This window comes from Pseudomonas sp. PA15(2017) (genome assembly GCF_001945395.1).
Lineage (GTDB): Bacteria > Pseudomonadota > Gammaproteobacteria > Pseudomonadales > Pseudomonadaceae > Aquipseudomonas.
Genome location: NZ_MSXV01000050.1, coordinates 276332 through 334002, shown reverse-complemented (window position 1 = coordinate 334002; position 57671 = coordinate 276332). Strand labels below are relative to the sequence as shown.

The window sequence follows — 57671 nt, the reverse complement described above, 5'->3', positions numbered from 1 at the left end:
CAGCAGGGAGGCCCAGCGCACGGGCAGCGGCTGCTGGTGCCCGGCACATTGGCGCAGTACCGCCAGCACATGTGCGCCCGTATCGATTTCCGGGTGATGGGCTGCGGGCTGGGGAACGCCGAACAACTGGTCGATTTCCGGCAGCATGACGGCCAGGGCGCCGCACTCGCGCAGTACCTCGATGAACACGTCCGGGCGCGGCTCCATCAGTGCCCGGGATATTTCCTTCCAGCTGCGCTCCGGGGTGAGGGCATCCAGCTCGCCGGACTCGGCCAGTTGGCGCATCAGTTCGAGCGTCTCGGGCGCCACGCTGAAGCCCAGCGTCGCGTAGCGGGCCGCGAAGCGGGCGACGCGCAGTATGCGCAGCGGGTCTTCGGCGAAGGCTGGCGAGACGTGGCGCAGTTGCTTGGCCTGGAGATCGCGCTGGCCGCCATAGGGGTCGATCAGCTTGCCCTGCTGGTCTTCGGCAATGGCATTGATGGTCAGGTCGCGGCGGATCAGGTCTTCTTCCAGCGTCACCTCGGGGCTGGCGTGAAAGGTGAAGCCGCCATAGCCGCGCCCGCTCTTGCGTTCGGTGCGGGCCAGGGCGTATTCCTCGCCCGATTGCGGGTGCAGGAATACCGGAAAATCAGCGCCGACCGGGCGATAGCCCTGTTTCAGCAGGGTGTCGGCCGTGGCGCCGACCACCACCCAGTCGATCTCGGTCACCGGGCGGCCGAGCAGGCGGTCGCGCACGGCGCCACCGACTTTGTAGATCTGCATAGAAGTCTCCGTCATGGGCAAAGGATACCCGCAGTGCCGGAGGCTGTCGTCGCGCGGTTACAACGGAGGGATATGCAGATCCAGACGTGGGTGGTCGCCATCCTGTGCTGCATCGTTTCTCGGTGGCACGTGCTGGGTGTTGACGATCCGCTCGCCCTGCAGCGTCTGCAGGTGAATGTCGAAACCCCACAGGCGGTGCAGGTGCTTGAGCACTTCTTCGGTGGAACTGCCCAGCGGCTTGCGGTCATGCTGGAAGTGGCGCAGGGTCAGCGAGCGGTCGCCGCGGCGGTCGACGCTCCAGATCTGCACGTTGGGCTCGCGATTGCCGAGGTTGTACTGGGCAGCAAGGGTTTCACGGATGGTTCGATAGCCCGGCTCATCGTGGATGGCCGGTACGCTGAGTTCGTCTTTCTGGTCGTCGTCGAGAATGCTGAACAGCTTCAGGTCGCGTATCACCTGGGGGGACAGGTACTGCAAGATGAAGCTTTCGTCCTTGAAACTGGTCATGGCGAATTTCAGGGTGCTCAGCCAATCGCTGCCGGCGATGTCCGGGAACCAGTGGCGATCTTCCTCGGTGGGCGCCTCGCAGATGCGGCGAATGTCACGGTACATGGCGAAGCCCAGGGCGTAGGGGTTGATGCCGCTGTAGTAGGGGCTGTCGAACGACGGCTGGAACACCACGCTGGTGTGCGACTGCAGGAATTCCATCATGAAACCGTCGGTGACCAGGCCTTCGTCGTATAGATCGTTCATCAGCGTGTAGTGCCAGAAGGTCGCCCAGCCTTCGTTCATCACCTGGGTCTGGCGTTGCGGGTAAAAATACTGGGCGATCTTGCGCACGATGCGGATCACTTCACGCTGCCAGGGTTCGAGGAGCGGGGCGTGTTTCTCCAGGAAATACAGGATGTTTTCCTGGGGCTCGGCGGGAAAGCGTTTGTTGTCGCTCTCGTCGGTTTTGCTGGCACTCTTGGGAATGGTGCGCCACAGGTCATTGATCTGCCGCTGCAGGTGCTCTTCGCGGTCCTTCTGGCGACGGCGCTCTTCCTCGGCGGAAATGGGGTAGGGCCGCTTGTAGCGGTCCACACCGTAGTTCATCAGCGCATGGCAGGAGTCGATCAGGTCCTCGACCGCGTCGATACCGTGGCGCTCTTCGCACTGGGTGATGTACTGCTTGGCGAACACCAGGTAGTCGATGATCGAACTGGCGTCGGTCCAGGTGCGGAACAGGTAGTTGCCCTTGAAGAAACTGTTGTGCCCGTAGCAGGCGTGGGCGATCACCAGGGCCTGCATGGTGATGGTGTTTTCCTCCATCAGGTAGGCGATGCACGGGTCGGAGTTGATCACGATCTCGTAGGCCAGGCCCATTTGCCCGCGGCTGTAGGATTTCTCGGTACTGAGGAACTGCTTGCCGTAGGACCAGTGGTGATAACCCAACGGCATGCCGACGGACGCATAGGCATCCATCATCTGCTCGGCGGTGATCACCTCGATCTGGTTGGGGTAGGTGTCGAGGGCATAGCGCTCGGCCAGCCGGCTGATTTCCCGGTCGTAGTCGCGAATCAGTTCGAAGGTCCATTCCGAGCCCTTGGACAGTGGCTGACGTTTCCTATTGCTGCTCATGTGGCGAGCCTCCGCTGGAACAGTTCGCGGAATACCGGGTAGATGTCACCCGCCGATACCAGTTGCTGCTGGGCGAAGGTTTCGCCGAAGGCCTCGGCCACTCGCTCGTACTCGAACCACAGTGCCTGGTGCTCGCGCGGGGTGATCTCCACGTAGGTGAAGTACTGCACGAAGGGCATGATCTGCTTGATCAGGATATCCCGGCAAATCGGCGAGTCGTCGTTCCAGTTGTCGCCGTCCGAAGCCTGTGCGCCGTAGATGTTCCATTCGTTGGCCGGATAACGTTCGGCCATGATCTCCTGCATCATCTTCAGCGCGCTGGAGACGATGGTGCCGCCGGTTTCCCGGGAGTAGAAGAACTCCTCCTCGTCGACTTCCTTGGCACTGGTGTGATGGCGGATGAACACCACGTCGATCTTGTCGTAGTTCCGCTTGAGAAACAGGTACAGAAGGATGAAGAAGCGCTTGGCGACGTCCTTGGTGGCCTGGGTCATCGAGCCGGAGACGTCCATCAGGCAGAACATCACCGCCTTGGAGCTGGGGTTGGGGTGCTTGACCAGCAGGTTGTACTTGAGGTCGAAGGTATCGAGAAACGGGATGCGGTGAATGCGTGCGCTGAGGCGCTGCATTTCGGCCTCTAGCAGTTGGATGTCGCTGAAGTTGTCCGGCTCCTCGCGGCGCAGACGCTCCAGTTCGGCCTTCACTTCGCGCAGCTTGGCGCGGCTGCTGCCGGACAGTGCGATGCGCCGGGCATGGGCCGAACGCAGCGTACGCACGATGTTGATGCGCGACGGATTGCCCTCGCTGCTGATACCCGCGCGTACGGTCTTGAAGGTTTCCGCGCCGGTCAGGTGGCGTTTGACCAGATTGGGCAGCTCCAGGTCCTCGAACATGAAGTCCAGGAACTCTTCCTGGGTGATCTGGAACACGAACTCGTCCATGCCCTCGCCGGAGTTGCTGGCCTTGCCGGCACCCTGGCCGCCGCCACCGCCCTGCGGGCGTGGAATGCGCTCGCCGGCGACGAACTCCTTGTTGCCGGGGTGGACGACGGTCTGCTTGCCACCGCGGCCGTGATGCAGCACCGGCTCGTCTATGTCGCGGCCGGGAATGCTGATCTGCTCGCCGTGCTCAATGTCGGTGATGGAGCGGCGGCTGACGGCGTCCTCCACCGCCTTCTTGATGTGGTCACGATAGCGACGAATGAACCGCTGGCGGTTCACCGTGCTCTTGTTCTTGCCATTCAGGCGACGGTCGATCACGTAGCTCATACAAGCCCTCCGGGCACTGCCGATGCGGGCCACGGCGAGTCGACCGTGGTCCGCATCAGAGGCCGCTTACTGCGATTTGCGTACGCGCAGATACCACTCGGACAGCAGGCGTACCTGCTTCTCGGTATAGCCGCGCTCGACCATGCGTTTGACGAAGTCGTTGTGCTTCTGTTGATCCTCCTTGCTGGCCTTCGCGTTGAAGCTGATGACCGGTAGCAGGTCCTCGGTGTTGGAGAACATCTTCTTCTCGATCACCACGCGCAGTTTCTCGTAGCTGAGCCAGGTCGGATTCTTGCCGTTGTTGTTGGCCCGGGCGCGCAGCACGAAGTTGACGATCTCGTTGCGAAAATCCTTCGGATTGCTGATGCCGGCCGGCTTCTCGATCTTCTCCAGTTCCTCGTTGAGGGCCACGCGATTGAGGATTTCCCCCGTCTCGGGATCGCGGTATTCCTGGTCCTGAATCCAGAAATCGGCGTACAGCACGTAGCGGTCGAAGATGTTCTGGCCGTACTCGCTATAGGACTCCAGGTAGGCGGTCTGGATTTCCTTGCCGATGAACTCGATATAGCGCGGCGCCAGGTATTCCTTGATGAAGCGCAGGTAGCGCTCGCGTACCTCGCCCGGGAACTGTTCCTGTTCGATCTGCTGCTCGAGCACATAGAGCAGGTGCACCGGGTTGGCGGCCACTTCGTGCGGGTCGAAGTTGAAGACCTTGGAGAGAATCTTGAAGGCGAAGCGGGTCGATAGGCCGTTCATGCCTTCGTCGACACCGGCCGAGTCGCGGTACTCCTGGATCGACTTGGCCTTGGGGTCGGTATCCTTGAGGTTTTCGCCGTCGTAGACGCGCATCTTCGAGTAGATGTTGGAGTTCTCCGGCTCCTTGAGGCGTGACAGGGTGGAGAACTGGGCGAGCATCTTCAGGGTGTCCGGCGCGCAATGGGCGTTGGCCAGGGAGCTGCTGACCAGCAGCTTGTCGTAGATCTTGATCTCGTCGCTGATGCGCAGGCAGTACGGCACCTTGACGATGTAGATACGGTCGATGAACGCCTCGTTGTTCTTGTTGTTGCGGAAGGTGTGCCATTCCGATTCGTTGGAGTGGGCCAGCAGGATGCCGTTGTAGGGGATGGCGCCGAGGCCTTCGGTGCTGTTGTAGTTGCCTTCCTGGGTGGCGGTGAGCAGCGGGTGCAGCACCTTGATGGGCGCCTTGAACATCTCGACGAATTCCATCAAGCCCTGGTTGGCCCGGCACAGCGCGCCCGAGTAGCTGTAGGCGTCGGCATCGTTCTGCGGGAATTCCTCGAGCTTGCGGATATCCACCTTGCCGACCAGCGCGGAGATGTCCTGGTTGTTCTCGTCGCCCGGCTCGGTCTTGGCGATGGCGATCTGGTTGAGGATCGACGGGTAGAGCTTGACCACGCGGAACTGGCTGATGTCACCGCCAAACTCGGCCAGGCGCTTGCTGGCCCAGGGCGACATGATGCTGCCCAGGTAACGGCGGGAAATGCCGTAGTCCTCCTCGAGGATCGCGGCGTCCTCGGCGGCGTTGAACAGGCCCAGTGGTGATTCGAACACCGGTGAACCCTTGATGGCGTAGAAGGGCACCTTTTCCATCAACTGCTTGAGTTTCTCGGCCAGCGAGGACTTGCCGCCGCCGACCGGGCCGAGTAGGTAAAGGATCTGCTTCTTCTCTTCCAGGCCCTGGGCCGCGTGGCGGAAGTAGGACACGATCTGCTCGATGCATTCTTCCATGCCGTGGAAGTCGGCAAAGGCCGGGTAGCGGCGGATCACCTTGTTGGAAAAGATGCGCGACATTCGCGGGTTGTGGGAGGTATCGAGCAGCTCCGGTTCGCCGATGGCCATCAGCAAGCGCTCGGACGCGCTGGCGTAGGCGCTGCGATCCTGCTTGCACAATTCGAGGTACTCCTGCAGCGAGTACTCCTCCTGGCGCGTCGCCTCGAATCGTTGTTGGAAGTGACTGAAAATGCTCATGACTTCACCTCGCTCGATGCTGGGAGCCGGCCGGGATCGGTCGAGCGGGTGCATGCAGACTCGGCGCTCGCGCTGCCGAGATGAATCCCCCAAACACCCCCTTGGTCAGTCAGAACCTCATGGTCGGCTGTCCGTCGCATGGCAGGTTGAGGACAGCCGCCTTGCGTGTCTCGCGCAAGGCGTATCGGCTGCCTTCTCCCGCCTGACCCTGTGTTGCGTGGCTCTGGCTGGCTGCTGAAGGTGAGTACCGATGGCCCGTTCGGCCGGTTGGCCGGCTACCTGAATTGGGATGGCCTAAGACAAGGATAGTTGGTAATCGGCAAGGTCAAGGCGCAATTGCCGTGCGAAGCGCCATGGCGGCGCTGTGCAGGCAGCCAAGCCCAGCATTGGCGGGGGCTGAACGAGGAAAATATTTATGCCGGTCCATCTTCCGGGCACTGTGGCCGCGCGGAAGATGGCCCGAGGCCATGTCACTCGGCCTGGCTGGCTTCGGTGTCCTGGGGATAGGTGCTGCGCCACAGCTCGAAGCCGCCGTCGAGGCTGTAGACCTCCGAGAACCCCTGGCCGACCAGATAGGCCGCGGCGCTCTGGCTGGAATTGCCGTGATAGCAGGTGACGACCAGCGGGGCGTCGAGATCGGCCTTGGCGATGAAGTCGGCCAGCGAATGGTTGTCCAGATGCACAGAGTCGCTGATGTGGCCGGCCGCGAAGCTTTGCGGGTCACGGATGTCGACCACCACGGCGCCCTTCTCGCGCAGTGCCTGGGCTTGCTCGGGGGCGATGCGTTTGAACTCGCTCATGCTGTTTCCTCGCTACAGTCGCAGCGATGGTACTCGCCGCTATCGATATTCATCAGGGTCATGCTGCCGCCCCACACGCAGCCCGAGTCCAGGGCGAACACACCAGGTTCGTCGCAGTGGCCTTCAAGGGCCGCCCAGTGGCCGAAGATGATCTTCTGGTCGCGGGTCTTGCGGTGCTTGTGGCTGAACCAGGGCAGATAGCCGGCTGGCGCGGTGTCCAGGCCTTCCTTGCTCTTCAGGTCCAGGGTGCCGTCGGCCTTGCAGAAGCGCATGCGGGTGAAATAGTTGGTGATCACCCGCAGCCGGGCGATGCCGTGCAGTTCCTTGTCCCAGCGCGCCGGCTCGTTGCCGTACATGCCGTCGAGGAACATCGGGTACAGGGCATCGTCGCGCAGTGCGTTCTCGACTTCGGCAGCGCGGCGCAGCGCCTTGCCGATGTGCCACTGCGGCGGTATGCCGGCGTGCACCAGGGCGGTGTCGCGTTGTTCGTCGTAATGCAGCAGCTTCTGCTGGCGCAGCCAGTCCAGCAGCTCGTCGCGATCCGGCGCCTCGAGGATCTCGCGCAGGGTGTCGCCTCGCTTGAGGCGCTCGATATTGCGCGAGGCGGCGAGCAGGTGCAGGTCATGGTTGCCCAGCACGCAGACCAGCGCGTCGCGCATGCCATACAGAAAACGCAGGGTCTCCAGGGAGGCAGGGCCGCGGTTGACCAGGTCACCGACCAGCCACAGTCGGTCGCGGGCCGGATCGAAGGCCACGCGTTCGAGCAGGCACTGCAGCGGCTTCAGGCAACCCTGCAGGTCGCCGACGGCATAGGTCGCCATTAGGGTCTACCCCCGTTTCGTCGTGAGCCGCGTTGCTGCGAAAAATTGCACCAGATAAGGCGCGAGGCGCCGGTAATAGTCGCTCCCTTGCCAAGCCTCGCAACGCAGCATGGTGCAATTTTTCGCGCAACCCGAAGGGCCGGGCCACTTTTTGCGCGATGCTGCGTTATTCGTCGTTCATTTGGAATAACCAAACTTCTCTCCTCATGCCTTGCCTCGCGCAAAAAGTGGCTCCGGCGCGGCCACGAACGAAACGGGGATAGACCCTTAGTGCAGGGCGCCCGGAACGGCGAGACGGAAGGGCGCGATCGGTGCATCGAAACGCTGGCCGTCGTCAGCCAGCATCTGATAGCTGCCCTGCATGGTGCCGACCTGGGTGGCCAGCAGCGTGCCGCTGCTGTAGCGATGGCTCTCGCCCGGAGCGATCAGCGGCTGTTCGCCGATCACGCCTGCGCCGCGCACTTCCTGAACCTGACCGTTGCCGTCGGTGATCACCCAATGGCGCGCGAGCAGTTGCGCCGGCAGCTCGCCGGCGTTGTGGATGGTCACGTCGTAGGCGAAAGCGAAGCGGTTCTGCTCGGGCTGCGACTGCGCTGGCAGGTAGCGGGGGACGATGTTGACGTCGATCTGGTAGCGAGGGTCGGACATGGGCACTCGATCAATCAGGTGGGCGAAGGCGCGGGTTGTAGGGCCAGCTGGTCGGCCAGGCGCACGAAGGCGGCCAGATCCAACTGCTCGGGGCGCAGGCTGCCATCGACGCCGGCCGCCTCGATCTCACTGGCCGGCAGCAACGCCTTGAGAGTGTTGCGCAGGGTCTTGCGGCGCTGGTTGAAGGCCTCGCGAACCACGCGTTCGAGCAGGCGATGATCCTTGGCCGGATGCGGCAGGACCTTGTGCGGTACCAGGCGCACGATGGCCGAGTCGACCTTGGGCGGCGGATTGAAAGCCCCTGGGCCGACGTTGAACAGGTGCTCCACCTGGCAGTGGTATTGCACCATGATCGACAGCCGCCCCCAGTCGCCGCCGCCGGGGCCTGCTGCCAGGCGCTCGACCACTTCCTTCTGCAGCATGAAGTGCATGTCGCGGATCAGTTGAGCGTTGTTCAGCAGGTGGAAAATCAGCGGTGTGGAGATGTTGTACGGCAGGTTGCCGACCACCCGCAGGCTGTTGGGCGCTGCCTGCAGGCTCGAGAAGTCGAATTTCAGGGCATCGCCCTGGTTCAGGCGAAAGCGCGGCTGGTCAGCGAACTTGGCCTGCAGGATCGGAATCAGGTCCAGATCCAGCTCGATCACGTCCAGTTGTGCGCCACTGTTGAGCAGACCTTCGGTCAGCGCGCCCTGGCCCGGGCCGATCTCCAGCAGGTGTTCGCCTTCGCGGGCATGGATGGCGCGCAGGATACGGTGAATCACCCCGGCGTCATGAAGGAAGTTCTGGCCGAAGCGCTTGCGCGCGCGGTGTTGGTAAGGCTCGGACATCTGAAAAGCAGCTCCAGGCTTCAAGCTGCAAGCATCAAGCAAGCGCGTAAAGCGGTCAGGCGAAAACGCGCAGTTTAGCAGGGAACGCCTGTCGAGCGGCGGCGCCCGCCACTCCAGGCAGGTCGCTCATGGGAGCAGACGGCTGCGCGCCATTTCGTACGCGGTTTCCAGGGCGACCTGCAGGCTGCCGCAGTCGATGCGGCCGGTGCCGGCAAGATCCAGGGCGGTGCCGTGGTCGACCGACGTGCGGATGATCGGCAGGCCCAGGGTCACGTTGACGGCTGCGCCGAAGCCCTTGTACTTGAGCACCGGCAGGCCCTGGTCGTGATACATGGCGAGCACCGCGTCGCAATGTTCCAGGTGTATGGGTGTGAACAGCGTATCGGCCGGCAGCGGGCCGAGCAGATCCATACCTTCGGCACGCAACTGCTCGAGCGCGGGCTCGATGATCTCGATCTCTTCGCGCCCCAGGTGGCCGCCTTCGCCGGCATGGGGATTGAGGCCGCAGACCAGGATGCGTGGCCTGGCGATGGCGAACTTGTCGCGCAGATCGGCATGCAGGATACGGGTCACGCGCTGCAGGCGTTCAGCGGTGATGGCGTTGGCCACATCCTTGAGCGGCAGGTGGGTGGTGACCAGCGCGACCCGCAGCCCGCGCGTCGCCAGCATCATCACCACTTGGGGCGTTCCGGTCAGGTCGGCGAGAAATTCGGTATGGCCAGAGAAGGCCATGCCAGCCTCGTTGATGATGCCCTTGTGTACGGGAGCGGTGATCAAGCCATCGAAGCTATCGTCCAGGCAGCCCTCGGCCGCTCGGGTCAGGGTCTGCAGGACGTAGGCAGCGTTGCCCTTGCTCAATTGGCCGGTAATCACCGGCTCGCCCAGCGGCGTATCCCAAACGTAAAGGCTGCCGGCCGGGGCGGGCTGGGTTGGCCAATCGTCAGGAGCGGCATCGAGCAGATCGATCTCCAGCCCCAGCTCTGCGGCGCGCGCCTGCATCAGTGCGCGGCTGGCGACGCAAATCAGTGCATGGGCTTGCCGCTGGCGGGCGAGCAATAGACACAGGTCCGGGCCGATGCCGGCCGGTTCTCCAGGGGTGAGGGCGAAGCGCAAGCTGTCTGGCATGATTCGGTCTCTAGGCGGGCGGCTATGAGTCTAGTCCAGGCATGAATGAAAAAGCCCGGCGCTGGGCCGGGCTCTCGTGGCGTTCAGGCTGGGTTACAACTTGATTTCCACATAGGCTTCGTCGCGGATCTGACGTAGCCAGGTTTGCAGCTCTTCTTCGTACTTGCGATTGCGCAGCAGGTTGAGCGCCTGTTGCTCGCGCATCTGCTCGCTGCTGTCGGTGGCGCGGCGGCCCATGACCTGCAGTACGTGCCAGCCGAACTGGCTCTTGAACGGCTTGGAAACCTCACCGCTGGCGGTGTTGTTCATCACCTCGCGGAACTCCGGTACCAGAGCATTCGGGTCGATCCAGCTCAGGCTGCCGCCGTTGAGGGCCGAGCCCGGGTCTTCGGAGAAGTTCTTCGCCAGCTCGGCGAAGTCTTCCCCGGATTCGATGCGCTGATACAGGCGCTCGGCGAGTACCTTGGCCTCGGCGTCGGTGCGGATTTCGCTCGGCTTGATGAGGATGTGGCGTACGTTCACTTCATCACGCACGGCCGCGGCTTCACCACCACGCTTCTCCAGCACCTTGAGCAGGATGAAGCCGCCTGGGGTGCGGATCGGCTCGGTAACGTCGCCAACGGTCATGGCGCTGATCATGGCGTCGAACGGCGGTGGCAGCTGCGCCGCCTTGCGCCAGCCCATGTCACCACCGTCCAGGGCGGTTTCGCTGGCCGAGTTGGCAATCGCCAGTTGACCGAAATCGGCGCCCTGACGTGCTTGCTGATAGAGGTCCTGAGCACGGCGCTCGGCGGCTTGCAGGGCGTCGGAGGACGCGTCTTCCTGGACCGGAATGACGATGTTGGCCAGGTGGAACTCTTCGGACAGCTGCATCTTGCCCAGGTCGGAAGCGAGGAAGTTCTTCACTTCCTGCTCGGTGACCTGGATACGCTCGGCCACACGGCGCTGGCGCACGCGGCTGATGACCATCTCGCGCGACACCTGATCGCGGGCGTCGTTGAACGACAGGCCGTCTCTGGCCAGGGCGTCGCGGAACTGCTCGATGCTCATGCCGTTGCGCTGGGCAATGGTGGCCATGGCCTGGTTGAGTTCTTCGTCGCCGATGCGAATGCCGGAACGTTCGCCCATTTGCAACTGGATGTTCTCGAGGATCAGGCGGTCCAGCACCTGCTGGGTCAACACATTGGCCGGCGGCACCTCGGCGCCGCGCTTGCCGATGGTCTGTTGCACCTCGCGTACCCGGGCGTCGAGTTGGGTCTGCATGATCACGTCGTTATCGACGATCGCCACCACGCGGTTGAGAGGCTGTACGTCGGCGTGCGCCGCCGTACCCAGAAACAGTGCGCCCCACAGCAGCGGGCGCACGCACTCAGCGAGCTTGCTCTTCACGTTCACGATAACCTTGAATGCCTTGGTCGAGGAATGTCTCAACGTTGCTGCCCGTCACGCCACCCAGGCCTTTGAGGACGATCTGCAGGAAGATACCGTTGTCGGCCTTGTCGTTACGCGAGGGGTTGAGGCTGACCTCGTCGTAATCGATCCAGTAGCGGTTGATCACGCGCAGCTTCCAGCAGCAGCTGTCGTATTCGAAGCCGCCAAAGGCTTCCAGGGTGCGGTTGCGCCCGTAATCGTACTGCCAGCGAGAAATGACGCTCCACTGCGGGCCGAGAGGCCAGATGACCGAGAAGTCATGCTGGCTGATCTTGTAGTAGTCCTTGATGAAGTTCGGGTTTGCTGAACCATCAGGCAGCGTCTCCGTACCATAGTCGGCCCCAAAGCCCCAGCGTCCGGTGCTCTGGTCGTAGTTGAGCGTATCGTTGCGATAGCGGTACCCGACATTGACGACCTTGCGCGGGTTATCCGCCGGCTGGTAGTGGAACATGGCGCTGCCGGAACGGGTGCGGTGGCTGTCCGGGTCCCAGTTGAAGTCCGAGGTGAAGCGCCAGTCCTGGTTGTAGCGGTACATGTATTCCAGGGCGTAAGGCGATACCGACGACTGCGCCTCATCGCGGGTGCGATAGTCGATGCCGGGCATCTGCACCTTGCGGTCTTCGAAATAGAAGGCCTGGCCGATGCTGAAGCGCTGGCGCTCAAAGCCGTTGGCCTCGATCCAGCGGCTGGTCACGCCGAGGGAAATCTTGTTCTCGTCGCCGATACGGTCCTTGCCGCTAAAGCGATTCTCACGCCACAGCGAGGCGTAGTTGAAGGTGTTCTCGCCCGTGTCGAATACCGGGATATCGGTCTGGTCTTCTTCCGGCACGTAGAGGTAGAACAGGCGCGGCTCGAGGGTCTGCCGTGCTTCGCGGCCGAACAGCGAGGTCTGACGGTCGAAATACAGGCCGCTGTCGACGCTGAACATGCCGACGCCGCGGCTCTGCGTGCTGCTGTACTGCTCGTCGGCAAGCAAGGTGTCCTTGCCGCGCTGGTCGATATCCAGGTCGTAATTGGTTTGCAGGTACTTGACCTGCGGCTTCACGTAGCCCCAGCTCCAGTCCAGCGGCAGGCTGACGCCCGGCTCGACATGCAGACGGGTGCCATTGGAGCGGGCCAGGCCCTGAATGTTGTAGTCGTTCCAGCGACCTTCGGGGTTGCCATTCTTGTCGACATAGAAACCATCGCGCAGATCACGATCAAAACGCACCAGCTCGGTCCCGTAGGTGAAGTTCAGGCCGCCCGGCTCGAACGGCAGCTGGCCATCCAGGGTGATCTGCGGCAAGCGATCATAGGGCGTGACGTCGGTGATGGTCGCCAGCTCGTACGCATGGGCGTTCAGCCGAGCGGTGTAGCTGTCACCGCGCCAGGTCAGCGTGCCGCGCTGATTGACGTAAGTAGAGGTCTCGATGCCCAGATCGGTCTTCAGATCCTGGAAGTAGTAGGGGTCGCTGATATCGGTGTAGTCGACCTCGGCCAGCAGGCGGTCGTTGAGACCCTGCTTATGCTGCCAGCTGTACATCCAGCGCTGGTCCTTGTAACCCGACTGCAGCTTGCGCTCGTCTTCCTGGTCATCCAGGTAGGCAGCGCCGACCTGGCCTTCGCTGTTGCGGGTCAGGTAGCGGTACTCGCCTTCGAGCAGCAGGCCACGCTTGGCCATGTAGGTCGGGTACAGCGTGGCGTCGAAGTTTGGCGCCAAGTTGAAGTAGTACGGGGTCTGCAGGGTCAGGCCGTTGCTGCCCGAGCGGCTGAAGCTCGGCGGCAGGAAGCCGGACTGGCGACGGTCGTCGATCGGGAAATAGATGTACGGCGTATAGAACACCGGGAAATCCTTGACCCGTAGCGTGACGTTGGTCGCGGTGCCGAAGCCGGTGGCCGGGTTCAAGGTGATGTTGTTACCGGTCAGGTGCCAGGCGTTGCTGCCCGGTTCGCAACTGGTATAGGTGCCATCCTTGAGGCGGATGATCGCGGTTTCCTCACGCTTGGCGTAAGCCGCGCTGCCGCGCACGTGGGCGGCGTGCATCACGTACTCGGCGTTGTCGATGCGTGCTTCGCCGTTGTCGAGCTGCAGCTCGCCACGGTCACCGACCACCAGGGCACCCTTGTCGCGCAGGCGGACGTTACCGACCAGCTCGCCGCGGTTCTCGGCCTGGTGCAGATTGGCTTCGTCGGCTTCGACCTGCATGCCGGCCTGGCGTACGACCACGTCACCGGCGAGGGTCGCGACCTGCTGCTCCTGCTGATAGCGCGACGCCTTGGCCGAGACGAACATCGGCGCTTCGCTCATCGGCGTGGTGTCGTTCATGCCCGGGCGAGTAGGCTCGATGTAGGCACCAGAGCAGGCCGGGCCGATCTCGGCCAACTGTGCGCTGGTCAGCTTTTCACGCGGTACCCAGTCCAGGTGACTGTAGTCGGCACTGCGCGATGCCAGGGCACGGCCGCCGGCTTCGGTCACTTGCGTCGGCGCGGCATTGGTATCAGGCTTGGCAGCCGCCGCAGTCGTGGGGGTACCTGCGCTGACCGAGTTGGCGCTGTGGGCCGGCCGGCTCGGCAGAGCGGCGTTGCTGGTTTTCGGTGCACAAGCCCAACCGCCGGTCGGCGATGCCTGGCAGTCGAACTGTTCGGCAGCGGTAGCGAATGGGCTGGCGAAGGGCTGCAGGGCCAACAGGCCACCCGTTACCAGAAGCGGGAATTTCTTGCGAAAAGCGGGGTATTTTACTGCCATCTTGTTTTCCGGGCTTCCTGTGCGCTTTTGGCCCAGGGGCCGCACGCCTCTCGATGGGCTGAAAAAGATGCTGGATAATAAAGCATGACCCGCGCAACGGCTAGCGCCGTCGGAGACCCTTGCAATGCCTGAACACGATGTACGTTTACAACGCCTGAAGCAATGGCTTGAGCCGCAGCTGCAGGCCCTGTTCGCCACCAACGGCTGGGGCGAGGTGCCTAATGCCGTGTTGCAGCCGGCCAGCAGCGATGCCAGTTTTCGCCGATATTTCCGCTGGGAGGCGGCTGGGCGCAGCCTGATCGTGATGGACGCACCGCCGCCGCAGGAGAATTGCCGGCCGTTCGTCGAGATTGCCAAGCTACTGGCCCGCGCAGACCTGAACGTGCCGCAGATCCATGGCGCCGATCTCGAGCAAGGCTTTCTGCTACTCAGCGATCTGGGCCGCCAGACCTACCTGGAGGTGATCGACAGCGACAATGCCGATCAACTGTTCGAGCCCGCCATCGACGCCTTGTTGGCCTATCAGCAATTGCCGATGGATGCCGGCCTACCGCACTATGACGACGCCTTGCTGCGCCGCGAGCTGCAATTGTTTCCGGATTGGTACGTCGCTCGCGAGCTCGGCCATACCCTGGATGCCAATCAGCAGGCCGCCTGGCAGCGCATCTGTACGTTGCTGATCGACAGCGCCCTGGCGCAGCCCAAGGTGCTGGTGCACCGCGATTACATGCCGCGCAACCTGATGATCAGCGAGCCCAATCCCGGCGTGCTGGATTTCCAGGATGCCGTCTACGGCCCGGTCACCTATGACATCACCAGTCTGTTCAAGGATGCGTTTCTTAGCTGGCCACCGGCACGGGTGGAAGGGTGGCTCGACAGCTATTGGCACAAGGCCCGTGCAGCCGGCATTCCCGTGCAGGATGAACTGGCGCAGTTTCTGCGTGCCAGTGACCTGATGGGCGTGCAGCGCCACCTCAAGGTGATCGGCATCTTCGCGCGCATTTGCCATCGCGACGGCAAGCCACGATACCTGGCCGACGTACCGCGTTTTTTCGCCTACATAGATGACGTGCTTGAGCGGCGCCCGGAGCTGGCCGAGCTCGGTGAGCTGATCGCGCAGCTCAAGGGCGCCGCGGAGGCCGCTCGATGAAGGCGATGATTCTGGCCGCCGGCAGGGGCGAGCGCCTGCGACCGCTGACCCTGCACACGCCCAAACCCCTGGTGCGCGCCGCCGGGGTGCCGCTGATCGAGTATCACGTGCGTGCCCTGGCGCGTGCAGGATTCAGCGAGCTGGTGGTCAATCACGCCTGGCTCGGCCAGCAGATCGAGGACTACCTGGGCGACGGCGAGCGCTATGGCGTGCGCATTCGCTACTCGGCCGAAGGCGAGCCGCTGGAAACCGGTGGCGGTATTTTCAAGGCATTGTCGCTGCTCGGTGACGAGCCGTTCGTGGTGGTCAACGGCGATATATTCACCGATTTCGATTTTTCGACCCTGCGCAGGCCGTTCAGCGAAAAAGCGCACCTGGTGCTGGTGGACAACCCGGCCCATCACCTGGCAGGCGACTTCCGCCTCGCGGAGGAGCTGGTGGCGGATGCCGAAGCCGGTGACGCCAGCCTGACCTACAGCGGTATTGCCGTGCTCAGCCCTGAACTGTTCTCAGGTTGTCAGCCAGGCGCATTCAAGCTCGCGCCGCTGCTCAGGGACGCGATGACCAGCCAGCAGGTGACGGGTGAGCACTTCACCGGGCGCTGGGTGGATGTCGGTACCCACGAGCGCCTGGCCGAGGTGGAATCGCTGCTGCAGGGCGAGCGCTGATATGTACTGGCCGCTGACTGTGGTGGGCGCGTTGGCCGGCTTCGCCCTGGCGAGCATTCCCGGTCTGTTGCTCGGCGGCCTGCTCGGTCAGGTGCTGGATCGGCGTCTCGGCTTGCGTGGCTGGAAGACCCTGGGCGAGCGGCTGGTCGGCAAACCCTCGGTACGTGATGACGCCCTGTTGTTCGTCATGCTCGGGCGCCTGGCCAAGAGCGATGGCGTGGTGCAGCAGGCGCACATTCGTCAGGCCCGCGCCGAAATGCAGCGCCTGGCCCTGGGCGAGGTTGGAAGGGCGACGGCCATCGAGGCGTTCTCGCGGGGCAAGACCGGCCAGGACAACCTGCGTGGCCCGCTGCAGCGGCGCCGTGACCAGGCGCAGGAGCTGCTGCGCGCGTGTTGGCGCATGGCCTGGGCCGACGGCAAGGTGGGCCAGGCCGAGCGCGAGCTGATCCTGTTGTGGGGCAAGTGGCTGGGTATTGCCGTCGAGGCCCAGGAGGCGCTTAGCGAGGCCTACTCACCACGCCGCGGCCCGCCGACTGCCGCCGCCGATAGTTATCAGCAGGCCTTGCGCCTGCTTGGCGTGACCGCCGACAGCGACGTTCAGCAGATCAAGAAGGCCTATCGGCGCCTGCTCAGCCGCCATCACCCCGACAAGATGGCCGGTAGTGGCGCGGCGCCCGAGAAAGTGCGTGAGGCCACCGAGGCAACCCGCGAGCTGCACAATGCCTATGCGCTGATTCGCCAGCGTCGCGGCTTCCGCTGAGCAGGCCGCTACTTACTTGGCGCCGCCGGCGTGCTTGTCCAGCCAGCCGCGCAGGCGTCGGAACAGCTGTTCCTGGGCGACATCGGGATTACCCGGCAAGGCATCCAGGCTGATCTGCACCAGTGCGGGCTGTTTCTGGCGCTGACTCAGCTGCTTGCGTGCCAGTGCCGCCTGCCGCGCGCTGGCGCTGTCGCGGTAATAGAAGTCGCCGACCTTGGCGGTGAGCTGCGCCAGCAGGTCGTTGAACGGCGCGTCGAAGCCTTCCGGCTGGCGGGTGTCCACCAGCACCAGGTGGGTCACGTTGGCGGGCTTGCGCTCGGCGATGTAGCGCGCCGCCCAGTAGGCACCACTGCCATGGCCAAGCAGCACCACGACCTTGGCCTGCTGCTGCCCGGCAAAGGCGATGCCGGCATCGATACGGGCGAAAACCCGTTCGACATGGGCAGCGCGGGCCGCTTCGGCGTCAGGCGATGGCGCGTCGTTCGCGGGCACGGGCACGGGCGCGGCGGGCTCGGGCGCTTTCTCGACCGCGGGCTGTGCAGCTTTGCCGTCGCCATTCGCGGCCGGCTCGGCAAGGCGCACGGGCAAGTTGGCGCCCTGCGGGTCCGGCAGGGTCAGGCTGAGGCTGTGCCAGCCGGCGTCGGGCAGCTTGCGGCGCAGCGGGCCGACGGTCGGCGGAGCGTCGGCACTTTCATCGTCGCCTGGCACCAGGATCACCGCGCCCATGGGCGCCGGGTCGTTGGCCGGTCGCCAGAGGGCCAGAAAGGTCGTGCCGGCGGCGTCGAGCTGCTGCTGTTCGCTGGCCGCCAGCTGGCGTTCCAGGGCCGAGGCCTCCAGATCGCTACGCTCGATCAGCGGTGCCCGTTGCTCGGATTTGTTCTCGCCCTTGTCGGCGGCTTCGGCGGGCGGGCTCTGTTCGGCATGCACGGCCGGGGCGCCGGCCAGCAGGCTCAGGCACAGGGCATAGCGGGGCAGATGGCGAAGACGGGTCATGGCAAGGCCTGCAAGGGGAATGAGGCCAGCCTAATCACTTGTCGTGGATTTGTCAGATTCTGATGGTGCTTAATGGCAGCGTCTGCCCCGGTTCTCTAACCCGGCGGCCTCTCGAACGTTCCGGTGTCTGTGCATGATCCACCGTTGGCTGTTTCTTCTGATAGTGAGCTTGCCCACGGCGCTGTGGGCCGATCAGCCGCCAGCGGCGCCGGCGGCGATCTTCGATACGGCGCAGCAACGCTGGCTTGCCGACCACCCCGTATTGCGCGCCGGCGTGGTGCTGCAGCCCCCCTTCGCCCAGCTCGACCGCCGCCTGCATCGCCTGACCGGCGCCAACGTGGAGATGGTCAATACCCTGGCCACGCTGATGGGCGTACAGGTGCGCTGGCGCACCTTCCAGACGCCCGAGGAGTTGGAGCAGGCGCTGCGTAACGACCAGCTCGACCTGGCCGCGGGGCTCAGCCAGACGCCGGCCGGGCTCAGGCGCTGGGTGTTTTCCGATCCCTTCCTGCGCGTTTCCCATCTGCTGATCGGCGAACGCGACAGCGGCGGCGCGGTCGACCTCGAGCAGCTCGACGCACGCTCGCCGGTCGCCCTGAAGGTTTCCGATGCGGTGCTCGACTACCTGCACAGCAGCTACCCGAAGCTCAAGCTGGACGTCACCAGCTCATCACGCCAGGCGCTGCAGCGAGTGCTCAACGAGCAGGCCAGCTATGCGGTGCTCGACGAGGCGCAACTGGGACGCCTGGCCAGGGAGCCGGAGTTCCTGGGCTTGGCCATCGTCGGCGACATCGGTTTTCCGCAACTGCTGCGGATAGCCACCCGGCGTGATCTGCCCGAACTGTCGGCGATCGTCGACGTGGCCCTGCGCAGTGTCTCGGCGCGCGAGCTCGATGGTCTGCACAATCGCTGGTTGCCGCCCAGCTACCTGCAGCAGGAAAGCTCGTCGAGCTTCTGGCGTGGCATCAGCCTGCTGCTCGGTCTGCTGCTGGTGTTCGCATTGCTGCTGGCGCTGTGGCTGCGGCGCCAGCGCGACACCCTGGAGTTTCGCCTGCTCGCCGCGCGCCATGAGGTCGAGCTGCGCGAGATCGCCCGCGATGCCCTGCGCCTGTCGCAGTTCTCCATCGACAACAGCACGGTGGGCATCCTCTGGGTCAATTGGGACAGCCATGTGCGCTACGCCAACCATGCCGCCGAAACCATGCTCGGTTGTCGCAGTGGCGGCCTGGTGGATCGGCCGCTCAGCGATTTCGAACCGGGAATGAGCATGGACCGCTGGCTCAACCTGTGGCGCCTGGCACGCAAGGGCGACGAGCGACCGCCGAGCTTCGAGACCGAATGCCTGCGTGCCGACGGCAGCCGCCTGCCGGTGGACGTGTCGTTGAGCTTCCTGCAGTACCGCGATACCGAGTACCTGGTGGTGTTCATCACCGATGTCACCGAGCGTCGCCGCGCCCTGGCCGCCCTGCAGGAGAGCGAGGCGCGCCTGCAGGGTATCGCCTCCAACGTGCCCGGCGTGGTGTTTCGCCTGGAGCGCGCGCGACCGGGCGATCCGGCGCTGTTCGCCTTTATCGGCGAGGGCAGCGAGAGCCTGGTCGGCTATCGGGCGTCCACCTTGCTGGCTCCCGATCACGGCCTGCGCAGCCTGGTGCACCCGGATGACAAGGTCGGCTACCACCGCACCCAGGACCAGGCCTTCGACAGCGATAGCGACTGGCACTGGCAGGGGCGCATGCTCACCCACACCGGTGAGTCGCGTTGGGTCGACATCAAGGCCATGGCCCGGCGCCTGGCCGATGGCCGGGTGATCTGGGACGGCGTGGTCTGGGACATCAGCGACAACAAGCGCAACGAGCTGGCGCTGGCCGACTCCCAGGCACGCCTGCGCGACCTGTCCGCGCACCTGGAAAGCGTGCGCGAGGAGGAAAAGGCGCGAATCGCCCGCGAGGTACATGACGAACTCGGCCAGGTGCTCACCGTACTCAAGCTGGAAACCTCGATGTGCGAGCTGGGGTTCGCCGACCTCGACCCCGGCCTGCGCGAGCGCCTGGACAACATGAAAAAGCTGATCGCCAACCTGTTCCAGCTGGTACGCGACGTGGCCACCGCCTTGCGCCCGCCGATTCTCGACGCCGGCATCGCCTCGGCCATCGAATGGCAGGCGCGGCGTTTCGAAGCGCGCACGCAGATCCCGTGCCTGGTCGAAGTGCCCGAACACGTGCCGCCGCTGAGTGATGCCAAGGCAACCGGGCTGTTCCGCATCCTTCAGGAGTCGCTGACCAACGTCATGCGCCATGCCCAGGCGCACACGGTGACGGTACGTCTGGAACTGCTGGGCGACAGCCTGCGCCTGTCGATCAGCGACGATGGCCGCGGCTTCGATCCGGCCGCCATACGCGCCAACTCCTTCGGCCTGGTGGGCATGCGCGAGCGGGTGCTGATGCTTGGCGGGCAATTGAGCCTCGACAGCCGGCCCGGCGAAGGTACTCTGTTGCGCGTACGGGTGCCGCTGAGCGCGTGTGCAATCGATGAATAGGAGGTTGAGCCCGTGATCCGAGTACTGGTGGCCGAAGACCATACCATCGTCCGCGAGGGCATCAAGCAGCTGATCGGCATGGCCCGCGACCTGCAGGTGGTCGGCGAAGCGAGCAACGGCGAGCAGTTGCTGGAAACCTTGCGGCACACGCCCTGTGAGGTGGTGCTGCTGGATATCTCCATGCCCGGCGTCAACGGTCTGGAGGCGATTCCGCGGATTCGCGCACTGAGCCAGGCACCGGCGATTCTGGTGCTGTCGATGCACGACGAGGCGCAGATGGCCGCCCGCGCCCTGAAGATCGGTGCGGCGGGTTATGCCACCAAGGACAGCGACCCGGCCCTGCTGCTCACCGCGATCCGCAAGGTCGCCGGCGGCGGGCGCTATATCGATCCCGAGCTGGCCGACCGCATGGTCTTCGAGGTCGGTCTGACCGACTCGCGGCCGCCCCACGCGTTGCTGTCGGAGCGGGAGTTCTCGGTGTTCGAGCGCCTGGTGCAGGGCGAGGGCGTCAACGAGATCGCCGCCCACCTGGCGCTCAGCAGCAAGACCATCAGCACCCACAAGGCGCGGCTGATGCAGAAGCTCAATCTGCATTCGGTGGCGGACCTGGTGCGTTACGCGGTCGAGCACAAGCTGGTCTGAGAACCTGTTCAGAGTCGGCTGCGCGTCGGCACTGCCGCGTTAAAAACAGGCTCGGCAAGCCGCTTGCGGCTAACGCGCTTTAGCGCGGCCCGGAGGGCGAGCGAAGCGAGTACTGCTCATTTACAGCTCGTAAAGTCGGGCGCGACTCCGACCGGTCCTCGCCTGTTTTTGCGGGGGCGCCTAGCCCTTGCATTGCTCTAGCTCGCGAGCCTTTGAACAGGCTCTAAACGCGCCACTTATCCATTCACGACAGCCTGCGCTGTGCGGCGCCGCATGGCGCCGTTAGTGTCACGCCAATACTTATCCAATCGCGACATCGTTGTAGGGATCGCCCTACAAGCGCCTTTCCGCCTGCCTTATAGCAAAGTGTCAGTACGCCCGATTTCCAGGCGCCAACGCCGGTTCTAGTCTTGGCTGAAGGTAGAACAACAGGCAGGTGCGGTGATGGGCGACACTTCTTCGAGCGACATCCTGGTCAGCTTTCGTGGCGTGCAAAAGAGCTACGACGGCGAGAACCTGATCGTCAAAGATCTCAATCTGGATATTCGCAAGGGCGAGTTCCTGACCCTGCTCGGGCCGTCCGGCTCCGGCAAGACCACCAGCCTGATGATGCTGGCCGGCTTCGAGACGCCCACCGCCGGTGAGATCACCCTGGCCGGCAAGCGCCTGAACAACGTGCCGCCGCACAAGCGCGACATCGGCATGGTGTTTCAGAACTACGCCCTGTTCCCGCACATGACGGTGGCCGAGAACCTGGCCTTCCCGCTCAGCGTGCGCGGCATGAGCAAGGCCGACGTCGGCGAGAAGGTCAAACGCTCCCTGTCCATGGTGCAGCTGGATGCCTTCGCCGGTCGCTATCCCGCCCAGCTCTCCGGCGGCCAGCAGCAGCGCGTGGCCCTGGCTCGTGCCCTGGTGTTCGAGCCGCAGCTGGTGCTGATGGACGAGCCCCTCGGCGCGCTCGACAAGCAACTGCGCGAACACATGCAGATGGAGATCAAGCACATCCATCAGCGCCTGGGCGTGACCGTGGTGTACGTGACCCACGACCAGAGCGAAGCGCTGACCATGTCCGATCGCGTTGCGGTGTTCCACCAGGGCGAAATCCAGCAGATCGCCCCGCCGCGCGAGCTCTACGAGTCGCCGCGCAACACCTTCGTGGCGCAGTTCATCGGTGAGAACAACCGCTTCGCCGGCGAGCTGGTCGAGCGCACGGGTGACACCTGCACCGTGCAACTGGGCCGGGGCGAGAAGGTCCAGGCGCTGGCGGTCAACGTAGGCCAGCCCGGCGACGCCGTCAGCCTGTCGATCCGCCCCGAACGCATCCGCCTGAACGCCGCGGCCGAGGGCTGCGACAACCGCTTCTCCGGCCGTGTATCGGAATTCATCTACCTGGGCGACCACGTGCGTGTGCGCTTGGAGGTCTGTGGCAAGACCGACTTCTTCGTCAAACAGCCGATTGCCGAGCTCGATCCTGCGCTCGCGGTCGGTGATGTGATTCCGCTCGGCTGGCAGGTCGAGCACGTTCGCGCCCTCGATCCGCTGTCGGCGGAGTGATCGGCGTTTTGCGCTTTACCACAGCACTTGGAGCCAATATAAAAATGTCGAAGCTATTCTCCCTTTCCGCGCTGACACTGGGCCTGGTCTGCGCTGCACAGGTTCACGCTGCAGACCTCACGGTCATCAACTTCGGTGGCGCCAACAAGGACGCCCAGGTCAAGGCCTACTACCAGCCGTGGGAAGCGGCCGGTAACGGCAAGATCATCGCCGGCGAGTACAACGGCGAGATGGCCAAGGTCAAAGCCATGGTCGACACCAACAGCGTGTCCTGGGACCTGGTCGAGGTCGAGTCCCCCGAACTGGCCCGTGGTTGCGACGAAGACCTGTTCGAAGAGATCGACTACGCCGTAGTCGGTGACAAGAAGGCCCTAGTGCCGGGCGCTGCCTCGATGTGCGGCGTCGGCTTCTTCGTCTGGTCGACCGTCATGGCCTACAACGCCGACAAGCTGAGCACCGCGCCGACGGGTTGGGCGGATTTCTGGGACGTGAAGAAATTCCCGGGCAAGCGCGGCCTGCGCAAGGGCGCCAAGTACACCCTCGAATTCGCCCTAATGGCTGACGGCGTTGCGCCGAAAGACGTCTACAAAGTGCTGGCGAGCAAGGACGGCCAGGAGCGCGCGTTCAAGAAACTCGACGAACTCAAGCCGTACATCCAGTGGTGGGAAGCCGGCGCCCAGCCGCCGCAGTACCTCGCCTCGGGTGACGTGGTCATGAGCTCGGCCTACAACGGCCGCATCGCCGCCACCCAGAAAGAGGGCAGCAGCCTGAAAGTGGTATGGGACGGTGGCATCTACGACTTCGACGCCTGGGCCATCCCGAAGGGCGCGAAGAACAAGGACGAGGCCATGAAATTCATCGCCTACACCCTGCAGGCGGAAAACCAGAAGACCTACTCGGAAAACATCGCCTATGGGCCGGTGAACCCGAAGGCGGTTGATCTGCTCGACGCCAAGGTCGCCGCCGACTTGCCGACCGCCCCGCAGAACATCGCCAACCAGGTGGCCATGGACGTGACCTTCTGGGCCGATTTCGGCGAAGTGCTGGAGCAGCGTTTCAACGCCTGGGCCGCCAAGTAACGGCGCGTTGCGGAGCAGGGCGTAAGCGCCTTGCCCCTTCGCTTCACGGAGCGCTGGCGTATCGGCGCTCCGGCTTTACCCCCGAATTCTTATCCGCTTCACCGGAGTTATCCCCATGGCCCTAGCAGTGCCCCATGCCGAGGTCGCCGGCCCTACGCTCAAGCAGCGGCTGGCGCGCGCCGAGCGGATGAATCGCCTGAAATCCCAGGCCTTGATCCTGCCGTTGGTGCTGTTTCTCGTATTCACCTTTCTGGTGCCGATCGTGGCGCTGCTCAACCGCAGCGTGGATAACCCGGACGTGGTCGGCTCGCTGCCGCGCACCGTCGAAGCCATCGACAGCTGGGACGGCCGGGGTCTGCCCGAGGAGTACGCCTACAAGGCGCTGGCGCTGGACCTGGCCGACGCCCGCGAGCAGCAGAAGCTGGGTGACCTGTCCAAGCGCCTGAACATGGAGCTGGCCGGCTACCGCAGCCTGCTGGCCAAGACCGGCCGCTCGCTGCCGTTCGAAGCCGAGCCGGCTTCCTACAAGGACGCGCTGGAATCCTTCGACGAGCGCTGGGGCGACCCCGCCTACTGGCAGGTGATTCGCCGCAACAGCAGTTCCTGGACGTCGTACTACCTGCTCGCTGCGCTGGATCATCGCGTCGACGACTCCGGCGCCGTGGTCAAGACCACCCCCGACCAGGCCATTTATCTGGACATCTTCGCCCGCACCTTCTGGATGGGCGCGGTGATCACCGCCATCTGCCTGGCGCTGGCCTATCCGCTGGCGTATCTCTTGGCCAACCTGCCGACCCGCCAGGGCAACCTGCTGATGATCATGGTGCTGTTGCCGTTCTGGACCTCGATCCTGGTGCGCGTGGCGGCGTGGATCGTGTTGTTGCAGTCCGGCGGGCTGATCAACTCGGCGCTGATCAAGCTGGGGCTGATCGATCAGCCGCTGGAGCTGGTGTTCAACCGCGCCGGGGTGTACATCTCCATGGTGCACATCATGCTGCCGTTCATGATCCTGCCGATCTACAGCGTCATGAAGGGCATCTCGCCAACCTACATGCGCGCCGCGATTTCCCTGGGCTGTCACCCGTTTGCCAGCTTCTGGCGGGTGTATTTTCCGCAGACCCTGGCCGGTGTCGGCGCCGGTTGCTTGCTGGTGTTCATCCTGTCCATCGGCTACTACATCACGCCTGCGCTGCTCGGCAGCCCGAGCGACCAGATGGTCAGCTACTTCGTCGCCTTCTACACCAACACCACCATCAACTGGGGCATGGCCACCGCGCTGGGCGGCTTGCTGCTGGTCGCCACGCTGCTGCTCTACGTGGTGTACAGCTGGTTGGTGGGGGCGGGTCGGTTGCGTCTGGGTTAGCAGTCGATTGAAAAACGTTAGCGAGGCAGCCGCTACGAGGCGAACGAGACGAGAAAGCGGAGTGTACTTTTGTACATGAGCATTTCGAGGAAGGTTCAACGAAGTAGCGGCAACGCAGGTAGTTTTTCAGCGACCTGCTTATGGAATGGAGAATAGAAAATGCTGAGCCCCTACATGTCTCCCGTCGAGCGCGCCTGGTACTACGGTTTGCGCCTGCTCTGCGGCCTGGTGCTGCTGTTCCTGGTGCTGCCGATCCTGGTCATCGTGCCGCTGTCGTTCAACTCCGGCACCTTTCTGATCTACCCGATGCAAGGGTTCTCGATGCGCTGGTACGAGGACTTCTTCGGCTCGGCCGGCTGGATGCGCGCCCTGAAGAACAGCATGATCATCGCCCCGGCGGCGACCGTGCTGGCGATGATTCTCGGCACCCTGGCGGCGATCGGCCTGACCCGCTCGGAGTTTCGCGGCAAGGCGCTGGTGATGAGCCTGCTGATTTCGCCCATGGTGGTGCCGGTGGTGATCGTCGGTGTCGCCAGTTACCTGTTCTTCGCACCGCTGGGCCTGGCCAACGGCTACCTGTCGTTGATCGTGGTCCACGCGGTACTGGGCGTGCCCTTCGTGATCATCACCGTGTCGGCGACTCTGCAGGGTTTCAACTACAACCTGGTACGCGCCGCGGCCAGCCTGGGGGCCTCGCCGATCACCGCGTTCCGCCGGGTGACCCTGCCGCTGATCGCACCGGGCGTGATCTCCGGCGCGCTGTTCGCCTTTGCCACGTCGTTCGATGAAGTGGTGGTCACCCTGTTCCTCGCCGGCCCCGAGCAGGTCACCCTGCCGCGGCAGATGTTCAGCGGCATCCGCGAGAACCTCAGCCCGACCATCGCCGCCGCCGCGACCCTGCTGATCGGCTTCTCGATCCTGCTGCTGCTGACCCTGGAGTGGTTGCGCGGGCGCAGCGAGAAGATGCGCACCCAGGTCAGCGAATAGCGTTTTCGCGGCGTAGCCGTAGCCGCCGCCCTCTGGGTGGCGGCGGTTTTTTGTGTTCTTCGCATAGTTTGGGAAGGTGCGGGCTGACACCGGACTGGCAATAAAGCGTTCGCTGCGATTACTTGGCATTCTCCATTAGCACGCCGCCTGGCCGGATGGGTTTCGCCCCTTACGGGCGAGTCACTTTCTCTTGCTTGCCCAAGAGAAAGTAACCAAAGAGAAGGGCACCCCACCATCCGGGCTAGGCGCCCCCGCCCTGCTGCGCCGGGGTTCCCTCATTCCATCACCACTCCAGGGGCACGCTGCGAAGGGCCATCCCTGGCCCATCGCAGCTCTCGCGACATCCATGTCGCTCAACCCCTTACGTGGCGATTCCATTCGGCCTCCTGAAGGGGACTTGGGTGGCGCCTGTGCGATTGCAGCTCAAAAGCAAAAACAGACACCGACGAGCTTGAGCCTGTAGAAATCTTGCAAGCTCGCGGTCCGGTCCCGTCAGGAGGCCGAGTGTAGGTGTCGAGTAGGGGGACGAGACGCAGGGATGCGGCGAGAGGCTTAATGGGCCAGGGATGGCCCATGTAAGCCGGCCCCCGGAGCGGCGCCGGAGCGAGGGAAGTTTCGCGCAGCGAAACCCGGATGTCGGGGTGCCCTTCTTTGGCACACCTTTCTTGGGCAAGCAAGAAAGGTGTGGCGCCCGTAAGGGGCGCAACCTAAACGCTCAGCAGACACGGTAATGGATCGTGCCAAGCTAGTAAGCGATACGCACACAAACTTGCCAGTCCGGTGTCAAGCGTCTTCTCCACGTGAAAACGCGATGAACCTTCTTTATGCCTGCTGGCGGCGCAATTCAGTCGGTCTCATCGTCACGGATCAGCACGTAACTGCTGCCGTTCTCGTCGTCCAGGCGCTCGCAAACGAAGTACATCCCGACCTTGCCCGCGTGCATGGCGGCCAGCAGGTCACCGGCCTGCGGCGTGAAAAAGGCCTTGGAGCCCGGCTTGGCTTCGCAGGCGATCAGCGCGGTGACGAACAATGCCGGGTCGGTGCCGTCGAAGTAATCCTCGCGCTCGGCGGCGTCCCATTCCTGGGGCGGCTCGAAGGGGCCGGTGAACAGCACCTTGGCATCGCCCAGGTCTTCTTCCTCGGCGTCCAGGTCGTCCTCGTCCGGGCGATAGACCGTGCAATCCAGGGCGTCGGCGGCGTCCAGCACGTGCTGGCGGTTTAGGTCATCGGCTAGGGACACGGTAGCTCCGCTGGTTCAGTGAATGAAGGCGCCAGTGTGCGGCGGCGCACCGCCCGCTGCAATCGTCGTCTGTGCATTTCCTCGGCGTCGGGAACCTGCGATGCTGCGGCAACCGTGAACACAGCAACGAGCAGAGCCATGAAGATCAGTTCGGATTTCGACAGCGGCAACATCCTCGTGCAGGACGCCAGCGACCCGCACAAGGTGCTGCTGGCCATGCGCAAGGACCTCAACAGCGACCATTTCCAGTGGTTTCATTTTCATGTCGAGGGCCTGACTCCAGGTGCGCGCCACGACTTCAGCATCACCAATGCCGGGCAGTCGGCCTACAGCCATGCCTGGACGGGCTACAACGCCGCCGCCTCGTATGATCAGCAGACCTGGTTCCGGGTGCCGAGCCGTTTCGAGAATGGCGTGCTGCACTTCGGTCTGGAGTCTGAGCAGGCGCAGATCTGGTTCGCCTACTTCGAGCCCTACAGCCGCGCACGACATGCCGCGCTGATCGAGCAGGCGCTGGCTTTGCCGGGTGTCGAATTGCATGCCTGCGGTCGCAGCCTCGAAGGCCGTGACATCGAGCTGCTGCGCGTGCATCGCCATGGGGGCGCGACGCGCAAGGTATGGATCATCGCCCAGCAGCATCCGGGCGAGCACATGGCCGAATGGTTCATGGAGGGCATCGTCAGACGCCTTGGCGATGCCGGCGATAGTGAACTGGACGCCTTGCTGCAGCAGGCCGATCTGTACCTGGTGCCGAACATGAATCCGGATGGCGCCTTCCGCGGCCATCTGCGCACCAGTGCGGCGGGGCAGGACCTGAACCGTGCGTGGCAGTCGGCGAGTGCCGAGCGCAGCCCGGAAGTGCTGTTCGTGCAGCAGGCGATGCGCGAGGTGGGCGTGGACCTGTTTCTGGATATCCACGGCGACGAGGAAATTCCCCATGTGTTCACCGCCGGCTGCGAAGGCAACCCGGGCTTCACGCCACGCCTGGAGGCTCTGGAAACCGAGTTCCGCCAGCGCCTGGTGGACAGCGGCGCCGAGTTCCAGACGCGCTTCGGCTACCCGCGCAGTGCGCTAGGCCAGGCCAATCTGAACCTGGCCTGCAATGCCGTCGGACAGGAGTTCGACTGCCTGTCGTTCACCCTGGAGATGCCCTTCAAGGACCATGACGACACGCCGAATCCAACGACCGGCTGGAATGGCGAGCGCTCGATGAAGCTGGCCGCCGACATGCTCGGCGTGATCGGCCAGATGGTCGGCCGCCTGCGCTGATCAGGCATGCTCGTGCAGGGTGCCTTGTTCATCCTGCGCGGCCTGCAGTTCCTGGAGGGTATGCATCTTTTCGGCGATTTCCCGTTCCGCTGCGGCGCGCTGCTCAGGGGGCAGGTTTTCCAATTCTTCCTCGGTCATGCCGACTTCCTTGAGAATATTGTCGCGCATTTTCTCCGCCGGCGTCATGGCCATGTAGGCCATGAATTCATCCACGGCGCTCGGCTTAGCCGGGGCTTTAGCCTCGTCGCCGGTCGACAGCGCGCCCGCGCTCTGCCCATCGCCACCGTTGGGCGGGTTGGCCGTGCTGTTGAGGGTGACGAGCATCCGCGCGAAGGCCTCGTCGTACGCCTGTTGGTGGGCGTTGGCCTCATCGCTCTTGAACGCCGGTGCGACCCGCTCGTTCTCGCGGGGTTTGCCGGGCTCGACGAGCAAGGCTGCATCGCTGCTTTTCTTGAAGTCCAGTTCCTCGGCGCGGGTGCGCTGCAGCGCAGTGCTCATGCCGTAGTGGGTGAGCGAACCGATGATGCTCATGGCGTGCCTCCTTGACCGTGAGCCTGTAACTCGGCAAGGCCTGTGCCATGCCGTTGCGTGGTGGTAACTGGCTGATATAAATAGCTATTTTTTTAGGTGCCGATGCCCGAAAGGCAGGCTTTTGCCACGGGCGGCAAGCGGCTGCCGGCCGGTTTCAGGCGGGCGGGTCGAAAAGGCCGCGTTGGCCAAGGACGGGTACCTGCCGGGCTGGCGCCGACTGCGGGTGCGTTGTCGGTTGCCGGATCATCGCCGGCATCGGCGTTTGCGGTACCCGGCTGCGTTGCACCTGCCACCAGCCCGGCAGCAGGGCACGCACCTCCGGTTGGGTGAAACGGTCGTCCATCAGGTGCACCACGCCGCTGTCCTGGGGCGTGCGGATTACCCGCCCGGCAGCCTGCACGACCTTCTGCAGGCCGGGGTACAGATAGGTGTAGTCGTAGCCGCTGCCGAACATCTCGGCCATGCGCAGCTTGATCTGCTCGTTGATCGGGTTGATCTGCGGCAGCCCCAGGGTGGCGATGAAGGCGCCGATCAGCCGGTCGCCCGGCAAGTCGATGCCTTCACCGAACACGCCGCCGAGCACCGCGAACCCGATACCCTGGCCGCCAGGCTCGAAGCGCTGGAGAAACTGCTGGCGTTCGCCTTCATCCATCTGCCGCGCCTGCACCCAGCGCGTGAGCTGCGGGTGCTGGTGGTCGAACAGTTCCAGCACCTGTTGCAGGTAGGCGTAGCTGCTGAAGAACGCCAGGTAGTTGCCCGGGCGCTCGCTGAACTGCCGCGCCATCAGCGCCACGATGGGCGCCAGGGAGCGTTCGCGGTGCTGGTAGCGGGTGGACAGGTTGCTGACTGCCTGCACCTCGAGCTGCGCGGCCTGGAACGGTGATTCGACATCCACCCACGGCGTCGCCTCGGGCAGGCCGAGCAGGTCGGCGTAGTAGTGGGCCGGGCTCAGGGTGGCGGAAAACAGCGTGGTGCTGTGGCTGTCTTCGAAGCGCGGTGCCAGGAACGGCGCCGGCACTACGTTGCGCAGGCACAGCACGGAGTGGCTACGGCCACGCAAATCCGCCTGGCGGCTGATATCGAACAGCGAATGCGCGCCGAAGGCTTCGGCCAGCCGGCAGAAAGCCATGGCGTCGAGGTAGAACTGCAACAGCTCGCCATCGTTGCCGGTGGGCTGGTCGGTCAGGTGGTCGGTGAGCGCGCTGACCGCTTTCTGCAGGGACAGGAGCAGCAGGTCCGGCGGCTGCGGATAGGTCTGGTAATCCTCGCGCTGCTCCTTGTGCAGCTGCTTCCAGTGCCGGCTGATGCGCGTCAATACCGCGTTCAGACCCTTGGGTGCGTTGCTGCGCATGGCCTCGAAGCGTGCCTGGTCGAGCTCGGCGCTGTACATGCGCCGGGCGCGCTCGATCAGGTTGTGGGCCTCGTCGACCAGCAGCGTCACCCGCCATTCGTTGATCAGCGTGAGGCTGTAGAGCAGGGCGCTGAGGTCGAAGTAATAGTTGTAGTCGCACACCACCACGTCGGCCCAGTGGGTCAGCTCCTGGCTCAGGTAATAAGGGCACACTTCATGTTGCAGGGCGATTTCGCGCACTGCAGCCTGGTCCAGCCAGACGCGCTCGACCGCCGCCTGGCGGGCAGCCGGCAGGCGGTCGTAGAATCCACGCGCGAGTGGGCAGGATTCGCCATGGCAGGCCTTGTCCGGGTGCTCGCAGGCCTTGTCCCGCGCCACGTGTTCCAGCACGCGCAGGGGCAGGGCGTCGCCGCGCAGAATCTGCAGGGCGTGCAGCGCCAACTGGCGGCCCGGGGTCTTGGCTGTCAGGAAGAACAAACGGTCGAGCTGCTTTTCCGGGAACGCCTTGAGCTGCGGAAACAGCGTGCCCAGGGTCTTGCCGATGCCGGTGGTGGCCTGGGCCATCAGACAGTGGCCGTCACGGGCGGCGCGGTAAACCGCCTCGGCCAGTTGCCGCTGGCCAAGGCGGAACTCGGCGTGGGGAAAGCGCAGCTCGCCCAGTGCGGCATCGCGGCTCAGGCGGTGTGCCTGTTCCTGCTCGGCCCAGGTGATGAAGCGCTGGCACTGCGTCTCGAAGAAGGCCTGCAGCTCGGTGGCCGTGCGGGTTTCGCGAAACACGCTTTCCTTCTGGGTCAGCACGTTGAAATACACCACGGCGAGGCCGATCTGCGGCAGGCCGCGGCTCTGGCAGAGCAACCAGCCGTACACCCGCGCCTGGGCCCAGTGCAGTTGGCGATGGTTGTCGGGAATACGGGCGATGTCGCCGCGGTGGGTCTTGATCTCCTCGAGCAGGTTGCTCAGCGGGTCGAAACCGTCGGCCCGGCCGCGCACCTGCAAGGAGGCGAATTGCCCGGCCAATGGCACCTCGGCCTCGTAGTGCTCGCCGCGCCGGGCGACCACCGTGGCGTGGCCGGCCATGCCCTCCTGGGCGGTGGGCGAGGGCGTGAAGCGCAGGTCGAGGTCGCCGCATTTGGCGGTGAACTCGCACAGGGCGCGCACCGCCACGCGGTAACTCACGCGTCGGCCCACTGCACGTAGCAGACGTCCACCGGCATGTCGTGCTCGGCGCAGAACGCCAGCCAGCGCCGTTGGTTGTCCTGCAGGCGATCGCCGGGGCCTTTCACCTCGATCATCCGGTAGCGCTTCTCCTCGGGCCAGAACTGGATCAGATCCGGCATGCCCGAGCGGTTGGCCTGGATATCGCCGAGCAAGCGGCGAAACCAGGCCTGCAAATGCGCCGCCGGCAGGCAGTCCAGGGCCTGCTCGAGCAGCGTTTCGCTGAGCACGCCCCAGTACACGAACGGCGACTGGATGCCGAACTTGTCGCGGTACATCTGGCGAATGCTGTTGCGGTAGCGCTGGTCGTCCAGCTGCGCCAGGCATTCGGCGAACAGCGCGCGGCGGCGTGGGTAGAAGTCGGCGGTGAGCAGGTCCGCCGGGCCATGCTGGAATGGATGAAAGAATGCACCGGGAATGGCGGCGAAGATCGCCGGCCAGCAGAGCAGCCCGAACAGGCTGCAGATCAGCGTGTTCTCGACGTAGTGCACCGGCGCTTCGGTGCGCTGCAGGTGCAGCTGCACCCGCTGCTCGACCGACAGCATGGGCGTTCTGGGCAGTTGCAGATCCAGGCGCGCCGGAGGCTGCGCCTTGCTGCGTTTTTGCGTCGGCAGGCCCAGATGACGAGCCAGGCGCAGCAGGGCCCGTTCGGCCAGCTGCAGCTCGCCGTCGCTGACCGGTTCGGCGACCGCCTGGCTGGCCAGCTCGAAGGCCTCGCGGTGCTGCAGGGTGCGCTCCAGCACGCGGATGCGCCGTTGCCGCGCCGCGTCATAACCACTGCTGGCGTAAACCTGCAGGGCCAGATCGAACGCTGCGCAGCGTTCCAGATGCTGGCCGATGCGAAACAGCAGCTTGGCGCGACGCTCGGCGATGTAGGGATTGTCGTAGCGGCGCGCGTCGATGCAGGCGAGCAGTGCATCGCTGATTTCACCGGTTTCGAAGGCTTCGCGGCAGCGTTGCAGGTGCAGATAGTCGTCGACGTCCTCGCGGCAGCGCAGGGCTCGCGAGTCCGCCGGAAAGTCCACCCGCTCGTAGCGGAAGATGCCCAGGTCGGCGAGCACGAACTCCGACCACTCCTGGCGCAGGTTGCCAAAGAACATCAGGCGCAGGCGCTCGCTCAGGTCATCGATGGTCAGGCTGTAAAGGGCGTCGTCGAGAGCCGGGCACCAGCCAGCGAACGGCTGGCTGGCCTGGAACTGCTCGGCGAGCTGCAGGGCCAGATCGTCCTTGCGGGCGCGCCGGTCGCTGAGCTGGGCGGCGAAGCTGGCGACGATCTCATCCTTGCGCAGCAGGCCCAGCAGCTCGTCGAGTGGTAACGGTGCGTCGTCGAGTACCCAGCCAGTGGCGATCAGCGCTGCAGCGGCGCGGCGACAGCAACCGATCTCCTCGTAATTGAGTTTGCTGGCGCGAAAGTGCACACCCTTGCGCATGATCATCCGCACCAGCAGGGCCTGGGCCGACCAGTCGAGGGCATCGAAGGCCTGTAGAAAAGCCTGTTCGCGGGCGTCGAGCAGGTCGGCATGGCGATCGCCGATCCAGGCCAGGGCCTTGCGAAAGTTGTGCAGGTAATAGAAACGCGGATCAATGCTTGAAGACATGAGGCAGGCAGGGTACTGTTTTTTTATACAGATATCAGGCCGCCCGTCATCTGGCAATCGCCACGGGATGGACGGATGGTACAACTCACTGTCACTCGGCATCGGTCGCGGACTACACTGCACCTCCATTGCCGCCTGGAACGGGCCATCATGAACAGCCAGTTTGCGCCTCTCTCACCAGGCACCCTGACCGAGCGACACTACGAAATGCTGGTGCAGGCGGTGGTCGACTACGCCATCTTCATGCTCGACCCCGCTGGCTTCGTGGTGTCCTGGAATGCTGGCGCGGCGCGCATCAAGGGCTATGACGCAGCCGAGGCGATCGGCCAGCACCTGTCCGTTTTCTACACCGATGAAGACCGCCAGGAAGGCAAACCTGCTTGCCTGCTTGAACAGGCATTACGCGAAGGCCGTGCCCAGGATGAAGGCTGGCGGGTGCGCAAGGACGGCACGCGTTTCTGGGCACTGGTGGTGATCGATGCGATCTGCAACGAGCAGGGGGAGGTCATCGGCCTGGCGAAGATCACCCGCGACATCACCGACCGCCGCGAAGCCCAAGGCCGTTACGACACCCTGCGTGCCCAGCTGTTCCAGGCCCAGAAACTGGAGGCCCTTGGCCAGTTGAGTGGCGGCATGGCCCACGATTTCAACAACCTGCTGACCATCATCCTCGGTGCTGCCAAGCTGGCCAGCCGTACCGACGATCCCGAGCGCCTGGCCAGCCTGCTGGACAACATCCAGACGGCCGGCGAGCGGGGCGCGCAGATGACCCGCAATCTACTGACCTTCGCCCGCAGCGAGCCCAAGCACAGCCGCCAGGTCGACCTTAACGAGCTGCTGGATTCGGCTGCCACCTTCTTCAGCCAGGCGCTGCCCAAAACCATGACCCTGCAGATGCAGGTGGACGATGCCTTGCACACCGTGGAGCTGGACCCCAGCGAGCTGGAAATGGCCCTGCTCAATCTGGTTCTCAATGCCCGCGATGCCATGGGCGGCGCAGGCACGGTGCAGTTGCAGGCGCGTAACCAGCAACTGGCGGGGGAGGTGGACGGCCTGCAAGGTGCCTTCGTGATGATCGCCGTAGCGGATCGGGGTTGCGGTATCGACCCGGCGATTCGTCCACGGCTGTTCGAGCCGTTCTTTACCACCAAGGGTGTCGGCAAGGGAACCGGGCTCGGCCTTTGCCAGGTCTATGGGTTTGCCCGCCAGGCGGGTGGCGGGGTACAAATCGACAGCGTCAGCGGCCAGGGAACGACCATGGCGCTTTACCTGCCGGCCTCCTCGGCTCACGCGCAAGATACGCTGGCATGAACATGGTAGTATCGCCAATCACCTTTTCAGCCAGCGCTGCGGGGCTTGGGAAGCGCGTGTGTCGACCCGGGCCATATTTGCGTAAATTCGACTGAGGCAAGCCAGATCTTGGAACAGCTACAACGCCTTCAAAGTGGGATCGAGGGACTTGACGCTCTGTTGAAGGGCGGTCTGGTGGCCGGTGCATCCTATATCGTTCAGGGGCGCCCTGGCTCAGGCAAGACGATTCTCGCCAACCAGGTCGCGTTCAATCACGTGCGCGACGGGGGCCGTGTGCTGGTCGCCACCCTGCTGGCAGAGTCCCACGAAAGGCTCTTTCAATTCCTTTCCACGATGACGTTCTTCGACCCGACCAAGGTCGGCGCCGACATCCAGTTTGTCAGCGCCTTCGACACGCTGGAAAACGAGGGCCTCGACGAGGTCGTCAAGTTGCTGCGGCGCGAGATCAGTCGTCAGAAGGCCACCTTGCTGATCGTCGACGGCCTGCTCAACGCCCGCTCCAAGGCCGAGAATCAGATCGACACCAAGAAATTCATTTCCGAGCTGCAGGGCCATGCGGCGTTCGCGGGCTGCACGGTGCTGTTCCTGACCAGCTCGCGGCTGGACGACGGCAGCCCGGAGCACACCATGGTCGATGGCGTGATCGAACTGGGCGAAGAGCTGTTCGGCGCCCGCTCGGTACGTCGCATTCACCTGCGCAAGACCCGCGGCAGCGGCGCCTTGTCCGGCCTGCACGAGTGCGAGATCACCGATGACGGACTGGTGATACACCCACGCCTGGAGAGCCTGTACAGCCATCCGAGCCAACCGGACAGCGATACGCTGCAGCGCGTCTCCAGTGGCATAAGCAGCCTGGACGACCTGGTCGGTGGCGGGCTGTCGGCGTCGTCGGTCACTCTGATCATGGGGCCGGCAGGCGTCGGCAAGACCACTCTGGGGCTGAATTTCCTGGCGCAATCCACAGTCGAGGAGCCGGGCCTGCACTTTGGCTTCTATGAAACGCCGCAGCGCCTGCGTCTCAAGGCCCAGGCCCTGGGCATCGATCTGAATGCACTGGAAGCCAGCGGCGCGTTGCACATCATGTGGCAGCCTACCACCGAGGGGTTGATCGACGGTCTGGGCGCACGGGTCATCAGGGCGGTGCGCGAGAAGGGCATCAAGCGCCTGCATATCGACAGTCTCGGCGGCATGGCCCGTGTGGCCACCAGCAGCGCGCGACTGATCGAGTTCTACAGCGCATTGATGAGCCAACTGCGCGCCATGGGTGTCACGGTATTCGCCACCTGGGAAATGCGCGACCTTTTCGCTGCCGAGATCAACGCGCCGGCACCGGAGTTGTCGAGCATCGTCGATAACCTGATCCTGATGCGCTTCGTGGAAAAAGACGCTGAACTAAAGCGGCTCCTGTCCATCCTTAAGGTGAGGGACAGCCGTTACGATCCCTCGTTATTGGAAGTGGTCATCAGTGATCATGGTATTGAACTCAGCAAGGCCTTCAGACATGCGGCTGGTGCGCTGTCGGGCAATGCCGTCCCTGCGCAGGACGCCTGAGCCATGTGTGCCTGACCGAGCCGAAGAACTATGACAACCATCCTGATAGTCGACGACGAATACCTGATAGCGGATATTCTCGGCTATGCCATGGAAGACGAAGGCTACATGGTGGTGAAGGCCAGCAATGGCCGGCGCGGCCTCGAGGTGCTCGACCGTGAGCGCCCCGAGCTGGTGATCACCGATTTCATGATGCCGGTCATGGATGGTCTCGAATTTGCCCGGGCCGTTCGCGCCAGGCCCGGCTCGGCGGAGTTGCCGATCATTCTCATGAGTGGCGCCCAGGGCAGCGTCGGGCGCGCCAGCCCCGAGCTGTTCGCCGCGGTGTTCGACAAGCCCTTCGATATCAACTTGGTCATCGCCAAGGTCAAGGAATTGATCGGCCCGAGCTGATCGCGCGGTTCAGCAACTCCCTCGCTCTCCTGATTCAAGCGGAACGCCTCTGGGCCGTAGCGGTCGAACGCTGCGCAAGCCAAGGCGCGTGTTCGTGTGCCCCGAAAAAAGTCGTGTGTCGAGAGTGCGAAATCCATGGATGAAGGTGCAGGGCGGGCGTCGGTCGATGCCAGATTGCCCGTCGCGAAGTCGGTATCGCGAATGGGTGGCCGTGATCGTCTGATCACTGCTGGGCGTGCCAAGAAGTTCGTCCAGACGCCGCACCAGCGCACTGGCGTCGATGCGGGGAACATGTCGATGAGCATCCTGATTTGCAGCGACGAGTCCCGCCAACTGGTACCGCTACTCGAGCCGCTCGGCGCCACCTGCCGGGTAGTCCACGACCTTGCGGCAATCCTCGAAGCCCTGGACGAACAGGTCGATGCCGTGCTGCTGGCCGAGCAGCTGTTCGCTGAGGCGGATGATGGGCAACTCGCCCGGTTCGCCGAGTCGACCGTTCCGTTGGTGATTCTCGGTGCGGCCGGTCACGCTCAGCTGCCGTCGCTGACCAGCCGCGGTGCCCCCTTGCTGGTGGAGCCCCCTTTCACCGCTCGCGCCCTGTGCAGTGCGGTGCTGGCGCTGAAGGGCCGCTCACGAGCGGATCCTGAACACCGCTCGCCTGACGAGGAACTGGCCTTGCAGCAGAGCCAGCGGATGGACGCCGTTGAGTCGGTGGTCGATGGCGTTGCCCATGACTTCAACAACATGCTGACCGGCGTCATTGGCGCGCTCGACATCATGAAACGGCATCTAGCCGCCGGGCGCTTCGATGACCTGCCGCGCTTCATCGAGGCGGCGAGCATTTCTGCCGACCGCGCCAGTGCGCTGACCCAGCGCTTGCTGACGCTTTCCCATCGTCAGCCGCTGGCGGCGCGACCCGTCGAAGTGGCCCCGCTGCTGGTATCGCTGGAGGCGCTGATCAGGCGCTCCATCGGCGATGGCATCTCCCTGCAGGGCGACTATCAGCATGGCGCCGTGCGCGTGCTTGCCGATGCCCGGCAATTGGAAAGTGCGATGCTCAGCCTGGCCATCAATGCCCGTGATGCCATGCCGGACGGCGGGCAGATCGGCCTGCACACGTCGCTCGTCGATCTGCAGCAGGAAAACCGTGCGGCCTTGCCGGATCTGAAAGCCGGCCGCTATCTGCTGATCGCGCTGTCGGATACCGGCAGCGGCATGAGCAGCGAAACCCTGGAGCGGGTCTTCGATCCCTTCTTCACCACCAAATCGGTGGGTCAGGGCAGTGGCCTGGGGTTGCCCATGGTGCATGGCTTCGCACGCCAGAGCGGCGGCCAGGTGACCATTCACAGCGAGCCCGCGGTAGGCACCACGGTGCGTCTCTACCTGCCGGTGGTCGAGGCGCCGCTCCGCGAGGCCGACAGGCCAGCCAACGAGGCGCCACAGGCGCGGTCGCGCATCCTGCTGGTCGAGAGCGACTCTTCGGTGTGCCTCTTGGTTGGCGAGGTAGCGGCCGAATGCGCCCATGAGCTGGTCAATGCCGCCGACCCGCAGGCAGCGCTCGATCTGCTCGATCGCGAGGTATTCGATCTGTTGATTACCGATGTCAGCCTGCCCGGGATCAGCGGTGTACAGCTAGCCAAGGCCGCGCAGGGTGTGCGCCCCGGCTTGTCGGTTCTGCTGGTCGTCGCTGCGTCGGATATCGGGCAGCTGGCTGCGGCGCCTGCATTGAGAAGTATCGCCAAACCATTCTCCATGCGCGAACTGAGCGAGACCCTCGGAGAGCTGTTGCCAGAGCGACTCTGACCGCCCGCGGCGCCCTGCCACGGCCTTTCGGCAACTTTTTTCACGCAAAGCAGGCGGATGCGGAATCAAAGCGTTGCGCCGTAGTCCTAAACCCTGACAACGAATAGCGGCACCCAGAACGCCGCCTCCAACACCCTCGAAGCACCGGGTTGGATGTCGAACCGTTGCAGCGCCAGAAGCCGTTTTTTTATGCCTGCGCCCGAACCGAGCAGCAGTGCGTGCGGTGGGTTGCCAAGGGAAGGGATGCTGCTCTCTGCATGACCTCGATGAGCATTCACGGGTGTGCAGATGCGTGCGGTTCGGTTGCTAACTGCCAGCGTCAATCAATCGAGTGTCGCCGTACCGTTACGGCGATTGTGGGGGAGATATTAACCATTGAACGGTAATCACAGCCTATGAAAATGTTGAAGGAATCCCTCAAGAAGGTCTTGCCGCGGGACAGTATCGATAACCTCAAGGCCTTGCAGAAGAAATTTGCCATCGGCTGGATCCGCGCGCTGTCGCGCTCGGCCATGTTGCGCCGTTTTCATTACTCGTTCTTCTCCTCGGCTTTCGACCGCGAAGCCTACGCGGTAGTGGTCGGCCACCTGCAGCATGAGCAGAACCTCTCCGGCGCCGAGCCGGTGAACTACTTCCTGCGTCGCGCCGTACACCGCATCGAGAAGGGCCTGATCATGCAGCCGCGGCGCCAGGTGTTTGCCCTCGATTACATCAACGACACCGTGGACAGCTACATCGCCTCGCTCAACGGCAACGTGGATCGCGACGAGGTCAGCTGGGCCCATGACGTGCTTGCCGAGTACTTCGCCGTCACCGGCGATCATCCGGTGCTCAACCGTGCCCGCGAGAAATTCGCCCGTTTCGAGCGCCCCAGCGGCTCACCGGAAACCCTGCGCCACCCGGACGCCGAGCGCGTGCCGTTTGCCGCCGACGTGAGCGCGCCGAGCGTGGATTTCACCGCCATGCGTCAACTGGCCATGAAGCGTCGCTCGGTGCGCTGGTATCAGCAGGATCGCCCGGTACCGCGCGAGGTGATCGACAAGGCCGTGGAAGTCGCCGTGCAGTCGCCAAGTGCCTGCAACCGCCAGCCTTATCGCTTCATGGTGTTCGATGACCCGACGTCGGTGGCTCAAGCCTCGCGCCTGCCCATGGGCGTGGCCGGTTTCGATCACAATTTCCCGGCCATCGTCGCCGTGGTCGGTCGCCTGCGCGCCTACCCGCACGTACGTGATCGCCACGTGATCTATATCGACGGGGCCCTGGCGGCGATGTCCTTCATGTTCGCGCTGGAGACCCAGGGTGTGTCGTCGTGCTCGATCAACTGGCCGGACATCCCCGAGCGAGAAGAGGCGGCGGCCAAGCTGCTCAAGCTCGACCCGGACGAGCGTATCGTGATGTTCATTTCCCTGGGCTACGCCGCCGATACCGGCCTGGTGCCGTATTCGCAGAAGCTCTCGCTGGAGGAAGCCCGCAGTTATATGCGCCTGGAGACGCCCGCTCGATGAGTGCCTCGCGTGTCCAGGAGGGCATGAAGTACCTCCTCAATTCCGGCTGGATGCTGGCCGAGAAATTCCTCATGTTGGCCATCGGCCTGGCCACTACGGTGGTGCTGGCGCGCTACCTGGGGCCCGAGGATTTCGGTTACCTGAACTACGCACTGGCGCTGCTGGGACTGCTCAGCATCGTCGTGCACCTGGGGCTCACCGGCCTGGTGGTCAAGGAGCTGCGCAGCAACCCGGACAACGAAGACCAGATTCTGTCCACGGTATTCGTGATCAAGGTAGGCTGCTCGGTGATCGCCTTCGCGATCATGATGAGTACCTACCTGTTCGGTAACGACCAGAACTTCCTGGTGCTGCTGTTCACCGCCCTGGCACTGTTCTTCACCCCGTTCGAAATGCTCATCGACTGGTTCCAGGCGCGGGTGCAGGCCAAGTACGCGGCGGTCGCCGGCTTCGTCGGCCAGCTGGGTGGCAATGGCCTGAAGATGATCCTGGCCATCGCCGGCGCGGGTCTGGTGTACATCGCCCTGGCTCACGTGGTGGTGGTCATGGTCACCTCGGCGATCCTGGTCTGCTACGCGGTGATGCTCAAGCGCGATTTCCGCTTCGACTTTTCCTGGCCATTGGGCAAGACCCTGCTCAAGAAGAGTTTCCTCATCTTCCTGGGCTCGCTGTCGGCGGTGATCTACCTCAAGGTCGACCAGATCATGCTGCAGTACATGCTCGGCGAATACGCCGTGGGCGTGTACTCGGCGGCGTCGCGGCTGTCCGAAGCCTGGTACCTGATTCCGACCATTCTCATGGCGTCGGTCTTCCCGAAGATGATCGACCTGCACAAGACCGACACCGCCGGCTACAACCGCTTCATGCAGGTCGCGATGGACGTGCTGTTCTTCATGGCCTTCGCCCTGGCCGTGGTGGTGTTCTTCCTTTCCGACTGGATCGTGCACCTGCTGTATGGCGCCCAGTACGCCGATGCCGGCCCGGTGCTGGCGATCCACATCTTCGCCGCGACCTTCGTGTTCATGCGTGCGCTGTTCAGCAAGTGGATCATCATCGAGGAAGCCTTCATCTTTTCCTTGGTCACCCAGGGCCTCGGCGCACTGAGCAACATCGTCCTCAATTACTACCTCATCCAGAGTCACGGTGTGGTCGGCTCGGCCTGGGCGACGCTGATTTCCTATTCCATCGCCGGTTACGTGAGCTTGCTGCTGTCACGCAAGACCCGGCCGCTGTTCATCATGATGACCAAAAGTATTTGCCTGCACGTGTTCCTAAGCGTGCCCCAGTTGATTCGTGAATTCAGGAGAACGTGATATGTACGTCGAGATTCGCAAAGCCGGTTTCGTCAACAAGGGGGCTGCGCTGATGCTGCACGCCGCCCTGCAGCAAGTGCGCAAGAACCTTCCGGCTGCCAAGGTGGTGATGGAGCCCGGCCGGGCCAATAGCCCCTATCCCTATTTCAACCGCGCCTCCCTGGGGCTGTACCAGAAGGCCTGGCTGTGGCGTAAGGGCATCCCCTTCGGCGACCTGGCGGCGCTGGTGCCGGCCGGCATTCGCGAGCAGTACGGCATCGTGCTCGACAAGGACATCAACGTGGTGCTGGACGCCGCCGGCTTCGCCTACAGCGACCAGTGGGGCCCGGATCTGTCCGAAGAGCTGGCGCGCTCCAGCCAGCGCTGGAAGAAGCAGGGCTCCAAGGTGATTCTGCTGCCCCAGGCGTTCGGCCCGTTTCGCGACCCGCGCAGCCGTGAGGCGGTGAAGGCGTTCGTCGACAACTGCGACCTGATCTTCGCCCGCGAACAGATCTCCTACGACTACCTCACCGAGATCGTCGGCGAGCGCGACAACATCAAGATCGCCCCGGACTTCACCAACCTGATCTCGGGCCCGGTGCCGGACTATTTCGACCCGCAGATCCACCAGATCTGCCTGGTGCCCAACTGCCGCATGCTCGACAAGACCGACGACAGCGTCGCCAAGGGCTATGCGCCGTTCCTCGAGCGCGCTGCCAAGGCGCTGGTCGAGCGGGGCGCCAAGCCGTTCCTGCTGATCCACGAAGGCGAGGGCGATGCGCGCCTGGCCGAGCAGGTATCCAAGGCCGTAGGTGGTTTGCCGATCCTGCGCGAGACCGATCCGCTGGCCATTAAGGGCATCCTCGGCGCTTGCCGTGGCACTCTGGGCAGCCGCTTCCACGGTCTGGTCAGTGCGCTGTCCCAGGGCGTGCCGTCGCTGGCCACCGGTTGGAGCCACAAGTACCAGATGCTCTTCGCCGACTACGGGTTCTCCGAGGGCGTGCTGGACATCAATCTGAGCGACGAGGAGCTGAACCGTGCCCTCGACAACCTTACCGATCCGCTGCAGATGCAGGCGCTGTCTGCGCGCTTGAACGCGCACTCCGCGGAGCTGAAGACCCGTACTCAGGCGATGTGGAATGAGGTGTTCGCGCTGATCGAGCAGGGCCGCGGTGTGGGTAGCGAGAAGCCGGTCGCGGTTGCCGCAGGGCGTTGAACGTATAAGAGCGATGCAGCATCCGCTGCGTCGTCTTTTCCAGCGAGCCAGATAAAGGTTCTTCCCGCTGTTGGGAAGCGTCTGGTTGAGACCGGACTGGCAAATCAGTGTGCGCTGCCGATGACTTGGCACTCTCCATTAGCATGCCGCCTGGCCGGATGGGTTTCGCCCCTTACGGGCGAGTCACTTGATTCGCTGCGCTCACCCTTCGGGCCAGCCTACGGCTGTTACTTCGCTGCGCTTCGTAGCTCTTGCTTGCCCAAGAGAAAGTAACCAAAGAGAAGGGCACCCCACCATCCGGGCTAGGCGCCCCCGCCCTGCTGCGCCGGGGTTCCCTCATTCCATCACCACTCCAGGGGCACGCTGCGAAGGGCCATCCCTGGCCCATCGCAGCTCTCGCGGCATCCATGTCGCTCAACCCCTTACGTGGCGATTCCATTCGGCCTCCTGAAGGGGAGGACTTGGGCGTCGCCTGTGCGATCGCAGCTCAAAAGCAAAAGCAGACGCCGCTAAGCTTGAGCCCGTGGAAATCTCGCAAGCTCGCGCTCCGGTCCCGTCAGGAGGCCGAGTGGAGGTGTCGTGTAGGGGAGCGAGCCGCAGGGATGCGGCGAGAGGCTTAATGGGCCAGGGATGGCCCATGTAAGCCGGCCCCCGGAGCGGCGCTGGAGCGAGGGAAGTTTCGCGCAGCGAAACCCGGATGTCGGGGTGCCCTTCTTTGGCACACCTTTCTTGGGCAAGCAAGAAAGGTGTGGCGCCCGTAAGGGGCGCAACACAAAGGTTCAGCAGACGCGGTAACGGATAGTGCCAAGTCAGTAAGTGATACGCACACAAACTTGCCAGTCCGGTGCCAAGACTGATTTTCCTGAGATTCCGCGAAGCACAAAAACGCCCGGACGATGCACTCGTTCGGGCGTTTTATTACCTGCAGTCGACCTCAGGATTTGCGGTCGTAGGCGCCTTGCTCGCTGACCACCACGTTGCTGTCGCGGCCGTTGCGCACGACGTAGTAGAAGAACTGCGGAATGCCCAGCACGTAGCGGGCGAACAGGCGGCGCGGCTCCATCAGCAGGCGATAGGCCCACTCCATGCCGACCTTGCGAAACACCTCAGGCGCACGGTTGAAGCGCTGGGCGGCGAAATCCAGAATCGCGCCACCACAGATCATCAGGGCAGGGCGGTTGAGGTTGCGCTGCAGGGTGACGGCCACTTCTTCCTGGCGCGGCATGCCCATGCCCATCACGATCAGCGGAATCTTGCCCGGTTGCAGGTGTTCCTGGACGAATTCCAGGTAGCGTTCCACCGGCTGGAAACCGTCGATGGTGTGGTGCTCACGACCACGGAACAGGGCGTTGGCGCCTTCCTCGGTCCATGGCTCGCAGGTACCCATGGCAAACAGCTGGTACTGGTCGCTGCGTTCGTCCTGCAGGGCGTGCTCGATCAGTGCCGGAATGAAGTCCGTGCCGTTGAGGTTGGCGCCGGGCGCCAGGCCGTTCAACTGGCAGGCCAGTTTGATGCCGATGCCGTCGCGCAGCAGGTGGTTGATCTGCAGGAAGTGGCGGCGAGCCCGCTTGTCCTGCTGGATCAGGTTGTAGCCATGCTGATTGAGAAAGCCGACGATGGTCGGTTTCTTCGGAGTGCTCAAGTCTTCGAGCAACGGCGTCACATCATATTCTTCCAGCAACTTCAGTTTGTGAATAACGGGGTCGTACAGGAGTTTGGAAGTTTTCACGGGCGAGCCTCGTTGTCGGAAAGTAGGAAAATTATCCGGTGTGTGTTCACGTGGGCTTCGCGCTTTGCTTGTTCTTGTAGAAATCCTTTTGATAGCGAGATGAAAGGCATTCCTTGCCCCATCGGGTGTGAACTGGCAGAGCCATGGCAGGGGTGGCGAACCACCCGGCGAAGGGGCCCCAGAGGGCCCCGGTGATGGGCGCCGGCGCACATGAGCGCTGGCCCGACCTCAGGCCGCGGAAACCTTGAGTTCCTTGACGCGGCCATAATTGTCGGAGAAGCGGATGATATCGTCTTCGCCCAGGTAAGTCCCGGACTGCACCTCGATCAGTTCGAGCGGAATCATGCCCGGGTTTTCCAGTGCATGGATCTGGCCGATCGGGATGTAGGTCGACTGGTTCTCGGTGACCATGTAGGTCTCGTCACCGTTGGTCACCTGGGCGGTGCCGCTGACCACGATCCAGTGCTCGGCACGGTGGTGGTGCATCTGCACCGACAGCTTGGCGCCAGGCTTCACGGTGATGCGCTTGACCTGATAACGCGCACCGTTGTCGATGGAGTCGTACATGCCCCACGGACGATAGACTTCGCGGTTGTTGAGGTGCTCGCAACGCTCTTCGCGCTTGAGCTGCTCGACGATGCGCTTGACCTCCTGGGCCTTGTCCTTGTGTGCGACCATGACGGTGTCCTTGGTCTCGACGATGATCAGGTCCTCGACGCCCACGGTGGTCACCAGGCGGTAGTCGGCATGCACGTAGTTGTTCTGGCTGTCGTGGCTGAGCACGTCGCCCTTGTGCACGTTACCCTGCTCGTCCTTGTCGCTGACGTCCCACAGGGCGGACCAGGAGCCGATGTCGCTCCAGCCAGCGTCCAGCGGCACCATCACGGCGTCTTCGGTCTTTTCCATCACCGCGTAGTCGATGGAGTCTTCCGGACAGGCGGCGAACGCCTCTTTGCCGATGCGTACGAAGTGCATGTCTTCTTCGCTCTGCGCGGTGGCACGGCGGCAGGCTTCGAGAATTTCCGGCTGCCAGCGCTGCAGTTCTTCGAGGTAGCGACTGGCGCGGAACATGAACATGCCGCTGTTCCAGAAGTGCTCGCCGGAGGCCAGGTAACGCTCGGCGGTTTCGCTGTCGGGCTTCTCGACGAACTTCGCGACGGTAAAGCCGCCATCACCCGCCGCGGCGCCTTTCTGCAGGTAACCGTAGCCGGTCTCGGCATGGGTCGGCACGATGCCGAAGGTCACCAGCTTGCCGGCCTGAGCAAAGGGCAGAGCGGTTTCCACGGCACGGTGGAATGCGTCGACGTCCTTGATCAGGTGGTCGGCAGCGAGGATCAGCAGTACTGGATCGTGTTCCTTTTCCAGCGCCTTGATCGCTGCCAGGGCGACCGCTGGCGCGGTATTGCGGCCCACGGGCTCGAGCAGGATGCTGGCGTTGTCGATACCCAGGGTGCGCAGTTGTTCGGCAGCGAGGAAGCGGTGCTCCTCGTTGCAGATCAGGCACGGCTGGCTGACTTTCAGGCCTTCCAGGCGGCGAATGGTCGCCTGCAGCATGGACAGCGAGTCGTCGGCGATCGGCAGGAATTGCTTGGGGTTGAGTTGGCGCGAAAGCGGCCACAGGCGCGAGCCATTACCGCCGGAAAGAATGACAGGAATCATCGTGGAGCTCCTCCCATGAAGAGTGATTGCCGAAGGCGGAATTCTCGGACCAGAATCGGCAGGATCAGGAACGCGTCGCGGACGTAACGGCCGACCAGACGGCGTGGTTCGGTATAAGCACGGTGTAGCCATTCCAGCGAATAGCGTTGCATCCACATCGGGGCACGCTGCAACTTGCCGGACAGGAAGTTGATCGAGGCGCCCACGCACAGGCCGATGCCTACGGCCTGGTCGGTCTCGAAGATCTTGTGGGCAAGAATCTCCTGGCGTGGGCAGCCGACCGACAACACCACCAGATGAGATGGGTGCTCGACGACGAAGGACAGGCAGGCCTGGATCGCTTCTTCGCTGTCGATGAAGCCCATCGGTGGGTTGTGGTGGTGGAAATTGATGTTCGGGAAGCGCTCACGCAGGCGTGCGATGTCATCGTCTTCGCAGCCGATGATGGTCACGTCCCAGGCACGCTCTTCGGCGATGCCGATCAGTTCGGCGGTCAGGGTGCTGCCGGGAATGGCGTCCTCGACCGGCACCTTGAGCATGCGCAGCAGCGGCAGCAGCACGCGGCTGTCGCAGATGCGGTGGCGGGCCACGGCATAGGCGCGCTTGAGGTCGCGGTCGGTTTCCAGCTGCACCACGTGATTGATGTTGGGTGTCACGATGTAGCTGTACTTGTCGGTGCTGTGCTCAACCAAGTCCTCGATCAGGCGATCCTTGGTGCCAGCGTAGAACTCGATATCAAACGCCTTCATCAACACCTCTTTGCGCCACTGGCGCGTATCACGCTCGGGCAACGATTCGTATTGCTCGCGATTCATTTGCCCAAGGCCGCTTTCAGCAATTTGCTGTGGGTATGCACGTAGTGCAGGACATACAAAGAGATGCTATGCAGCGGCGATAGTTTCATGACCTCCCGACGAATGCGCATGTCTTCCTTGAGCGCGTCGAAGCGGCGGCTGGTGGAAACGCCGGTGGTGTCGAAGATGCACAGCGGCGACTCGATCTTCAGCACGTCGCGCTGGTGATCCTGGCCCTGCAGGAATTCGACGATCATGCAGTAGTCGGCCGAGAGCTTGAAATCGTCGCGAAAACGCACGTTGCGCAGGCGCTCGTTCTCGAAGTACATCGCCTGGTGGCTGGACGGCATGCCCAGCACCAGGTGCTCGATCTTCTTCGCCTTGGCCGCCGTCAGGCGTCCGGCGGCGTCCTGCAGGTGGTAGTCGCCGTACACGTAGCGCGGCTTGCCCGGTGCGCGCTCGATGGCATCGGCGACCTTCTGCAGCACGTTCTCGTCGTAGAAGAAGTCGCCGCTGTTGAGGAACAGCGTGTAGCCCTCCGTCGCCGAGCCCTTGATCAGGCCCTTGTTCATGGCGTCGTAGAGGCCCTTGTCGCGCTCGGACGTGATCTCGGCGTAGGGCTCGTCGATGGTCGCCAGCCACTCGGCGCCGCCGTCGGTGGACGCACCGTCGACGACGATCCAGCGGAAGTTGCGGTAGGTCTGGGCCGCCACACTCTGGTAGGTCTGCTTGAGACCCTCCAGGTTATTCCAGTTGATGGTTACGATACTGAATTGGGTCATGGCGTGTGCCTCTGATCTCACGAGTCGGGGATGCTTGCGCGGCATAGGCGCGGGAGTAGTACAGGAAGCAGGCGGCACCGATACCCAGGATATCGCCGCCGTACATCAGGGAGTTGGACAGGAACATGTTGAGCATCTGGAACCAGAAGATCAGCTGGAAGGCGCTGAGCAGCGGGCCCTTCTCGGGGCAGCGCTTCATGATGCGCAGGTAGCCGAAATAGAAGATCAGCGCGATCAGCGGCGTGAGGAAACCGTAGCGGTAATAAACGCCGAAGATGCCCACGTCCGACAGGTAGAAGTGCGGGTTGTAGAGCGCACCGAAGCCACCTTTCCACTGCAGCGACAGCGAGCCCATGCCGATGTACATGTTGTCGGCGACCGCGCCGATGATGATCGCCGTGGTGTTGTCACGTACGCCCGGGCCGGTGGTGGCCTCGTCGAGCAGCGCCTGGAACTTGTCGAACTGCGCGTAGTAGAACTCCGGAAACATGAAGAACGAGACCACCAAGATGGTCGCGGCGAGCAGGCCGAGCTTGAGCAGCGAGTCGATGCGGTCGCGGAAGATCCACAGGCCGGCCAGGCACCAGATGATCATGGTCTGGCGTGTCTGCAGCACCAGCCACAGGTACGACGCGAAGAACAGCAGGGCAAAGACCTTGGGTAGCGAGATACGCTCTTTCATGCTGTACATCAGCATGAAGGCGCAGATGGTCACGTAGCTCGAACCGATGCGGTAACGGTCAGGGCGCAGCAGCGCGTCGCCGGCATCCTTGGCGTCCATGGTGAAGGACAGGCTGGCGTTTTCCGGGATGATCTTGAAGAAATAGCAGTAGCCGATGAAGGCGCACGTCAGGCCCGAATACAGGAAGAAATTCTCCAGGTGCTTCTGGGTCGGCGCGGTCTTGATCATCAGGAACAACGCCGGGAAGAACACCAGGTAGGCAAAGCTGCGGCGCTCTTCGAGCAGGCCGTAAATGAACGGCTGGTCGAAGTTGAGTTCGGCCATGATCGCCGAGACGACCGGCAGCGCCAGGCCCATGAAGATGATCCACAGGCTGGTCTTGGACTGGTAGATCCGCTTCCAGACCAGGAACAGCGCCCCGGAGGCGCCCAGCAGCCCGAGCAGCCACAGCTCGCGCAGGTAGGGGATGCCAGCCTTCTTGTCGTCGGTCAGAAAGAAACAGGCCGAGTTCAGGACAAACAAGATCAGCAGCAGATTGCGGTATGCCAGGAGTTGCTTGAACAAGCTCGCCTTCCCATATCGAAATTGTCTTGGCTCGCAGGCGACGCCGCGTAGGCGTGGCTCGCGAGGTATCTAATACAGCGCCTGCAAGTAATCGCGGGTATTGCTGTGGATGCGCGGTTCATCGCGCATCTGCTCGATCGGCCACCAGCGGTAGCGACCGTGCTGCACGCTGGGCGGCTGCAGGTTCTGCTGCGCGTCCAGCTCCAGTGCGTAAGCGATGACGACGTAGTGGGTATCCGGCGCGGTGCCGAACACGCTGTCGTCATAGAAGTGCTCGTACACGCCGAGCAACTTGCCCTGGTCGCGGCTGAACGCCTGGCCCAGTTCTTCCTGGGTCAGGCGGGCGAATGCCGCGTCCAGCGTTTCGTTCTTGAGGATGCGCCCGCCGGGTGCGAACCAGCTGCCCTGGGCGGGGCGATTGAGCCGCTCGCCCAGCAGCAGTTCGCCCCTGGGGTTGCGTACCAGCAGATCGATGGACACCAGCGGCGTGCTGGCGACCACGGTCTTGAAGGTATCGGCCGGCAGGAACATGTCAGCCCCGTACGTCGTCGATGTTGTCGACGAACCAGCGGTAGGCATCACGCAGGCCGCTTTCCAGGTCGATGCTCGCCGTCCAGCCGAGCTTGGCCAGGCGCGAGACGTCCATCAGCTTGCGCGGCGTGCCGTCGGGCTTGCTGCTGTCGAAGCTCAGGCGGCCCTGGAACTCGGTGACCCGGGCGATGGTTTCGGCCAACTCGCGAATGGTGCAGTCCTGGCCGGTGCCCACGTTGATGTGCGAGAGCATGGGCTGGGTGTGGGCCTGGTAGGTGGCTTCATCCAGGTTCATCACGTGGACGCTGGCCGCGGCCATGTCGTCGACATGCAGGAACTCGCGCATCGGCGTGCCGCTGCCCCAGATCACCACCTCGTCATCGCCACGCAAGGTCGCCTCGTGGAAGCGGCGCAGCAGGGCGGGGATGACGTGGCTGTTTTCCGGGTGGTAGTTGTCGTGCGGGCCGTACAGGTTGGTCGGCATCACGCTGCGGTAGTCGCGGCCATGCTGGCGGTTGTAGCTTTCGCACAGCTTGATCCCGGCGATCTTGGCGATCGCGTAGGGCTCGTTGGTCGGCTCCAGTACGCCGGTCAGCAGCGCTTCTTCACGCATCGGCTGTTCGGCATGCTTGGGGTAGATGCACGAGCTGCCCAGCGACAGCAGCTTCTGCACGCCGGCCTCGTGGGCGGCGTTGATGACGTTGGCCTCGATCATCAGATTCTGGTAGATGAAATCGGCCGGGTACTGGTTATTGGCGTGAATGCCGCCGACCTTCGCCGCGGCCAGGTAGACCTGGTCGATGCGCTGCTCGGCGAAGAAACGCTTCACGCTGGCCGCATCGACCAGGTCCACGCTTTCGCGTGGCGCCGTGACGATGCTCTGGTAGCCCAGGTTCTGCAGGTGGCGCACGATCGCCGAACCGACCATCCCGCGATGGCCGGCGACGAAGACGCGCTGGTTGAGAAGCGCGCTCATGCTCAGTTCTCCACGGAGACTGGCAGTTCGTGGCCGTGCTCCTTGAGCAGGGCGTGGCGCTGGGCGACCTTGAGGTCTTCGCTGACCATCTCGGCGCACATTTCCTGCACGGTGATTTCCGGCGTCCAGCCCAGCTTGGTCTTAGCCTTGGTCGGGTCGCCGAGCAGGGTTTCCACTTCGGCAGGGCGGAAGTAGCGCGGGTCGACACGCACGATCACGTCGCCGACTTTCAGCGCCGGTGCCTTGTCGCCGTCGATGCGCTCGACGATGCCTTGCTCGTCCACGCCGGTGCCTTCGAAGCGCAGGTGCACGCCCAGTTCGGCCGCCGACCAGGTGATGAATTCACGCACCGAGTACTGCACGCCGGTGGCGATCACGAAGTCGTCCGGTTGCTCCTGCTGCAGCATCATCCACTGCATGCGCACGTAGTCCTTGGCATGACCCCAGTCGCGCAGCGCGTCCATGTTGCCCATGTACAGGCAAGGCTCCAGGCCCTGGGCGATGTTGGCCAGGCCCCGGGTGATCTTGCGGGTCACGAAGGTCTCGCCACGACGCGGCGACTCGTGGTTGAAGAGGATGCCGTTGCACGCGTACATGCCATAGGCTTCGCGGTAGTTGACGGTGATCCAGTAGGCGTACAGCTTGGCGACCGCATAGGGCGAGCGCGGGTAGAAGGGGGTAGTTTCCTTCTGCGGGATTTCCTGCACCAGGCCGTACAGCTCGGAGGTGGAGGCCTGGTAGAAACGGGTTTTCTTTTCCAGGCCCAGCAGGCGGATGGCTTCGAGGATGCGCAGGGTACCCATGGCATCGACGTCGGCGGTGTATTCCGGCGCTTCGAAGCTGACCGCTACGTGGGATTGCGCGCCGAGGTTGTAGACCTCGTCAGGCTGTACTTCCTGGATGATGCGGGTCAGGTTCGACGAGTCGTTGAGGTCGCCGTAGTGGAGGATGAAGTTCTGGTTGTCGACATGCGGATCCTGATAGATGTGATCCACACGCTGGGTGTTGAAGGACGACGCGCGGCGCTTGATGCCATGCACCTGGTAGCCTTTCTCCAGAAGGAACTCGGCAAGGTAGGAACCGTCCTGACCTGTGATACCGGTGATGAGTGCTTTTTTCTGTTCCATTGCAATACCTGCGATGTCCAATTGATTAGAGAGCTGTAGCCAAATCGCTGCGCGCGGTCGGTGGATCAGGCGCGCTTGAGCAGCAATTGCAGACGTTCCATGACGCCGAGAAAAATGATCCGTACCGACGGAAACTTGTAAAAGAAACGGTAGATGTCGTACTCCGCCTTTTGCCGCACTTTGCTGTCGCTGGTGAGGTCGGCGGAGTCGATCAGGGCCAAGCCCTCACCTTCGATGTTGTGCAGGATGCTCAGTTCCATGGGCTTCATGGAAAGGGCGAAATTGTGCAGGCCACGGGCGTGGGTACGGGTCAGTTGCAGCCCTTTGCAGGTTTTGCTGCCGTACAGATTGACCGTGAAATCGTAATCGGCGAGCACCGGGTTGCGGCGCTTGATGCACGACGGCAGCAGCTCGCAATAGGCGTCGTAGACCGACAGGCTGTCCTCGCGGCGAGCGAATTTGTAATCGACCGCCTTCTGCTGGATCGGCACCTGGAAGCGCGACGAGGCGATGTTGAAGTGCTGACCCGGATCGCCGAAATTGGTGGTCAGCGAGCGGAACGGGTACACGAAGTACAGGTCCCGGGAAATGATGTATGCGGTGTACAGCTTGAGCCACGAGGACTCCGGCCAGCCGCGAATGTCCGCCGGGATGCCATCGATATGGCTGATATCGGTGCCGTTGCTTTCCAACCACTGGCGAAAGCCCTGCCAGTGCCGGCGCGACCAGGCCTGGCCCCAGGATGCGGCCATCTGGATGAAGTGCACGTGGGAGTCGCCATCGTCGACCGGCATGAAGGGCAGGTCCACGGTCTGGCTGAACTGCACGCTGTACAGGCTGATGCCGGCCACGCCGGCGTCATCGGCATAGGCTTGCAGGGCCTTGTGGGTGTAGTCGTAGAAGAACGGTGAAACGAACAGATCGTCCTCGAGGATGATCACGTCGCCGTACTGCTCGGTCAGGTCGCCACAGCTCAGTACGTGCTGGCGCAGGCCGAGGCGCTGCGGATGGGCGATGATGCGCTTTTCCCCGTGGGGCCAGTCGAGTGCTTCGGCGACCTTGCGTGGCTCCGGGTTGCCGGAGTTGTCGAGGCTGATCACCAGGCGCACGTTGCCTTCGGGGTACTGCGCCTGGATCAGGGAGCCCAGCAGACGGCTGAGGCTCTTGGGGCGGTTGTAGCCGATGACGACGATAGTGGGCAATTGTTCGGTCATAGGATCGAAGCCGGTCTCTGTTGAAAAGGGGTTGCGCCGATCACGGCTAGCACCCCACGCCGGACACCGCTTCGCACGCCTGAGCAGGTGCTGGGCGGGTGGCGGTGGCAGACGAGGTGTGCAGCGTGTTGGCGCGGCGCAAAAGCTTTTGCGCCGCGTTGCTTCCTGCACGCCTGGTGGGCGTGCCGGGCAGGGTGGGCCAAGCGGGTGTGAGTGATGACGTCCATGTCAGCGGCGGCTCAGCCGTTCACTTGCTTACGACCAATGCCGTAATAGTCGAAGCCCTCACGGTTCACCTGGCCGAGGTCGTACTGGTTGCGGCCGTCGATGATCACCGGCTGCTTGAGCAGCTTCTTCAGCGCCTTGAAGTCAGGGCGACGGAACGGCTTCCACTCGGTGACCAGCACCAGGGCGTCGGCGTCGATGGCGGCTTCGTACTGGCCGTCGACGATCTGCAGGCGACCTTCGTTGAACCAGTGCTCCGGGAACTCGCGTACCGCCGTTTCACGGGCGACCGGATCGAAGGCTTTGACCTTGGCGCCGGCGTTGATCAGGCTGTTGATCAGCACCACGCTGGGCGCTTCGCGCATGTCGTCGGTACCTGGCTTGAACGCCAAGCCCCAAACGGCGAAGTTACGGCCCTTGAGGTCGCCCTCGAAGTGCGCGGACAGCTTGTTGAACAGCGACTGCTTCTGCTGATCGTTACGGGCTTCGACGGCCTGCAGCAGCTTGGGCTCGAAGTCGTTCTGGTGAGCGATGCTGATCAGCGCCTTGACGTCTTTCGGGAAGCACGAGCCGCCGTAGCCGCAGCCGGCGTAGATGAAGTGATAGCCGATGCGCTGATCCGAGCCGATGCCCAGGCGCACGTTCTCGATGTCCACATCGAGGCGGTCGCACAGGCTGGCGATCTCGTTCATGAAGGAGATCTTCGTGGCCAGCATGGCGTTGGCGGCGTATTTGGTCATTTCCGCATCACGCACGCCCATGAACTTGATGCGCGGGTTGTTGCGGATGAAGGGCGCGTACAGCTCGCTCATCACCTGACGGGCGCGCTCGCTGTCGGTACCGACGATGATGCGGTCCGGGTGCATGAAGTCGTCGACCGCGGCGCCTTCCTTGAGGAATTCAGGATTGGAGACCACATCGAAGCTGATGCTCTTGCCGCGCAGCTCGAGCTGCTCGAGGATCTCGGCGCGCACCAGGTCGGCAGTGCCGACCGGCACGGTGGACTTGTTGATCACGGTGGTGTGGCGAGTCATCAGGCTGCCGACCTGGCGCGCCACTTCCAGCACGTAGCGCAGGTCGGCCGAGCCGTCTTCGCCAGGCGGCGTGCCGACGGCGATGAAGATGATGTCCGATTGCTCCATCGCTTCTGGCAGCGCGGTGGTGAACAGCAGGCGACCGGCCTCGAAGTTCTCTTCCACCACGGTTTCCAGACCCGGCTCGTAAATCGGCAGGATGCCTTTCTTGAGGTTCTCGATCTTTTTCGGATCGACATCCACGCAGACAACCGTGTTGCCCATCTCGGCGATACAGGCGCCGGTGACGAGGCCGACATAGCCGGTTCCAACGACAGTGATATTCATGGATAAACTTTCCTTGAGTTAACGTTAATCGTTACGTGCGCCAAAACGGGCGCGTTAGTAAATGTCGCGCGAGAACAGGGTGAAGGGCGTCTTCACCAGGATCTTGATGTCCAGCCACAGGGACCAGTTGTTGATGTAGGCCAGGTCCTTCTCCACGCGCTGCTGCATTTTTTCCAGGGTTTCGGTTTCGCCACGGTGACCGGTCACCTGAGCCAGGCCGGTGATGCCCGGCTTGAGGCGATGACGGGCCATGTAGGCGAGAATCTTGTCGCTGTAGTAGTTGTTGTGGGCCACTGCGTGCGGGCGTGGGCCGACCAGCGACATCTCGCCACGCAGCACGTTGATCAGCTGCGGCAGCTCGTCGATGGAGGTGCGGCGCAGGAAGCGGCCAACCGGGGTGATGCGTGGGTCTTCACGGGTCGCCTGCTTGACGACCTTGTCGTCGTGCATGCGCATGGAGCGGAATTTCCACACCAGGATCACGCCACCGTTCCAGCCGTGGCGCGGCTGCAGGAAGAACACCGGGCCGGGCGAGGACAGTTTCACGGCGATGGCCGCGATGATGAACACCGGGCTCAGGGCCACCAGCGCCAGGAAGGCCAGGCTGCGGTCCATCAGCTCCTTGCTGAACACCGCAGCCGGGTGCGAGCTGATCGGGCTTTCGTTGAGGTAGATGGCCGGCAACTGTTCGATCTGCGAGATCGACTGGTTGAGCAGCGGCATGCTGCCGAAGTCCGGTACCCAGACCACGTCGACGCTCATGTCCAGCAGGTCGATGTAGAGCTTCTCGATGTGCGAGATTTCGTCCAGGGTCAGGGCGATGTACACACGGCGTACGCCATGTTGCTCGGTGACGTCACGCAGTTGCTGCAGCTTGCCGAGGATCGGGAAGCGGCCGTCCTGGGTGTGGGCATCGTCGCTGGAGGCGATCAGGCCGACCAGCGGCACACGGTTGTTGGCGGTCAGGCGCTCGGCCAGTTCGTGGGCCTTTTCACCCGAGCCGATGATCAGTGAGACGCGCTCGTTGCGCAGCTTCTCCGAATGCAGGCGGGCGAAGTAGCGCAGCGGGATGAAGGCGATGGCCTGCGCCAGGAAGCCCAGCAGTGCCCATTCACGCATGATCTCGAAAGAGAAACGCTCCAGGCTCTGGCTGAAGTAGGCGATGAACAGCAGGCCGGCCAGCAGCAGCAACCAGCCGCCGAGCAGATGACCCAGGCCGGTCAGGTAACCGAGGCGCTTGTGGTACACGCGCAGCAGACCATAGGCCGGTACCGAACCCAGCACCGTGAGGACTATCAGCAGGCGATATTCGGTGGGCACGTCACCGTAGCGCTGAACGACTAGGTAGCAGAGCAGCATGCTGACCAGAGTAATGGCGCAGGTCCATTGACCCCAGAACGTGAGTCCCCTGCGGTTCTCGGCAGGATTGATCCGTTTGGAAATCATTTGCGGCGATCCTCGTGCAAATCTTCGATGAAGTAAGTGGCCTCCGGAGAACGCACGAGAGGCGACATGTCCTTGGTTGCAGCGGTGGCGGGCGTGCCCAGGGTCGTGCAGCGCATCAGCGCCTGCTGAAAGGGTTGCGCCCTGAAACTGAACTCTCGACGCATGGTTTTCCAACCTCCAACAAATACGAATCCTGCGGCCTGAACCGACAGGCACGCGTTATCAGGCAGTCAACTAAGCGAAATGCTGGTGTGCGATGCGCCAGGGCGTGTCGATGACCAGACGTTCGGCCTCTCTCTCGCCCAGGATCCGGGCGGCTTGCAGGAGACCTTCTTGTAATAGGGGAGGGCGGTGATCCAGGTTGTGGGCATCAGTCGCCATAATGCTGACCACGCGATTGCTCAGCAGTTCGTGAGCCAGGTGCATTGCCCGCTCGCCAAAACGACCAGCGGCAGAGGCAGCGGTCACTTGCAGCAGGCAGCCTTGCTCGATGAACGGTTTGAGCTTGCTCGGGTTGTTCATCAGCGCCTTGTTGCGCTCCGGATGCGCGATGATCGGCACGATGCCTTTGGCCAGCAGCCACTGGGTCAGGCGTTCGGCGCCGAAGGGCATATCCCCGTGAGGAAACTCCAGCAGCAGTACCTTCTTGCCTTCCCATTGACCAAGGAACGGGATGCTGCCGTCCAGCACGCGGGTCATCAGCTCGCCGCAGAAGCGCACCTCGGCGGCGGCAGCGACCTTCAGGTCGATGCCAGCCTCCTGCAGCGCAGCGTTGAAGCGGCGGCAGGTTTCGGCGATGGTGCGGCTGTCGTTGTCGTAGCGGCCGATGTGGATGTGCGGCGTGCAGACCACGTGGCTGATGCCGTTGGCCACCGCCATGCGGGCCATGTCCAGCGCGGTCGGCAGGTCTGCCGGGCCGTCGTCGATGCCCGGCAGCAGGTGATTGTGTAGATCGATCATCGGGCACCTCCTGCTGTCATGCGCTGGTGGGTCATGGCGGTTATCAGGCCTTGCGGTCGCTGTAGCCGTAGTGGTCGTAGTAACCGCTGTATTCGCCGGAGCGTGCAGCCTTCTCCACGTCCACCTGGTTGAGCACCACGCCCATTACCGAAGCACCGCTCTGCAGCAGGTGGCCGACGCCACGCTGGGCCAGCGGGATCGGGGTGCCGTCGGCCTTGACCACGTAGATCACCGCATCGGCGAAGGTGGACAGCAGCACGGCATCGCTCACGGCCTGGCTGGGCGGCGAATCGATGATGATGTGGTCGTAACGCTCCTTGATCATGTCCAGGAACTTGGCGAAACGCGGCGAGGCCAGCAGCTCCAGCGGGTTCGGCGGTACCGCGCCGGCCGGCAGCATGTCCAGGTTGGTGCCCATGTTGTGGATGCACTCTTCGACCTTGGCGCTGCCGGTGATCAGGTTGGCCAGGCCAGGGGTGCCGACCGGGAAGTCGAAGCTCTTGGCCAGGGTCGGGCGGCGCAGGTCGGCATCGATCAGCAGCACGCGTTGCAGCTGGCTGAGGGCAAACGCCATGTTGGCCACCAGGGTGCTCTTGCCTTCGCCGGGCGACGACGAGGTGACCACCAAAACCTTCTGGGAACGGCTGGTATCGGCCAGCATCAGGCTGGTGCGAATGGTGCGGATCGACTCGCAGAAGCGCGGGTCCTCGCCATGCTCGAACAGGTGCGCAGCGGTGTACTTGGAGTTATTGGCGATCAGCGGAACGATGCCCAGTACCGGCAGGTTCAGCTTGGTCTCGACATCGTCGGCGCTTTTGAAGGTGTTGTTGAGGATGTCGCGGACGATGGCCAGGGCCATGCCGAAGACCAGGGCAAGGCCTGCCGCCAGCACGATGATCAGCTTCTGGTTTGGCGCCGCCGGCTGTAGCGGGGCAACGGCCTGGTCGATGATTCGCGCGTTGCTGGAGTTGACGTCCTGAGTCGCTGCGGTTTCGCGCAGGCGGGTCATGAAGGTCTCGTACAGCGAGCGGTTGCTCTCCACGTCGCGGGTCAGCTCACGCACCTTGAATTCCTTGCGCGAGATGTCCTGGATCTGTTCCTTGTTCTTGTCGAACGAGGCGTTCAGCGAGTTCTCGTTGGCCACGGCCAGCTGGTAGTTGCGCTCGATGCTGGCGACCACCTGCTCGACCTGGGCACGCAGGCTCGCCGAGGCGGCGCTCAGATCGGATTTGGCGGCGAGCATGGCCGGGTGACGGTCACCGTAGCGACGCGACAGCTCCTCGACCTTGGCGCGGGCGCGGGCTTCCTCGGATTTGAACTGCTGGATCAGCGGGTTGCCGAGTACGGCCGGCACGCTGGCCAGGCGACGCCAATCGCCACTGCCCATGGACTGCACCTGACGGTACTGGCTCTCGGCCTCGGCGCGCTGGCGACGGGCGTCGATCATGCGGTCACCGGTCAGCGACAGTTCGTTGTTGCTGATGGTGGCCACGCCGTTGACGTCCACCAGGCCTTCAGCCTCGCGATAGGCCTGCAGGCGATTCTCGGCTTCCTGCAGCGAGCTGCGCAGTTCGGTGAGGCGGGTGTTCATCCAGGTG

47 protein-coding genes (2 of these 47 running past the window's edge) are annotated in these 57671 nt (G+C 63.4%); 17 read left to right on the top strand and 30 right to left on the bottom strand.

Going from position 1 to position 57671, the window contains the following annotated elements; genetic code table 11:
* The 11 genes from BVH03_RS16980 to BVH03_RS16930 all read right to left on the bottom strand — a co-directional run.
* A protein-coding gene (locus tag BVH03_RS16980; protein ID WP_075962258.1) for a multifunctional CCA addition/repair protein crosses the window boundary here: on the bottom strand, positions 1–762 show its 5' portion. 474 nt of this gene lie to the left of the window's left edge; 762 of the gene's 1236 nt are visible here — the first part of the coding sequence; the start codon lies at positions 760–762; its stop codon lies beyond the left edge, outside the window.
* A gap of 57 nt (positions 763–819) precedes the next feature.
* Positions 820–2382 carry a SpoVR family protein gene (locus BVH03_RS16975; RefSeq protein WP_075962257.1) on the bottom strand — a complete coding sequence of 521 codons (1563 nt, stop codon included), beginning with the start codon at positions 2380–2382 and terminating at the stop codon, positions 820–822.
* Positions 2379–3650, bottom strand: a complete 1272-nt coding sequence (locus BVH03_RS16970) for a YeaH/YhbH family protein (protein ID WP_075962256.1) — start codon at positions 3648–3650, stop codon at positions 2379–2381. Before BVH03_RS16970 ends, BVH03_RS16975 begins: the two co-directional genes overlap by 4 nt.
* 66 nt (positions 3651–3716) lie before the next feature.
* Complete coding sequence (locus BVH03_RS16965; protein WP_075962255.1) at positions 3717–5639, bottom strand: PrkA family serine protein kinase; 1923 nt, start codon at positions 5637–5639, stop codon at positions 3717–3719.
* 470 nt (positions 5640–6109) lie between these two features.
* The gene (gene glpE / locus BVH03_RS16960; RefSeq protein ID WP_075962254.1) at positions 6110–6439 is read right to left on the bottom strand and encodes a thiosulfate sulfurtransferase GlpE; all 330 of its coding nucleotides are present in this window, start codon (positions 6437–6439) and stop codon (positions 6110–6112) included.
* On the bottom strand, positions 6436–7260 hold the full coding sequence (locus tag BVH03_RS16955; RefSeq protein WP_075962253.1) for a symmetrical bis(5'-nucleosyl)-tetraphosphatase: 825 nt from the start codon (positions 7258–7260) through the stop codon (positions 6436–6438). The genes glpE and BVH03_RS16955 overlap by 4 nt, the downstream gene beginning before the upstream one ends.
* Positions 7261–7527: 267 nt before the next feature.
* The gene (gene apaG, locus BVH03_RS16950) at positions 7528–7908 is read right to left on the bottom strand and encodes a Co2+/Mg2+ efflux protein ApaG (RefSeq protein WP_075962252.1); all 381 of its coding nucleotides are present in this window, start codon (positions 7906–7908) and stop codon (positions 7528–7530) included.
* 14 nt (positions 7909–7922) lie between these two features.
* Entirely contained in the window at positions 7923–8735 is an 813-nt protein-coding gene (gene rsmA / locus BVH03_RS16945; RefSeq protein ID WP_075962251.1) for a 16S rRNA (adenine(1518)-N(6)/adenine(1519)-N(6))-dimethyltransferase RsmA, read from the bottom strand.
* A gap of 126 nt (positions 8736–8861) precedes the next feature.
* A complete protein-coding gene (gene pdxA, locus BVH03_RS16940; RefSeq protein WP_075962250.1) occupies positions 8862–9860 on the bottom strand; it encodes a 4-hydroxythreonine-4-phosphate dehydrogenase PdxA in 999 nt (332 codons plus the stop codon).
* A gap of 93 nt (positions 9861–9953) precedes the next feature.
* Positions 9954–11249, bottom strand: a complete 1296-nt coding sequence (locus tag BVH03_RS16935; RefSeq protein ID WP_371915369.1) for a peptidylprolyl isomerase — start codon at positions 11247–11249, stop codon at positions 9954–9956.
* The gene (locus BVH03_RS16930; RefSeq protein WP_075962248.1) at positions 11230–14016 is read right to left on the bottom strand and encodes an LPS-assembly protein LptD; all 2787 of its coding nucleotides are present in this window, start codon (positions 14014–14016) and stop codon (positions 11230–11232) included. The genes BVH03_RS16935 and BVH03_RS16930 overlap by 20 nt, the downstream gene beginning before the upstream one ends.
* A gap of 124 nt (positions 14017–14140) precedes the next feature.
* Between BVH03_RS16930 and BVH03_RS16925 the strand changes: the two genes are divergently transcribed.
* From BVH03_RS16925 to BVH03_RS16915, 3 genes are read left to right on the top strand one after another with little or no spacing between them, the layout of a single operon-like run.
* Positions 14141–15166, top strand: coding sequence for an aminoglycoside phosphotransferase family protein (locus tag BVH03_RS16925; protein ID WP_075962247.1), 1026 nt, complete (start codon positions 14141–14143; stop codon positions 15164–15166).
* The gene (murU, locus tag BVH03_RS16920; RefSeq protein WP_075962246.1) at positions 15163–15834 is read left to right on the top strand and encodes an N-acetylmuramate alpha-1-phosphate uridylyltransferase MurU; all 672 of its coding nucleotides are present in this window, start codon (positions 15163–15165) and stop codon (positions 15832–15834) included. The genes BVH03_RS16925 and murU overlap by 4 nt, the downstream gene beginning before the upstream one ends.
* 1 nt (position 15835) lies before the next feature.
* Complete coding sequence (locus BVH03_RS16915; protein ID WP_075962245.1) at positions 15836–16594, top strand: DnaJ domain-containing protein; 759 nt, start codon at positions 15836–15838, stop codon at positions 16592–16594.
* Positions 16595–16606: 12 nt separating this feature from the next.
* Here BVH03_RS16915 and BVH03_RS16910 read toward each other — a convergent pair whose 3' ends face one another.
* Positions 16607–17587, bottom strand: coding sequence for an alpha/beta hydrolase family protein (locus tag BVH03_RS16910; RefSeq protein WP_075962244.1), 981 nt, complete (start codon positions 17585–17587; stop codon positions 16607–16609).
* 133 nt (positions 17588–17720) lie between these two features.
* Here BVH03_RS16910 and BVH03_RS16905 point away from each other — a divergent pair, with 133 nt between their 5' ends.
* The 6 genes from BVH03_RS16905 (at position 17721) to BVH03_RS16880 (ending at position 25748) form a co-directional block, all read left to right on the top strand.
* The gene (locus BVH03_RS16905) at positions 17721–20123 is read left to right on the top strand and encodes a PAS domain S-box protein (RefSeq protein WP_075962243.1); all 2403 of its coding nucleotides are present in this window, start codon (positions 17721–17723) and stop codon (positions 20121–20123) included.
* A 12-nt stretch (positions 20124–20135) separates the two neighbouring features.
* The gene (locus BVH03_RS16900; protein WP_075932224.1) at positions 20136–20765 is read left to right on the top strand and encodes a response regulator transcription factor; all 630 of its coding nucleotides are present in this window, start codon (positions 20136–20138) and stop codon (positions 20763–20765) included.
* Between the two features lie 444 nt (positions 20766–21209).
* Positions 21210–22319: an ABC transporter ATP-binding protein gene (locus BVH03_RS16895; RefSeq protein WP_075932223.1), complete on the top strand. Its 1110-nt coding sequence runs from the start codon at positions 21210–21212 to the stop codon at positions 22317–22319.
* 44 nt (positions 22320–22363) lie between these two features.
* The gene (locus tag BVH03_RS16890; RefSeq protein ID WP_075962242.1) at positions 22364–23398 is read left to right on the top strand and encodes an ABC transporter substrate-binding protein; all 1035 of its coding nucleotides are present in this window, start codon (positions 22364–22366) and stop codon (positions 23396–23398) included.
* Between the two features lie 115 nt (positions 23399–23513).
* Positions 23514–24761 (top strand): ABC transporter permease, encoded by a 1248-nt coding sequence (locus tag BVH03_RS16885; protein WP_075962241.1) that lies wholly within the window; start codon positions 23514–23516, stop codon positions 24759–24761.
* A gap of 159 nt (positions 24762–24920) precedes the next feature.
* Positions 24921–25748, top strand: coding sequence for an ABC transporter permease (locus BVH03_RS16880; protein WP_075933866.1), 828 nt, complete (start codon positions 24921–24923; stop codon positions 25746–25748).
* Positions 25749–26592: 844 nt separating this feature from the next.
* Here BVH03_RS16880 and BVH03_RS16870 read toward each other — a convergent pair.
* Positions 26593–26988 (bottom strand): hypothetical protein, encoded by a 396-nt coding sequence (locus BVH03_RS16870; protein ID WP_075962240.1) that lies wholly within the window; start codon positions 26986–26988, stop codon positions 26593–26595.
* Positions 26989–27126: 138 nt separating this feature from the next.
* Here BVH03_RS16870 and BVH03_RS16865 point away from each other — a divergent pair, with 138 nt between their 5' ends.
* Positions 27127–28257, top strand: a complete 1131-nt coding sequence (locus BVH03_RS16865; RefSeq protein WP_075962239.1) for a M14-type cytosolic carboxypeptidase — start codon at positions 27127–27129, stop codon at positions 28255–28257.
* Here the strand turns inward: BVH03_RS16865 and BVH03_RS26400 are convergent, their stop codons facing one another.
* The 3 genes from BVH03_RS26400 to BVH03_RS16850 all read right to left on the bottom strand — a co-directional run bounded on the left by BVH03_RS26400 (position 28258) and on the right by BVH03_RS16850 (position 32952).
* Positions 28258–28788 carry a hypothetical protein gene (locus BVH03_RS26400; protein ID WP_075962238.1) on the bottom strand — a complete coding sequence of 177 codons (531 nt, stop codon included), beginning with the start codon at positions 28786–28788 and terminating at the stop codon, positions 28258–28260. It lies immediately after the preceding gene.
* A gap of 154 nt (positions 28789–28942) precedes the next feature.
* On the bottom strand, positions 28943–31315 hold the full coding sequence (locus BVH03_RS16855; RefSeq protein ID WP_075962237.1) for an ATP-dependent DNA helicase: 2373 nt from the start codon (positions 31313–31315) through the stop codon (positions 28943–28945).
* Complete coding sequence (locus BVH03_RS16850; RefSeq protein WP_075962236.1) at positions 31312–32952, bottom strand: VRR-NUC domain-containing protein; 1641 nt, start codon at positions 32950–32952, stop codon at positions 31312–31314. The genes BVH03_RS16855 and BVH03_RS16850 overlap by 4 nt, the downstream gene beginning before the upstream one ends.
* A gap of 150 nt (positions 32953–33102) precedes the next feature.
* Between BVH03_RS16850 and BVH03_RS16845 the strand changes: the two genes are divergently transcribed.
* From BVH03_RS16845 to BVH03_RS16815, 7 genes are all read left to right on the top strand, one after another.
* A complete protein-coding gene (locus BVH03_RS16845) occupies positions 33103–34263 on the top strand; it encodes a nitrogen regulation protein NR(II) (RefSeq protein WP_075962235.1) in 1161 nt (386 codons plus the stop codon).
* Between the two features lie 108 nt (positions 34264–34371).
* A complete protein-coding gene (locus BVH03_RS16840; protein ID WP_083640086.1) occupies positions 34372–35814 on the top strand; it encodes an ATPase domain-containing protein in 1443 nt (480 codons plus the stop codon).
* 30 nt (positions 35815–35844) lie between these two features.
* Positions 35845–36207 carry a PleD family two-component system response regulator gene (locus BVH03_RS16835; RefSeq protein ID WP_075931967.1) on the top strand — a complete coding sequence of 121 codons (363 nt, stop codon included), beginning with the start codon at positions 35845–35847 and terminating at the stop codon, positions 36205–36207.
* Positions 36208–36342: 135 nt separating this feature from the next.
* On the top strand, positions 36343–38010 hold the full coding sequence (locus BVH03_RS16830) for an ATP-binding protein (protein ID WP_083640085.1): 1668 nt from the start codon (positions 36343–36345) through the stop codon (positions 38008–38010).
* A 395-nt stretch (positions 38011–38405) separates the two neighbouring features.
* Positions 38406–39515 (top strand): nitroreductase family protein, encoded by a 1110-nt coding sequence (locus tag BVH03_RS16825; RefSeq protein ID WP_083640084.1) that lies wholly within the window; start codon positions 38406–38408, stop codon positions 39513–39515.
* The gene (locus tag BVH03_RS16820) at positions 39512–40828 is read left to right on the top strand and encodes a flippase (protein WP_075962233.1); all 1317 of its coding nucleotides are present in this window, start codon (positions 39512–39514) and stop codon (positions 40826–40828) included. The genes BVH03_RS16825 and BVH03_RS16820 overlap by 4 nt, the downstream gene beginning before the upstream one ends.
* A gap of 1 nt (position 40829) precedes the next feature.
* Entirely contained in the window at positions 40830–42023 is a 1194-nt protein-coding gene (locus BVH03_RS16815; protein ID WP_075962232.1) for a polysaccharide pyruvyl transferase family protein, read from the top strand.
* Positions 42024–42957: 934 nt separating this feature from the next.
* Here BVH03_RS16815 and BVH03_RS16810 read toward each other — a convergent pair.
* From BVH03_RS16810 to BVH03_RS16750, 14 genes are all read right to left on the bottom strand, one after another.
* Positions 42958–43752: a WecB/TagA/CpsF family glycosyltransferase gene (locus tag BVH03_RS16810; protein WP_075962231.1), complete on the bottom strand. Its 795-nt coding sequence runs from the start codon at positions 43750–43752 to the stop codon at positions 42958–42960.
* 228 nt (positions 43753–43980) lie between these two features.
* Positions 43981–45411 carry a mannose-1-phosphate guanylyltransferase/mannose-6-phosphate isomerase gene (locus BVH03_RS16805; protein ID WP_075962230.1) on the bottom strand — a complete coding sequence of 477 codons (1431 nt, stop codon included), beginning with the start codon at positions 45409–45411 and terminating at the stop codon, positions 43981–43983.
* Positions 45408–46160, bottom strand: a complete 753-nt coding sequence (locus tag BVH03_RS16800; RefSeq protein ID WP_075962288.1) for a WecB/TagA/CpsF family glycosyltransferase — start codon at positions 46158–46160, stop codon at positions 45408–45410. The genes BVH03_RS16805 and BVH03_RS16800 overlap by 4 nt, the downstream gene beginning before the upstream one ends.
* A 62-nt stretch (positions 46161–46222) precedes the next feature.
* Complete coding sequence (locus BVH03_RS16795) at positions 46223–46987, bottom strand: glycosyltransferase (RefSeq protein ID WP_075962229.1); 765 nt, start codon at positions 46985–46987, stop codon at positions 46223–46225.
* Positions 46950–48233 (bottom strand): hypothetical protein, encoded by a 1284-nt coding sequence (locus BVH03_RS16790; RefSeq protein WP_075962228.1) that lies wholly within the window; start codon positions 48231–48233, stop codon positions 46950–46952. The genes BVH03_RS16795 and BVH03_RS16790 overlap by 38 nt, the downstream gene beginning before the upstream one ends.
* Positions 48234–48302: 69 nt before the next feature.
* A complete protein-coding gene (locus BVH03_RS16785; RefSeq protein ID WP_075962227.1) occupies positions 48303–48764 on the bottom strand; it encodes a GDP-mannose mannosyl hydrolase in 462 nt (153 codons plus the stop codon).
* A 1-nt stretch (position 48765) separates the two neighbouring features.
* Complete coding sequence (locus BVH03_RS16780) at positions 48766–49740, bottom strand: GDP-L-fucose synthase (protein ID WP_075962226.1); 975 nt, start codon at positions 49738–49740, stop codon at positions 48766–48768.
* 2 nt (positions 49741–49742) lie between these two features.
* Positions 49743–50867: a GDP-mannose 4,6-dehydratase gene (gmd, locus tag BVH03_RS16775; protein ID WP_075962225.1), complete on the bottom strand. Its 1125-nt coding sequence runs from the start codon at positions 50865–50867 to the stop codon at positions 49743–49745.
* Positions 50868–50932: 65 nt separating this feature from the next.
* Positions 50933–52081: a glycosyl transferase family 2 gene (locus BVH03_RS16770; protein ID WP_075962224.1), complete on the bottom strand. Its 1149-nt coding sequence runs from the start codon at positions 52079–52081 to the stop codon at positions 50933–50935.
* 239 nt (positions 52082–52320) lie between these two features.
* Positions 52321–53667 carry a UDP-glucose/GDP-mannose dehydrogenase family protein gene (locus BVH03_RS16765; protein ID WP_075962223.1) on the bottom strand — a complete coding sequence of 449 codons (1347 nt, stop codon included), beginning with the start codon at positions 53665–53667 and terminating at the stop codon, positions 52321–52323.
* Between the two features lie 54 nt (positions 53668–53721).
* The gene (locus BVH03_RS16760) at positions 53722–55113 is read right to left on the bottom strand and encodes an undecaprenyl-phosphate glucose phosphotransferase (RefSeq protein WP_075962222.1); all 1392 of its coding nucleotides are present in this window, start codon (positions 55111–55113) and stop codon (positions 53722–53724) included.
* The gene (locus BVH03_RS26395) at positions 55110–55277 is read right to left on the bottom strand and encodes a hypothetical protein (RefSeq protein WP_168172886.1); all 168 of its coding nucleotides are present in this window, start codon (positions 55275–55277) and stop codon (positions 55110–55112) included. Before BVH03_RS26395 ends, BVH03_RS16760 begins: the two co-directional genes overlap by 4 nt.
* Before the next feature lie 70 nt (positions 55278–55347).
* Positions 55348–56073, bottom strand: coding sequence for a tyrosine-protein phosphatase (locus BVH03_RS16755; protein ID WP_075962221.1), 726 nt, complete (start codon positions 56071–56073; stop codon positions 55348–55350).
* A 43-nt stretch (positions 56074–56116) separates the two neighbouring features.
* Positions 56117–57671, bottom strand: the 3' portion of a protein-coding gene (locus BVH03_RS16750) for a polysaccharide biosynthesis tyrosine autokinase (RefSeq protein ID WP_075962220.1). Its footprint extends 677 nt past the window's final position; the window shows 1555 of its 2232 coding nt (coding positions 678–2232); its start codon lies off the right edge, out of view — the gene reads right to left on this strand; it ends in the stop codon at positions 56117–56119.

Coding starts and splice junctions, on each gene's coding strand:
- BVH03_RS16820 (WP_075962233.1), top strand. CDS start 39,512: ATGAGTGCCTCGCGTGTCCAGGAGGGCATGAAGTACCTCCTCAATTCC.
- glpE (WP_075962254.1), bottom strand. CDS start 6,439: ATGAGCGAGTTCAAACGCATCGCCCCCGAGCAAGCCCAGGCACTGCGC.
- apaG (WP_075962252.1), bottom strand. CDS start 7,908: ATGTCCGACCCTCGCTACCAGATCGACGTCAACATCGTCCCCCGCTAC.
- BVH03_RS16830 (WP_083640085.1), top strand. CDS start 36,343: ATGGATGAAGGTGCAGGGCGGGCGTCGGTCGATGCCAGATTGCCCGTC.
- BVH03_RS16795 (WP_075962229.1), bottom strand. CDS start 46,987: ATGACCCAATTCAGTATCGTAACCATCAACTGGAATAACCTGGAGGGT.
- gmd (WP_075962225.1), bottom strand. CDS start 50,867: ATGGAACAGAAAAAAGCACTCATCACCGGTATCACAGGTCAGGACGGT.
- BVH03_RS26395 (WP_168172886.1), bottom strand. CDS start 55,277: ATGCGTCGAGAGTTCAGTTTCAGGGCGCAACCCTTTCAGCAGGCGCTG.
- BVH03_RS16770 (WP_075962224.1), bottom strand. CDS start 52,081: ATGACCGAACAATTGCCCACTATCGTCGTCATCGGCTACAACCGCCCC.
- BVH03_RS16800 (WP_075962288.1), bottom strand. CDS start 46,160: ATGAAGGCGTTTGATATCGAGTTCTACGCTGGCACCAAGGATCGCCTG.
- BVH03_RS16825 (WP_083640084.1), top strand. CDS start 38,406: ATGAAAATGTTGAAGGAATCCCTCAAGAAGGTCTTGCCGCGGGACAGT.
- BVH03_RS16845 (WP_075962235.1), top strand. CDS start 33,103: ATGAACAGCCAGTTTGCGCCTCTCTCACCAGGCACCCTGACCGAGCGA.
- BVH03_RS16930 (WP_075962248.1), bottom strand. CDS start 14,016: ATGGCAGTAAAATACCCCGCTTTTCGCAAGAAATTCCCGCTTCTGGTA.
- BVH03_RS16910 (WP_075962244.1), bottom strand. CDS start 17,587: ATGACCCGTCTTCGCCATCTGCCCCGCTATGCCCTGTGCCTGAGCCTG.
- BVH03_RS16805 (WP_075962230.1), bottom strand. CDS start 45,411: ATGATTCCTGTCATTCTTTCCGGCGGTAATGGCTCGCGCCTGTGGCCG.
- BVH03_RS16815 (WP_075962232.1), top strand. CDS start 40,830: ATGTACGTCGAGATTCGCAAAGCCGGTTTCGTCAACAAGGGGGCTGCG.
- BVH03_RS16975 (WP_075962257.1), bottom strand. CDS start 2,382: ATGAGCAGCAATAGGAAACGTCAGCCACTGTCCAAGGGCTCGGAATGG.
- BVH03_RS16780 (WP_075962226.1), bottom strand. CDS start 49,740: ATGAGCGCGCTTCTCAACCAGCGCGTCTTCGTCGCCGGCCATCGCGGG.
- BVH03_RS16785 (WP_075962227.1), bottom strand. CDS start 48,764: ATGTTCCTGCCGGCCGATACCTTCAAGACCGTGGTCGCCAGCACGCCG.
- BVH03_RS16850 (WP_075962236.1), bottom strand. CDS start 32,952: ATGTCTTCAAGCATTGATCCGCGTTTCTATTACCTGCACAACTTTCGC.
- murU (WP_075962246.1), top strand. CDS start 15,163: ATGAAGGCGATGATTCTGGCCGCCGGCAGGGGCGAGCGCCTGCGACCG.
- BVH03_RS16755 (WP_075962221.1), bottom strand. CDS start 56,073: ATGATCGATCTACACAATCACCTGCTGCCGGGCATCGACGACGGCCCG.
- BVH03_RS16965 (WP_075962255.1), bottom strand. CDS start 5,639: ATGAGCATTTTCAGTCACTTCCAACAACGATTCGAGGCGACGCGCCAG.
- BVH03_RS16835 (WP_075931967.1), top strand. CDS start 35,845: ATGACAACCATCCTGATAGTCGACGACGAATACCTGATAGCGGATATT.
- BVH03_RS16895 (WP_075932223.1), top strand. CDS start 21,210: ATGGGCGACACTTCTTCGAGCGACATCCTGGTCAGCTTTCGTGGCGTG.
- BVH03_RS16925 (WP_075962247.1), top strand. CDS start 14,141: ATGCCTGAACACGATGTACGTTTACAACGCCTGAAGCAATGGCTTGAG.
- pdxA (WP_075962250.1), bottom strand. CDS start 9,860: ATGCCAGACAGCTTGCGCTTCGCCCTCACCCCTGGAGAACCGGCCGGC.
- BVH03_RS16970 (WP_075962256.1), bottom strand. CDS start 3,650: ATGAGCTACGTGATCGACCGTCGCCTGAATGGCAAGAACAAGAGCACG.
- BVH03_RS16915 (WP_075962245.1), top strand. CDS start 15,836: ATGTACTGGCCGCTGACTGTGGTGGGCGCGTTGGCCGGCTTCGCCCTG.
- BVH03_RS16760 (WP_075962222.1), bottom strand. CDS start 55,113: ATGATTTCCAAACGGATCAATCCTGCCGAGAACCGCAGGGGACTCACG.
- BVH03_RS16880 (WP_075933866.1), top strand. CDS start 24,921: ATGCTGAGCCCCTACATGTCTCCCGTCGAGCGCGCCTGGTACTACGGT.
- BVH03_RS16905 (WP_075962243.1), top strand. CDS start 17,721: ATGATCCACCGTTGGCTGTTTCTTCTGATAGTGAGCTTGCCCACGGCG.
- rsmA (WP_075962251.1), bottom strand. CDS start 8,735: ATGTCCGAGCCTTACCAACACCGCGCGCGCAAGCGCTTCGGCCAGAAC.
- BVH03_RS16765 (WP_075962223.1), bottom strand. CDS start 53,667: ATGAATATCACTGTCGTTGGAACCGGCTATGTCGGCCTCGTCACCGGC.
- BVH03_RS16865 (WP_075962239.1), top strand. CDS start 27,127: ATGAAGATCAGTTCGGATTTCGACAGCGGCAACATCCTCGTGCAGGAC.
- BVH03_RS26400 (WP_075962238.1), bottom strand. CDS start 28,788: ATGAGCATCATCGGTTCGCTCACCCACTACGGCATGAGCACTGCGCTG.
- BVH03_RS16890 (WP_075962242.1), top strand. CDS start 22,364: ATGTCGAAGCTATTCTCCCTTTCCGCGCTGACACTGGGCCTGGTCTGC.
- BVH03_RS16955 (WP_075962253.1), bottom strand. CDS start 7,260: ATGGCGACCTATGCCGTCGGCGACCTGCAGGGTTGCCTGAAGCCGCTG.
- BVH03_RS16885 (WP_075962241.1), top strand. CDS start 23,514: ATGGCCCTAGCAGTGCCCCATGCCGAGGTCGCCGGCCCTACGCTCAAG.